Raw genomic sequence first — 55,759 nt, 5'->3', positions numbered from 1 at the left:
CGCACCGGACGGCTGCTGCTCACCACCGACCTGCGCGGGGACGTCGAGCGCGTCGTCGTCGTCGGCCACCCAACCCTGTCCCGCCCCGTCACGAGCCTCATCAGCGACCCGGGCCTCGAGGTCCTCTCCGTCCGAGCTCGTGACGGCGTGGCCACCGACCCGGGCCGGGTGGCGCGCGTGCTCGACGTCGTGCCGCGGGTCGAGGCCGCCGACGACCCGGCCTGGTTCGACGCCTGGCGTGACGCCGACCAGCGACTCGGCGCCCTCATCGACGCGGGACTCGTTGCGCCCGAGGGAGATCCGTCACGAGCCCCCGGGGACGGCGGCCTGTCGCCACTCGCCGTCGCGGCTGTCGTGGGCGCCGCGGTCGCCGCCGACACGACGCTCGTCGTCGGCTCGTCGAACCCCGTCCGCGACCTCGATGTCATGGCCACACCGTGGACGCCGCTCGAGCACCGCTTCGTCGTCGGCAACCGTGGTCTCGCCGGCATCGACGGCATGGTCTCGACGGCCGTCGGCGTCGCCCTCGGTCGCCCACGAGCCGCGCGCAGCATCGCCTACCTCGGCGACCTGACCTTCCTCCACGACACGAACGGCCTGCTCACGGGTCGCGGTCAGCGGCGGCCCGACCTCACCTTCGTCGTGCTCAGCGACGACGGGGGCGCGATCTTCAGCACCCTCGAGCAGGGCGACCGTCGCTATGCGAGTGCCTTCGAGCGCGTCTTCGCGACCCCGCACGGCACCGACCTCGAGGCGTTGTGTGCTGCGCACCACACGGCATACGAACGCGTCGACGACCTCGGTCGGCTTGCCGCGGCGCTCGCCGAGTCCCCCTCTGGCACCAGAGTCCTCGAGGTCCCCGTCTCTCGGGCCGACCGCCGGGCCGAGGCCGCCTGGCTGCGCGAGCTGGCTCAGCAGGTCGCGCCCCACCGCGACGACCGCCGCTGACCGGACGGGCGTCGGGTCAGCCCGGGGCGTCGGGGACCGGCCACTGGGACGGTGTGCCCGGCTCGGAGCGCACCGCCGCCGCGACGAGGTCGGCGCTGTCACGCGCCTCCCGCCCGTCGGACAGGTGGACGGTGTCCTCGAGGCCGATGCGCACGTCGTAGCCCGCAGCCTGCGCCCAGCGCAGCACCCGCCAGGTCCAGCGCCCCTCGCCGTGCACGAGGACCGGCACCGGCGACATCCCGAGCGCCGCGAGGATGCGCTCGGCCGCCCACGGCCCGTCGGAGCCGGGGGTCACACCCGGGATGAGCTCGACGAGCACCCGCTCGACCTGCCAGGGCCAGTTCGTCCCCACGTAGCGGCTGGCCGCCATGGGCGTCCAGATCCCCGCCTCGACGCCGGATCCGTTGTCGCGCAGGGCTGCCGCGACGTCCACCGCGCCCTCCTCGTGCCAGTTGACGCTCGCACAGTCCGGGCCGCCGAGGTCTGGCGACGGCCACTCCGACACGTGGGCGAGCTTGCGGCGGGCGCTGTCGACGATGCCGTCGCGCGTCGAGACGCTGACGCGGAGCCCCGGCGTCGCAGCCCGGATGGCGCTGACGGCGTCGACGACGTGCCGGGTCTCGAGCGTCTCGCGGCCGGACTCGTCACGCGGGTGCACGTGAACCATGAAGGCACCCGCCGCCACGGCGTCGGTCGCGGCGCGGGCGAGCTCGTCGGGCGTCTGCGGCACCGTGCGGTGCTGGCCGCGGGTGCGGTCACCGTTGAGGCAGGCCTGGATCATCGGGGGCTTCCCTCGGCGAGCACGGTGTGGCAGCGCACGAGCCGGTCACGCCACCACTGCTGCCGGTCAGGCGGAGCCGCGAGGTCCGCAAGCGCGTCGGGGTCGGCCACGGCACGACCGACCCCCAGGAGACCGCCCGACGGACGCCACGGGTCCGCCGAGACGTCGCGCTCGAAGAGACCCACCGTGCCGAGGCCGCAGGCGTGGTCGAGCGACGGGAGCGCCGCGGCGAGGGCCACCCCCGCAGCGATGCCGACGCTCGTGTCGAGCGCCGACGACACGACGGCGGGCAGCCCGCACGCCTCGACGACACCGAGCGCCGACGCCACACCACCGAGGGGTGCGACCTTGACGACGACGAGGTCCGCGGCACCGAGCCGGGCCACACGGATCGGGTCCTCGGCCTTGCGGATCGACTCGTCGGCCGCGATGAGCGCGTCGATCCCGTTGCGTGCCAAGGCGGTTCGTAGCTCGACGAGCTCCTCGACGCTGGCACAGGGCTGCTCGGCGTACTCCAGGTCGTATGCCGTGAGCCGCCGCAGCGCCGCCGTGGCGGTCGCGACGTCCCACCCTCCGTTGGCATCGACCCGGATGCGCGCCGAGGGACCCATCGCGGACCGGACGGCCGCGACCCGGTCGACGTCGTCGTCGAGCGTCTGGCCGCGCTCGGCGACCTTGACCTTCGCCGTCGTGCACCCGTCGAAGCGCGCGAGGACCTCCGGCACCCGGTCGGGGCCGACGGCCGGCACGGTCGCGTTGACGGCCACGGCGTCGCGCACGGGAGCGGGCCACACGGCATACGCCGCCTCGAGGGCCGCGGACAGCCAGCGCGCGGACTCGCGATCGGCGTACTCGACGAAAGGGCTGAACTCACCCCAGCCCGAGGGCCCTTCGAGGAGCAGGGCCTCGCGCACGTCGACGCCGCGGAAGCGCACCCGCATCGGCAGGGCGACGACGTGGGCCCGGGCGAGGAGCTCGTCGGCAGAAGGCAGCGTCGTCATGCCTCCATCATCACCGACGGAGCTCAGCGGGCCGGGAAGGCCTCGTGCCGGTCCTGCGTCGGGTCGGGCTGCGCCGGGACCGGCTGCGTCGGGGCGTGGTCGTCGTGCGGGAGCCCGCGGTCGTGGGAGCGACGGGCCCGACTGCCACAGGCGTGGCCGCGAGTGCGACCGGAGGCGTGCGGCAGCACCCAGAAGAGCCCGAAGAGCCACCAGAGGCCGTGACCCGACGCACCGAGCGCGACGGCGATGAGCACGACTCCGGCGATGATGAGGTTGCGTGGCGAGAACACGTCGGTCTCCTCCGTCCGCGGGACCGGTCGGCCCCGTACTCCCTCGACGGTAGGCCCGCGAAGCCCGACGGACCCGGTCCCTCTGTCAGCGCCTCCCCCTGACAGATGTCACCTCCGCCGGCTGGGACGGGGCGCTCACTCGACTGGGGCGGGGCGCTCACTCGAGTGGGAGAGGGGGCCGAGGACGACGTCGCGCGGGTCGTCGACGGCCACGGCGATGCGGTCGCGGAAGACCTGGCGCATCTGCGGCAGGGCATCGAGGGGGAAGAACCGCGCGTCGGTCGACTCGTCGTCACCCGGTCGGGGCTCGCCCGAGACCCAGCGGCACCGGAAGGTGTGGTCGAGGTACTGCCCGAGGTCGCCGTTGACGTGCGTCACGACGCCGCTCGCCGAGACCCAGACGAGCCGCTCGACCTCGGCGACGACGCACGCCTCCTCCTCGACCTCCCGGACGGCGGTGACGTGCGGGTCCTCGCCCGGGTCCACGATGCCGGTGACCGGTGTCCACGCGCCGTTGTCCGACCGCTTGACGAGCAGCACCTCGTCGGCGCCGTCAACGCCCGGGCGGAGCACGACCGCCGTGACCCCGGGCATCCAGAGCAGCTCCGTGCCGACCATGGTGCGCAGGTGGGAGACGTAGGGAGGGATCGGCATACGGCCGACCCTAACCCCGCCGATAGGGTCGGTCCGTGAGCAGCGAGCCGGGCCAGAGCGCCGTGTCCGAGACCTTCGACCCGAGCGAGTGGGCACCCGTCGAGGGCTTCGACCTGACCGACATCACCTACCACCGGCGCCGGCCCGTGGCCGGACGCCCCCACGCGGAGTCGGGGGTCGTCCGCATCGCCTTCGACCGTCCCGAGGTGCTCAACGCCTTCCGCCCGCACACCGTCGACGAGCTCTACCGCGCGCTCGACCACGCCCGCATGACGCCCGACGTCGGCGTCGTCCTGCTCACCGGCAACGGCCCGAGCCCCAAGGACGGCAAGTGGGCCTTCTGCTCGGGCGGCGACCAGCGCATCCGCGGGCGCTCCGGCTACCAGTACGCCGAGGGCGAGACGGCCGACACCGTCGACGCGGCCCGCACGAAGGCCCAGGGAGGGCGCCTCCACATCCTCGAGGTGCAGCGGCTCATCCGCACCATGCCCAAGGTCGTCATCGCCGTCGTGAACGGCTGGGCGGCCGGCGGCGGGCACTCCCTCCACGTCGTGTGCGACCTGACGATCGCGAGCCGCGAGCAGGCCCGCTTCAAGCAGACCGACGCCGACGTCGGCTCGTTCGACGCCGGCTACGGCAGCGCCTACCTCGCCAAGATGGTCGGCCAGAAGTTCGCCCGCGAGATCTTCCTCCTCGGGCGCACCTACTCCGCCGAGGACATGCAGCGGATGGGCGCCGTCAACATCGTCGCCGACCACGCCGACCTCGAGCGCGAGGCCCTGCAGGTCGCGACGGAGATCATGGGCAAGAGCCCGCAGGCGCAGCGGATGCTCAAGTTCGCCTTCAACCTCACCGACGACGGGCTCATGGGCCAGCAGGTCTTCGCCGGCGAGGCGACCCGTCTGGCCTACATGACCGACGAGGCCGTCGAGGGCCGCGACCAGTTCCTCGAGAAGCGCGAGCCCGACTGGTCGCCCTTCCCCTGGTACTTCTGACGCTCAGAGCCCGTCGACCAGGGCGACGGTGGCGGCCACGATCTGGCGCTGCGCCTCGGCCCGGCTGACCGTCGGGGTGCCGTCCCCGGGCTGGTCGCCGTAGTCACCGAAGTAGGAGTGCACGGCCCCCGTGACGGCGGTGTATGCCGTGTCGCCGGGCAGGAGCGGCCGGCTGGCCGCGATGTCGGCGGGCGTCGTGAAGCCGTCGCGGGTGCCGCTCACCGAGGCGACGGCGAGGTCGGTGCGCTCGGCCATGGAGTCGACCGGGTAGGACGCCCAGAGCACGAGTCCCTTGACGACGCCGGGGTGGTCGTGGGCGAACCCGGCGGCGACGACGCCGCCGAGGCTGTGCCCGGCGATCGTCCACGACGTCACCTCGGGATGACGGTCGATGAAGGCGTGGGGCGCCGTCGTGGCAAGGAAGCCGATGCCGAACGGCTGCTTGACGATGAAGACGATGACCCCCTGCCGGCTCACCTCCGACAGCATCGGCACGTAGGCGCGCGGATCGACGCGGGCGCCCGGCTGGAAGATCAGGCCGCGGGTCGGCGTGCCGCTCGTCGGCGCGATGACGATGTGGGCCGGCGCGTCCATGACGCGGACGTCGGCGCTGCCGGACATCGCGGCCACGGCCTCGGGGGTCGCCCCGAAGGGCCGCAGCCAGACGAGCGCCCCGAGCACGACGACCGTGACCAGGACCCCGGCCACCCGGCCGACGACACGGAGCACCGGTCGTGCGGTCCGACGTCGCGGGTCCGGCTCCGAGCGGTCCCGCACGAGGAGCACGACGCCGATGAGACCGCTCGCCGCGAGCGCGATGACCTGAGCCGGGTTGCCGGCCAGCAGGACGGTGTGGTCGAGCAGGAAGAGCACGAGCGGCACGACGAGCCAGAGGACCCCGAGCACGACGGTGAACCGCGCGCGAGGGCGCCGTCGGGCCCCGGCCCCGGTCCCCGCCAGTCCCTCGTCCGGCACGGTCGTCACGACCTGAGGGTAACCACGCGGAAGGGCGCAGCGGCGGCGTGGACGCCGGCATTCCGGAGGACGGACGGCCCTGCCGCGGCGAAGCCGGTGTCGGTCGCCCACCGGCCAGCGGGACAGGGCAGGATGTTGGAGTGGAACCGAGCGACGACCGCCGCGCCAGCCCTGGCCGTCGTGCGCCCGGTTCCGCGCCACGTGGTCGCGCCGCAGCAGGCGCCCCGCACGGGACCGACGGATCGGCCGCTCCCCCTCCCGCACCCGAGACCCCGGACGTGCCCGAGGGCGGCCGGCCCGCGGACTTCCGCCAGCCACCGCGCACGACCGCGGCCAACGCGACGCGCGCCGTCGGGCGCGGGCTCGGACGGGCCGCCACCGGCACCGCTCGCCTGACCGCACGCTCGGGTCGCTTCGCTGCCGCCAAGGCGCATGCGTACACCCACTCCGGCGGGGCCGGCGAGAGCGGTCTGGCCCGGATGACCGAGCTGCACGCGAGCCACACCGCGGGCGACACGATCATGACGCTGGCCCTCGCCGGCACCCTCTTCTTCAACCCGCAGACAGCCCAGGCCCGTGGCGACGTCGCGACGTTCCTGCTGCTGACGATGGTGCCCTTCGTCCTCGTCGCGCCGCTCATCGGGCCGCTCCTCGACCGCTTCTCGCACGGCCGGCGCTGGGCCATCGGCACGACGCTCGCCGTCCGGGCCTTCCTCTGCTGGGTGCTCGCCGAGGCCATCACCCACGACAGCGGCTGGCTCTTCCCGGCTGCGCTCGGGTGCCTCGTCGCCTCGCGGGCCTACACCATCACGCGCGCGGCAGCCGTCCCGCGGCTCCTGCCGCCGGGCACGACCCTCGTCAAGGCCAACTCCCGGGTCTCGATGGCCGGAGTCGTCGGTGCGGTCATCGGGGGCGCCCTGGGCGGGGTGGCGATGCTCGCCGGACCGTCCTGGGCCCTCCGCGTCGGCTTCGTCGTCTTCGTCGTTGCCACCGTCCAGGCGATCCGCCTCCCGGCGCGTGTCGACAGCTCGCTCGGCGAGGTCTCCATCGAGGACACGACACCGATCCCGGTGCGCGGCGCCCACGACGACCCGAGCGCGCCGGGGGCCGGCTCGCTCCGCGGCACCCGGCGCGGCTGGGGCGACGACCCGGCCCGGCGGCATACGTCCTCGGACGGCGACGCGCTCACCGTCGACTCGCTCGGGCCGCTGGGCCGCTTCCGCCGGCGCAAGCAGGCGATCCCCTGGCCGGTGATGCACGCGATGTGGTCGACGGGTGGCACCCGGGTGCTCACCGGCTTCCTCATCCTCTTCATGGCCTTCCTCGCCAAGGAGCACCCCATCGACGGCATCCGCGGCGAGCTCGTCCTCGCGTTCATCGCGGTCGCCATCGGCGTCGGCAACGGCATGGGCAGCGTCGTCGGCAACGTCGTGCGCGACCAGCGGCCCGAGCGCATCGCCATGGTGTCGGTCCTCGCCGCGACGGTCTGCTGCGTCGCGACGGGCATCTGGTACGGCGTGTGGACGCTCGTCGTGCTCGGCTTCGTCCAGGGCATGTCGGCGCAGCTGTCCAAGCTGGGCTTCGACGCGCTCGTGCAGCGCGAGGTCCCCGAGAACGTCCGCACGTCGGTCTTCGCCTGGTCCGAGACGATGCTGCAGGTGCTGTGGGTCGTCGGCGGCACCCTCGGCATCGTGCTCCCGCTCAACCCCTACGTCGGCTTCCCCGTCTGCGCGGTCGCGCTCGTCTGGACCGTCGCCATGGCCGCGCGCCAGCGCCGGCGCGCCGCCCCCACCGCACCCCCGAGAGCGAGACGTGCCTGATGGCCGCGCCGTCCCCCCGCCCGCTGGCGGTCCCCGCCGGACCCGCCGTCCTCGACGTGCTGCACGCCCTCGACGCGGCCCTGACCGGCCGCTCCCCCGTGCTGCCGTATGCCGCCGACACCCCGCCGCCGACCGTGCCGTCCCACGACCCGGCCGAGCTCCCCGACGGTCTCGCGGTCGCGATCGGCACGTCGGGCTCGACCGGCCGGCCCAAGCGCGCGCTGCTGACGGCGGACGCCCTCGAGCGGTCGGCGTGGGCCACCCACCAGGTGCTCGGTGGCAGCGGCGCGTGGCTGCTCGCCATGCCGGCCCACCACGTCGCGGGACTCCAGGTCCTGCTCCGGTCGCTCGCCTCGGGTGTCACACCGGAGGTGCTCGACCTGCGCGACGGCTTCTCGGTCGCGGCCTTCGCGGAGGCCGCGGCCCTGGTGCGGCCCACGAGCGCGGCACCCCGCCGCTACACCGCGCTCGTGCCGACGCAGCTGACCCGTCTCGTCGACGACCCCGTCGGGCTCGACGCCCTGCGCACCTTCGACGGGGTGCTCGTCGGCGGCGCGGCCACGCCGCCGGCCCTCGTCGAGCGCTGTCGCTCGCTCGGCGTCGCGCTGAGCCTCACGTACGGCATGAGCGAGACCGCCGGCGGCTGCGTCTACGACGGCATCCCGCTGCCCGTCAGCAGGGTCCACGTCGACAACGACCGGCACGTCGTGCTCGGCGGCGACACCGTCGCACACGGCTACCTCGGCGAGGCACGCCTCAGCCGTGACGCCTTCGCCGTCGACCCCGACGGCGTCCGGTGGTTCCGCACCGACGACCTCGGCCACTTCGACGACGACGGGCTGCTCGTCATCGACGGACGCGCCGACGACGTCATCAACACGGGCGGCCTCAAGATCAACCCCGGTGTCGTCGAGGACGCCATGACCCGGCACCTCGACGACGTCCTCGACGTCGTCGTGCTCGGCCTTCCCGACCCCGAGTGGGGCGAGGCCGTCTGTGCCGCAGTGACGCTCGTCGACCCGACCGGCCACCTGACGACTCGCGCCGTCCGCGAGAGACTGCGCGGCATCCTCCCGGACGCGGCCCTGCCGCGACGGGTCCTCGTGCTCGCCGAGATCCCCCAGCGGGGCCCCGGCAAACCCGATCGGGCCGCCATCCGACGCGCCGTGCAGGGCCTCGCCTGAGCGGTGGCAAGATGGGGGTGTCCCACCCGTCGCCGAAGGAGGTCGCCGTGCTGCGCGTCGTGCTGATCGCCCTCGTCGTCTTCGCCACGATCTACGCGCTGGTCGACTGCCTCCAGACCGATCGTCGGCTCGTGCGGATCATGCCCAAGACCGTCTGGCTGCTCGCGGTGCTCGTGCCCGTGCTCGGCCCGGTCTTCTGGCTCGTCGCCGGGCGCAGCGACGCCCGGGGCGGACCCGGTCCCGCGTCGCGCGGGCCCGGCCGCCGCCCACCCGGGCCCCGAGGCCCGATGGGCCCCGACGACGACCCCGACTTCCTCCGCAAGCTGTAGAAGGACCCCCCGGAACTCCATGGCCACCCTGTCCCAGTGGATCGAGGGCGCTCGCCCCCGCACGCTGCCCGCCGCCGTCTCGCCCATCCTCGTCGGCACCGGCGCCGCCTACCAGACCGGTCACGTCGTCTGGGCGTATGCCGTCCTCGCCCTCGTCGTCGCCCTGGCCCTGCAGGTCGGGGTCAACTTCGCCAACGACTACTCCGACGGCATCCGCGGCACCGACGAGGTGCGCGTCGGGCCGGTGCGGCTCGTGGGCCAGCGGCTCGCCGCACCCCGCTCGGTCAAGATCGCGGCCTTCGCGTGCTTCTTCTTCGCCGCGCTCATGGGACTCGCGCTCGTCGGGCTGTCGGAGCTGTGGATCATGATCCCGATCGGCGCGGCCGCGATCGTCGCGGCCTGGTACTACACCGGCGGCACGCGGCCCTACGGCTATCTCGGCCTCGGCGAGGTCTTCGTCTTCGTCTTCTTCGGGCTCGTCGCGACCCTCGGCACCATGGCGACGATGACCCCGCCGACCGCCGCCGGCTGGTGGGGCGCCATCGGCGTCGGGTCGCTCGCCTCGGCGATCCTCGTCGCCAACAACCTGCGCGACATCCCCACCGACCGCGAGCACGGCAAGCGCACGCTCGCCGTGCGGATGGGCGAGTCAGGGACCCGGGCCTTCTACGTCGCGCTGATCGCCGTCGCCTTCGTCATGACGGGCCTCGCCTCGCTCACCTCGCCGTGGGCCCTGCTCGCGCTCCTCGCGGCGCCGCTCGTCGTGCGGCCGATGCAGGCCGTCGTCGGGCGCGCCACGGGGCCCGGCCTCATCCCGGCCCTGGCCGGCACGGGGCAGTTCCAGCTCGCCTGGTCGCTGCTGCTCGCCGTCGGCCTGGCGCTCGGCCGCGTCTGACCCGGTGAACCGCTGAGCCGCTGAACCGCCGAGCCGCTGAGCCGCTGAGCCGCACCGGGTCGAGGTGATCCCTCGCGACCGGGGGCGACGGCATACCTCGGCATTCGGCTGACGGGAGCCACGTCCCGGTGCCACGGTGGACGCGTGTCCGAGGAGATCGACGTCGTCGTCATCGGGGCCGGGCAGGCGGGCCTCGCGACGAGCCACGAGCTCGACCAGCGCGGCGTCGAGCACGCCGTCCTCGAGGCGAGCGTGCCCGGGTCGTCGTGGCTCGGCCGGTGGGACAGCTTCACCCTCGTCGGCCCCAACCACACCGTCCGCCTGCCGGGCGCCGCCTACGACGGCGACGACCCCGGCGGCTTCATGACCCGCACGGAGGTGGCCGGGCACCTGCAGGCGTATGCCGGCCGGCTCGGTCGGGTGCGACAAGGGGTCCCCGTGCACGGGCTCTGGAGACGCCACGGCGCGTTCGAGCTGCGCACCGACGACGACACGATCCGCAGCCGCATCGTCGTCGTGGCGACGGGCGCCTACCAGCAGCCACTCCGACCGGCAGCGGTCGCCGGTCTCTCGCCGGACGTGCCGTGCATCGACGTGCTCGGCTACCGGAACCCGGGCGCGCTGCCCGACGGCCCGGTGCTCGTCGTGGGCAGCGGACAGAGCGCGTGCCAGATCGCCGAGGAGCTCGCGCTGTTGGGGCGTGACGTCGTCATGGCGTGCGGCCGGGCGCCGTGGTTCCTGCGGCGGGTCGGCGGCCGCGACCTCTTCGAGTGGCTGATGGACTCGAGCTTCTACGAGCAGACGCCCGACCAGCTGCCGAGCCCTGCGGCGCGGCACGGCGCCAACGTCCAGGCGAGCGGCGCCGGCGGCGGTCACGACCTGCACTACCGGACGCTCGCCGCGCTCGGGGTGCGCCTCGTGGGACACCTCGTCGACATCGACGGCCACACGGCGCGCTTCGCGCCCGACCTGCCCGAGGTCATCGCGGCGGGCGACGCCGGGTTCGGGTTCGTGCGCGACACCATCGTCGCCGGGTGCCGGGACCGCGGCGTGCCGGCGCCCGAGATCCCCGAGCCAGGACCTCTCGACACGTCGGCGCCCACCGAGCTCGACCTGCGCGGCTTCGGAGCGGTCGTCGTGGCCACGGGCTTCCGGTCGCGCTACACCGAGTGGGTCGACGTCCCCGGGCTCGTCGACGAGCAGGGGTTCCCCGTGCACGCCGACGGCGAGAGCGTCGTGGCGCCCGACCTGCACTTCGTCGGCGTCCACTTCCTGCGCCGGCGCCGCTCGTCCCTGCTCTTCGGCGTCGGGGACGACGCCACGGCCACGGCCACCCGCATCGCCACCCGCCTCGGCCTCCCCACCTGACCCACTCGAGTGAGCGCTCCGTCACACTCGAGTGAGCGCTCCGTCACACGATCGTGGGACCGGTGTGACGGCGTACTCACTCGGCTGTGGTTGGGCGCTCACTCGAGTGGATGGGCGGCGCTCAGCGGTCGGCGTTGCGGGGGTCCTCGGTGGCCGAAACGCCCGTGGTGTCGGTGTCACGGAGCGGACGCTCGTCCTCGAGGTCTTCGGCGAACTCGTCGCTCGTCGGGTCGACCGCGTGCTTCGCCTCGAGCTTCGCCTCGTGGCGCTCGACGAGCTTGGCCGTGATCTCGTCGCGCATGCCGCGCAGCAGGATGTAGGACGCGGCCGCCGAGGCGATCGCCGAGGCACCGAGCAGGAGCACGGGGTTGTTGCGCAGGCCGATGAGCCAGAAGAGGAAGAGGAACCCGAAGAAGATGAGGATGCGGAGCAGGGAGTAGCGGACCATGTCAGATCACCGTCACATGCCCGAGTAGTTGTGCATGCCCACGAAGGTCGAGACGAGGTTGACCAGCGTGAAGTTGATGATGACGGCGACGTAGCCAGCGAGCGCGATGTACATCGACTTGCGGTGGTCGACCCCGGCCGTCGCGCGGCCGTGCATGTAGGCGGCGTAGACCGTCCAGATGACGAAGGTCCAGACCTCCTTGGGGTCCCACTGCCAGTAGGCGCCCCAGGCCTGCTTGGCCCAGATGGCTCCCGCGATGAGCGTGAACGTCCAGAGGATGAAGGCCACCATGTTGAGGCTGTATGCCGTCCGCTCGAGCGAGGCGGACGACGGCAGCGACTCGATGAAGTTCGGCTTGGCCGGCGGCTTCTCCTCACGGCGCAGGCGCACGAGGTAGAGCAGGCCGACCGCGAAGGCCAGCGTGAAGAAGGCGACGGCGAGGAAGGCCACGGAGACGTGGATGCCGAGCCAGTAGGACTTGAGGGCCGGCATGAGCTCGCCGGCCTCGGTGTAGAGCACCGTCAGGGCGAGACCGAGGACGAGGAGGATGGGCGTGACGATGAAGACGCCGAGCCACTGCCAGTTGTTGCGCTTGGCGAGCACGCAGTAGGCGGCACCGACCGCCGCCGTGGCGGCCGTCGCGAACTCGAACATGTTGCCCCACGGCGGGCGCCCAACGGCGAGGCCGCGCATGAGCACCGACGCGACGAGCAGCGCCGACGCGAGGTAGGTGAGCATCAGGGCGATGCTGCCGCGCTGGCGGCTCTTGAGGCTCTCCTCGAATCCCGGCCCGGCGGCATTTCGGCGCTTCGCGCCGGCTCCGGGCGTCGTGGGACGACGCTCGGCCGGCGTGGGTGCGCCGGCACCGACGAGGACGCCCTCGCGCTCGTTGGCGGCGACCCCGGCGGCGGCCTTCGAGTCGGCCACCTTCGGTGCTCGCGCGGCCAGGTGCCAGGTGAAGGCGAGCATGGCGAGCGTGTAGACGATCATCGACGCGTAGAGCGCGGCGTTGGCGTTGGCTGCGAGGTTCACGAGCGGTCGGTCCGTTCTGCAAGGCGGTCGTGCACGCCGGTCGTGATCGCGGAGACGATCGCGGCGAGCCCGGGGTCGGAGTCCTTCGAGAGGCCACCGATGGTGACCACGGTAGCCGGTCGCCCGTCGGCGCCGGCAGGGCTGTCAAGCGTGCTGCCGTCGGGGCCGTCGCCCGTGGCGGCCGGGGCCGGCCGCACGCGGACGAAGACGCGGCGGCGCTTGATCGTGAGGCCGAGGATCAGGCCGAGCGTCGCGAGGATCGCGCTGACGAGGCTGATCGGGGCGCCGGGGTCGGTGCGCACGGACAGGCCGGCGAAGCGCTTGACGCTGTCGAAGGTGATCGAGCCGCGGTCGCCCGGGAGCTGGTAGCTCTGGCCGGGCTTGAGGCGGATCAGTGCGGGCGAGCCGTCGGCCTTGGTGACCTGCTTCATCTCGTCGGTGTTGAGCGTGTAGACCGACTGCGGCGCACCGCCCGGGAAGAGGTTGCCCTCCCAGACCGAGAGCGCCACCTCGGGGTTGTTGGTGTCGGGGAAGATCGACACCGGCCCGTTGGTGAAGCTCGGCTCGGCGGTCGGCAGGAAGAAGCCGGTGAAGCCGAGCTGCTTCGGCGAGGCCGACGGCACCTTGATGACGCCGACCGAGCGGTAGTTGCCGTCCTGCGGCAGGAACGGCGTCGCCTCACGGTAGAGCACGGAGCCCTTGGCGTCCTTGACCGTGATGACGGGCGTGTAGCCGTTGCCGAGCAGGAAGATGTCGGCGCCGTCGACGGTGATCGGGTGGTTGACCGAGACGTTCTCGCTGTTCTTCGAGCCCCCGGGCGAGCTCTGCAGCGTCGTCTGCGCGTCGAAGAGGCGCGGCGTGCCGAACGAGCGGCCGGGCGTCTCGTTGAACTCGACGTGGAGCTTGTCGAGCGAGAGGACGAAGGGCGGCAGCGTCTCGGTGTCGACCCACGGGCCGGGCGAGATGGTGTTGTAGGTGCCCGCGGACGACGCGAACTTGTCGCCCTCGGCGAGGATGATGTCGCCGCGCCAGCCGAGCAGGTGGCCGACCGCCATGCCGATGATGATGCCGGTCAGGGCCAGGTGGAAGAGCAGGTTGCCGGTCTCGCGGAGGTAGCCGGACTCGGCGGAGACGCTCGTCGCGTCGTGCGAGTGCAGCCGGAACCGCTTGCGCTTCAACACGGCCCGCGCAGCCGAAAGCGCCTCGTCGGGCGAGAGGGTCGTCGTGATCTCGGCGTGCTCGTCGAGACGCTTGAGCCGGGCGGGGGCGCGCGGCGGCCGCGAGCGCAGGGCCGACAGGTGCACCTTCGTGCGCGGCACGATGCAGCCGACGAGGGAGACGAAGAGCAGCAGGTAGATCGCCGAGAACCACGGCGACGCGTAGACGTCGAAGAAGCCGAGCTTGTCGAGCCACGGCGAGCTCGTCGGGTTCTGGGCGATGTAGTCGGCGACCCGGCCGGCGTCGATGTTGCGTTGCGGGAAGATCGAGCCCGGGACTGCGGCGATGGAGAGCAGCAGGAGCAGGAAGAGCGCCGTGCGCATGCTCGTCAGCTGGCGCCAGCCCCAGCGGAGCATCCCGATCGCGCCGAGGGTGGGAAGCGTCCGCTCCTGGCGGTCGGGACGCATCCCCGTGCGTATGCCGTCGCTGGGCGTCGCGCCGGCCGTGGCCTTCCGGGTTGCGGCCGCGTCGACGGACGTGTCGGCCGTGGCGGTGGCCTCGCCGGTGGCGGGGTCGGTGTCGGTGCTCATGTCAGATCGCCACCCGGAAGCCGTTGACGAGCCGCACCTGGAGCCAGACGATGACGTCCTCCCAGACCCCGGTCAGCATGAGCAGGCCCACGGCGACGAGGAGCAGGCCGCCGACGTTCTGGAGGGCGCGGCGGTGCCGACGCAGCCAGTCGCTCGCCGTGCCGGCGCGCTCCCACAGCGCCGCCATGAGCACGAACGGCAGACCCAGCCCGATCGAGTAGACGGCGGCGAGCGCGAGGCCGCGTCCGATCGAGCCGGACTCGGCCGAGATCGGAGCAGCCATGGCCTGGATGGCCCCGAGCGTCGGGCCCATGCACGGCGACCAGCCGATGGCGAAGGCGGCGCCGAGCAACGGTGCTCCCGCGAGTCCGGCACGCGGTCGCCAGCTCACCGGGGCGGCATACGAGCGGCCGAGCCCGAGGAAGAGCAGACCCATGAGCAGGACCACGGCACCGCCGACGCGCAGCAGCGCGCTCTGGTGCTCGCGGAAGGCGAGGCCGACGGCAGAAACGGCAGCGGCCGCGATGAGGAAGACGACCGTGAAGCCGAGGACGAAGAGCAGCGCCCCGACGACGAGCCGCCCGCGCGACCGCTTCTCGAGCGACACGTCGGACAGACCGGTGACGTAGCCGAGGAAGCCGGGCACGAGAGGCAGCACGCACGGTGAGGCGAACGAGACGAACCCGGCCACGAGGGCGACGAGCCCCGCGGCGAGGAGTGACCCGGAGGCGAGCTCGGTACCCACGAGGACCTCAGGCCTTCTCGGCGAGGACGTCGTCGATGAGGCCGAGCAGGGTCGTCGTCGAGACAGGACCGGAGACACGCGCCGCGATGCGGGCCTGGTGGTCGAGCACGAGCGTCGTCGGGGTGGCGGAGGCCTTGCCCTGGAGGGAGAGGATCGGGACGCCGCCGTCGTAGGCCAGCGACGGGTAGGTCACCTTGTTGGCGGTCTGGAAGGCGAGCCCGGTCTCGGGGCCCTCGAGCTTGTCGAGGCCGATGAACTCGACCTTCTTGCCCTTCGACTGCACGGTCTCCCAGGCCTTCTGCAGCGCGGGCGTCTCCTCGATGCAGGGTGGGCACCACGAGCCCCAGACGTTGACGACGAGGACCGTGCCGGCGCGCTCGGCGCTGCTCCACGGCTTGCCCTCGAGGGTCGTGCCGTCGAGCTTCACCGGCTCGCCGCGGTCGGTGGCGGGCAGCTGCTCGATGGAGCCGTCGCCGGCGACGTAGCCCTTGCGGTCACCCGAGCGGGCTTGGTCCGCAACGGAGTTCGGGTCGGACGAGCAGGCGGCCGCGAACGTCACGAGGCCCCCGGCCATGGCCACGGCGCCCCACCGCAGTGCGGTGCGTCGGTCGAGGTGGTCCATCAGGCGCCCACGCTCTTGCTCGCCCTCGCGAGCAGCTCGGCGGCCGGCTCGGAGTACGTGATCGAGGCGAGCTCGTCGCCCCGGTAGGTCAGCGACGTCAGCGAGGCGAGCGTGCACTCGCGCTTGCGCGGGTCGTGCCAGAGGCGCCGTCCCTCGAGCTTGTTGCGCACGGTCCAGACCGGCAGCTGGTGGCTCACGACGACGGCCTCGTGTCCGCGGGCGGCGTCGCGCGCGTCGGCGACGGCCGCGAGCATGCGGGTCGCGATGTCCTCGTAGGGCTCGCCCCAGGAGGGCTTCGTGATGTCGCGGAAGAGGTGCCAGTTGCGCGGGTGAAGCAGGTCCTTGGGGCTGACCGACCGGCCCTCGAACTGGTTCTCGGACTCGATGACGCGTGCGTCGGTGGCGATCTCGACGTCGTGGTCGGCCGCGATGGGGGCCGCGGTCTCCTGGGCGCGTTCGAGCGGTGAGGCGACGACGTGGGTGATGTCGTTGGCTCGGAGGTGGGCCGCGACGAGACACGCCATCTCCCGGCCGAGATCGGAGAGGTGGAAGCCGTCGAGGCGCCCGTAGAGCACGCCGTCGGGGTTGTGGACCTCACCGTGTCGCATGAGGTGCACGACCGTGAGGTCGTCGGCGCCCGGCGCCACCCCGCTCGTGCTCTCACCCATGGGCGACAGTCTCTCAAACGTCGTGCTCAGGACCGAATCCGCACCCGAGCCTGTGCACCCCCTGTGACGTGCAGCGACACCGAGCGGTGCCCCGCTGACGCGGCCCCACGCGTACGCCGTCGGTGGCGGTCCCCGACACCCGTGGCCGAGGTCACGCCGTCCGTGGGACGACCGGCGCCACGGACGGGGGCCGACCTACACTCCGTGACGTGTCGTGGTCACTCTGGCTGACGCTCGTCGCGACGGGCGCGCTCATCTCCTTCACCCCCGGGGCCGGCGCCGTCAACACGATGGCCAACTCGCTCGGGTCCGGCTGGACCCGCTCGATCTGGGGCATCCTCGGCCAGCAGGTCGCGCTGCTCGCCCACATCGCCGTCGTGGCCGCCGGCGTCGGCGTCCTCGTCGCGGGCTCACCGGTGCTCTTCAACCTCATCCGGTATGCCGGCGCCGCCTACCTCGTCTACCTCGGGATCCGCCAGTTCCGGTCGCGCGCCGCGGCGGCACGGGTGGGTGAGGTGCAGCGGGAGCCGGCGTGGTCGATGTTCCGCCGCGGTCTGCTCGTCAACCTCACCAACCCGAAGGCCGTCGTCTTCTTCCTCGCGTTCACGCCGCAGTTCATCCGGCCGGAGCAGCCCCTGCTGCCGCAGTACGCCGTGCTCGCCGCGACGGTGATCGCCATCGACGTCATCGTCATGTGGTTCTTCTTCGCCGCGGCGGCACGCGGGCTGGGGCGGCTGACCCAGCGCGAGTCGGGCCAGCGCACGCTCAACCGCGTCTTCGGCGGGCTCTTCGTCGGCGTCGGGGTGCTCCTCGCCGCCGTCCACTAGCGCCCGGACGACCGGCGTCAGACGAGCTCGGGCACGTCGAGGTGCGCGATGGCGAGGGAGAACTCGCCGATCTGGGTGATCCTCATGCCGGTCTCCTGCACGAGGTCGGCCCGCAGGCCCATCGCCGCGTTGCGGGTCGCCATCATCGCCTGCGGTGAGTCGTACGTCGCGGTGACGCACGTCCGTCCCGCGGCCCGGTCGACGAAGAGGCTGGCGCTGCAGAAGCCCTCGAGCTGCTCGACCCGCGGCATGATGCCCATCCGGAAGGCCTCGAGCATCCGGTCGACCATGGCCGGGTCGCCGTCGGTCCACGTCACCCGGGCGGCGCAGCCGTCGGCCACGCGGTGGTCACGGTGGAGGTAGGCGATCTCCCACTCCTCGACGGTGGCCTCTCCGCCGAGCAGGTCGGCCGCCTGCCGTCGCAGCGGGACGACGGTGTCGGCGGTGGCGCGCATCGCGGCATCGTCACGCCAGGCCGTCGTGACGATGCACTGGCCGCTGACGCGGTCGGCGACCATGGACAGGCCGACGCAGCCGTCCATCGCCCTGACCTGCGGCATCACCACGTCCTGCACGTGTGCGATGCCGCTCTCGATCATGCCGGGACGGCCCAGGACCGTCGTGGAGCGTGCGTGCACGACCCCACCTCCCTCGGTCGGGGCGGCACCCCGACGGCGCCGCCGTCACCGACCAGCGTCCTCCTCGTGGGTCGAGCCCACAATCCCCGCTGCCGTATGCCGTGTCGCCCCGTCCCCACGCCGGTTCGAGGTGATCGCGGCTGCCCCGTGGCGGCCGCGATCACCTCGAACCGGGGTCGCGCGAAGCGCCGGGTCGGCGGTCCGCAGGTCAGTCCGAGGTCGCGGCGGCCCGCGCTGCGGCCGGTAGGGCCGCGAGCACGTGGTCGACGGCTTCGTCGTCGTGCGAGGCCGAGACGAACCACGACTCGAAGGCGCTCGGCGGGAGGTGCACGCCCTGGCTCAGCATCGAGTGGAAGAACCGGCGGAAGGCGTCGCTGTCCTGGTCCCTGGCGTCGTCGTAGTTGGCGACGGCCCCGTCGCGGAAGAAGACCGAGAACATCGAGCCGGCCCACTGGATCGTGTGCGGCACCGAGGCCGCGGAGAGCTCGCTCGCGACGGCGTCGGCGATCGCGTGCGAGACGACGTCGAGGCGCTCGTACACGGCAGGCGTGCAGCCCTGGAGCGTCGCGAGGCCGGCAGCGGAGGCGACGGGGTTACCGGACAGGGTGCCGGCTTGGTAGACGGGCCCCTGCGGCGCGAGGAGCGCCATGACGTCGGCACGACCGCCGAAGGCCGCGGTCGGGAAGCCGCCGCCCATCACCTTGCCGAAGGTGAAGAGGTCGGGCGCCCCTGCGGCATAAGGTCCCTCGAGGCCGTAGAAGCCCGAGGCGCTGCACCGGAAGCCGGTCATCACCTCGTCGGAGACGAGGAGCGCGCCGTGCGCCCTGGTGACTCGGAGCAGTGCCTCGGTGAAGCCGGGAGCCGGCGGGACGACGCCCATGTTGCCGGCCGCGGCCTCGGTGATGACGGCGGCGATCTCGTGGCCGCGCTCGGCGAACGCGGCCTCGAGGGCCGGGACGTCGTTGTAGGGCAGGACGATCGTCTCGCCGGCGCTCGAGCGCGGCACACCGGCGGAGTCGGGGAGGGCGAAGGTCGCGACGCCCGAGCCCGCCGAGGCGAGGAGGGCGTCGACGTGACCGTGGTAGCAGCCGGCGAACTTGACGATGACGTCGCGGCCGGTGAAGCCGCGGGCGAGGCGGATGGCCGACATCGTCGCCTCGGTGCCGGAGTTGACGAGACGCACCTGCTCGACGGGCTCGACCCGCCGGACGATCTCCTCGGCGAGGCGCACCTCGTTCTCGCTGGGCGTGCCGAACGAGAAGCCGCGAGCAGCCGCCTCGGTCACGGCGGCGAGGACGTCGGGATGCGCGTGGCCGAGGATCATCGGGCCCCACGAGCAGATGAGGTCGACGTAGCGCTTGCCGTCGACGTCGGTCAGCCACGGACCGGTCCCGCTCGCCATGAAGCGCGGCGTGCCGCCGACCGCCCGGAAGGCGCGCACCGGCGAGTTGACCCCACCGGGGATCACCTCGCTGGCCCGGGCGAGGAGCGCGGCGGACGCCGGGGCGTCGGTGGTCGTCTGGACGGTGACGGGCTGCGAACTCATGCACCCAGTCTCTCAACCGATGCTGGGTGCGCCCCGCCGGGTCGTCAGTGGCCGCTCGTGCCGTTCGGGTCGAGGTGGTCACGCACGATGGCCATGGCGTCGCCGATCGCCGTGAACTGCGTCGGCGTCATGATGTCGACGAGGTTGGCGCGCACGCTCTGCACGTGGACGCGCGCGATGTCGCCGACCGCAGCCAGACCACCGGTCGTCAGGACGAGCTCGACGCCGCGCTTGTCGTCGGAGCACTGCTCGCGCGTCACCCAGCCGCGGTCCTCGAGCCGCTTGGCCGTGTGCGTCAGCCGGCTGCGCGACTGGACGACCATGGCCGCGAGCTCGGACATCCGGAGCCGGTGGTTCGGGCTCTCGGAGAGCATCGAGATGATCTCGTACTCGCTCAGCTGCAACCCGGCGTCGCCGAGCGCGTCGTCGAGCGCGCGCTCGAGCAGCCTCGTGCCGCGCAGGATGGCCCGCCACGACGCCTGCTCGGCGTCACTGAGCCACCGCACGCCGTCATCCCCTGTACCTGACATGTCAACCTCCTGCGATTGCACAGATGGTAGTGGTGTCAGGCGGTCCATTCGGCCACGTCGAGCGCGAAGTACGTCAGCACGACCTGCGCACCGGCGCGGCGGATCGAGGTGAGGGACTCGATCGCGGCGCCCCGGAGGTCGATCCAGCCGTTGGCCGCGGCCGCGTGGATCATGGAGTACTCGCCCGACACCTGGTAGGCCACGACCGGCACCGACGCCCGCTCGGCAGCGGCCGCGACGACGTCGAGATAGGACATCGCCGGCTTGACCATGACCATGTCGGCGCCCTCGGCGATGTCGAGGTCGATCTCGCGGAGGGACTCCACGATGTTGGCCGGGTCCTGCTGGTAGGTGCGGCGGTCGCCCTGCAGGCTCGACTGGACGGCCTCGCGGAAGGGCCCGAAGAAGGCCGAGGCGTACTTGGCGGAGTAGGCGAGGATCACGGTGTCGGTGAGGCCCTCGGCGTCGAGCGCCTCGCGGATGACGGCGACCTGCCCGTCCATCATCCCGGAGGGCGCCACGACGTGGGCGCCCGCGCGAGCCTGCGCGACGGCCATCTCGGCGTAGAGGAGATTGGTGGCGTCGTTGTCGACGCGACCGTGCTCGTCGAGCACGCCGCAGTGTCCGTGGTCGGTGAACTCGTCGAGGCACGTGTCGGCCATGACGACGAGGTCGTCACCGACGGCGTCGCGGACGGCGCGCAGGGCGACGTTGAGGATGCCGTCGGGGTCGACGGCGCCCGAGCCGGTCGCGTCCTTCTCCTGCGGCACCCCGAAGAGCATGATCCCGCCGAGTCCGGCCGCGACGCAGCGGTGGGCGACCTCGACGACGCTCTCGAGCGTGTGCTGGTCGACGCCCGGCATGCTCGTGATCGAGCGCGGCTCCGTCAGGCCCTCGCCGACGAAGACGGGCAGCACGAGGTCACGCGGGTGCAGCCGGGTCTCGGCGACGAGGGATCGCAGGACGGGGGTCTGGCGCAGGCGACGGGGACGCTCGATCATCGGGGCCTCGTCTCAGCGGGCGCGGCGGCGCGAGGCCGGACGCTTGTCGCTGGGACGCTGCACCGACTGGCCCGCCTCGGCCGCCGCGACGGCGAGCCCGACGCCGTGGCCGGCGAGCGCGTCGACGAGGCTGAGGGCCGAGGCCTCGGGCGCGAGGACGTCGACCCGGAGGCCGTGCTCCTGCGCGGTCTTGGCCGTGGCCGGTCCGATGCACGCGACGACCGTTGCGGCGTGGGGCTTTCCGGCGATGCCGACGAGGTTGCGCACCGTCGAGCTCGACGTGAAGAGCACGGCGTCGTAGTCGCCGCCCTTGATGGCGTCGCGGATCGACGCGGCCGGCGGGGCGGCGCGGACCGTCCGGTAGGCCGTGACGTCGTCGACCTCCCAGCCCATGTCGCGCAGGCCGGCGACGAGCGTCTCGGTCGCGATGTCGGCGCGCGGCAGCAGCACGCGGTTGATCGGGTCGAGGGCCTCGTCGAACTCGGGCCACGACTCGAGAAGGCCGGCAGCGGACTGCTCGCCCGCGGGCACGAGGTCGGGGTTGATGCCCCACTCGCGGAGAGCGGCGGCGGTGACGCCCCCGACCGCGGCGACCTTGAGGCCGGCGAAGGCCCGGGCGTCGAGCCCGAACTCCTCGAAGCGCTCGCGCACGGCGCGCACGGCGTTGACCGAGGTGAAGCCGACCCACTCATAGCGCCCGGTGACGAGGCCCTTGACGGCCTTCTCCATCTGCTGCGGCGTGCGCGGCGGCTCGACGGAGATGGTCGGCACGACGTCGGCCGTCGCGCCGTAGCCGGCGAGCCGGTCGACCATGGAGCCGGCCTGGGCCTGGGTGCGCGGCACGAGCACCTTCCAGCCGAAGAGCGGCTTGGACTCGAACCACGAGAACTCGTCACGCAGCCCGACGTTGGGAGACACGACCGCGAGCGACACCTGCAGCGGCTCCTTGCCACCGAAGATCCCGTCGGCGTCGCCGAGGGTCGTCGCGACGGAGGACTGGCGCACGGTCGTGCCGTATGCCGTCAGCGCCACGAGGGCGTCCGCCGGACGTCCTGCCGCGCGCAGCGCAGCGAGGGCGGCCCGGATGCCCTCGGTGCCGCCGAGCAGCACGAGGGTGTCGGTGTCGGCCGCGTAGGCGGACCAGTCGACGCCGGAGCGGTCGACGCCGACGACGTGGACGGCCCCGGTCGACTTCGAGGTCAGGGGCACTCCGGCATACGTGGGCCCGGCGGTGAGCGCCGACACCCCCGGCACGACGTCGTAGGTGATGCCGGCCTTGCGGCAGGCACGCACCTCCTCGACGAGGCCGTTGAAGGTCGCGGGGTCACCGTCCATGAGGCGCACGACGAGGCCGCCGGGGGCGACCGACTTCGCGGCCTTGACGACGAGCTTGGCGCGCACCGCGTGGGTGAGCTCCTGGCCCTGCTCGCCGTGCCCGGCGTCGATGATCTCGACGTCGGGGCGGGCGTGCTCGAGCACGACGTCGTCGCGAGCGATCCGGTCGAGGATCACGACGTCGGCGGCGGCGAGCAGGTCGCGGCCGCGCAGCGTCATGAGGCCGGGGTCGCCCGGTCCGGAGCCGACGAAGGCGACACACGCCGGCGTCGTCGCGTGGGTGGGAGTCGAGCCCGTCTGCTCTGACGGCTGGTGGGAAGGAGTCACGAAACTTGCTCCGGTTGGTGTGGGGCGTGGTCTGGGGCAGGTCCAGCTGACGTGGCGACCTGGAGGTCGGCGGCGCCGTCCTCCAGGAGGATCCGGGCGAGGCGCGAGCCGAGAACCAACGGCTCGTCGTAGGGCCCGACGAGCGAGCGGCGCAGCGGGGCGGTGCCGTCCTCCGTGCCGGCGAAGGCACGCAGCGACAGCTCGAGGCCGTCGTCGCCCTCGACGACCTCGGCGAGAGCCCCGACGGGTGCGGTGCAACCGGCCTCGAGCGTCGCGAGCAGCGAGCGCTCGGCCTCGACGCAGGCTCGCGTGTCGGGGTCGTCGAGGACGGACACGGCGGCCACGACGTCGTCGCGGTCGGACCGGCACTCGACGGCGAGGGCCCCCTGACCCGGTGCCGGCAGCACCTGGATCGGGTCGATGACCTCGGTGGCCTCGTCGAGACGGCCGAGCCGGGCGAGACCGGCGCGCGCCAGCACGACGGCGTCGAGCGCACCCGAGGAGACGAATCCGATTCTGGTGTCGACGTTTCCGCGGATCGGCCGGATCTCGATGCCGAGCCCGAGCGCTGCGATCTGGGCCGTGCGACGCGGCGAGCCGGTGCCGACGACGGAACCGGCGGGCAGCTCGCCGAGCGTCAGCCCGTCGCGCGCCACGAGCACGTCGCGGCTGTCCTCGCGCACCGGGACGGCGGCGACGACGAGACCGGGCTCGGGCGCCGTCGGGAGGTCCTTGAGCGAGTGCACGGCGACGTCGATGCGACCATCGAGCAGGGCTCGTCGGATGGCCGCGGCGAAGACGCCGGTGCCACCGATCGCGGTGAGCAGCTCGCCCGAGACGTCGCCCTCGGTCGTGATCTCGACGAGCTCGACCTCGTGGCCGGCCTCGCGCAGGCGGTCGGCCACCCACCCGGACTGGGTGGTGGCGAGGGCCGATCTGCGCGTGCCGAGACGCAGGGCGGTCATGGCTGGGCCCGCTTCGGCGGCGTGGACACGTTGGCGACGTCCTTGGGCTCGAGGTCGAAGAGCTCGCGCAGGGCGGCGGCGTAGTCGTCGCCGCTGCCTTCCATCGCGAACTCCTTGACCCGCATGGTCGGCGTGTGGAGCAGCTTCTCGACGATGCGGTGCACGGCGAGGCCGACCTCGGCACGGGTGGCCTCGTCGAGGCCGGGCAGCCGCTGGTCGAGCCGTTCCATCTCGGTCGCGACGAGGGCGGCGGCACGCGCGCGCAGGGCGGCGACGGTGGGCGCCACGGACTTCTCCATGCGGCGCGTCAGGTAGTCGGCGACCTCACCGGTGACGAGCTCGCGCACACGGACGACCTGGGTGGTGTCGGCGCGGCCCTCGAGCAGGAGTCCCAGCGACTGGAGGTCGACGAGCGAGACGCCCGGGACGGCGTGCGGCCAGGAGACGACGGGCTCGACGTCGCGCGGGAGGGCGAGGTCGACGACGACCTGGGGTCGACCCCCGCGGCGGCTCGCGCTCGCGGCCAGCATGTCGGCCGTGATGACGTGGCCGACCGCCCCGGTGCACGTGACGACGAGGTCGCTCTCGGCGAGGACGTCGGTCAGGTCGTCCCAGGGACGGGCCACGCCGGACGTCGTGGCCGCGAGGCGCTCGGCACGCTCGGGCGTGCGGTTGACGATGGTGAGGGACCCGATGCCCTGGCGGCAGACGGTCGCGGCGGCGAGGCCGCTCATGCCACCGGCCCCGACGACCGCGGCGGCGACACCCTCGAGCGGGCCGAGGACCGCGGTCGCCTCCTCGAGCGCGATCTGCACGAGCGAGACGCTGTGCTGGTCGATGTCGGTCTCGGTGTGGGCGCGCTTGCCGACGCGCAGGGCGCCCTGGAAGAGCGCGTTGAGCGACTCCCCCACCTGACCCCGGCTCTGGGCCCCGGCGAGCGAGTCGCGCATCTGGCCGAGGATCTGGGCCTCGCCGACGGCCATCGAGTCGAGCCCGCAGGCGACGGTGAAGGCGTGGGCGACGGCGGCGTCGTCGTAGCGCACGTAGAGGTGGTCGGCGAGGGCCTCGGCACGGTCGGCGAGGGCGTCGGCGGGGTCGCCCGGCGGCAGGTCGGCGACGCGGCGCGCCCCCTCGGGCTCCTCGACCCCGGCAGCGAGGGCGAGCGCCTCACCGATGGCGGCGACGGCGGGGTGGAAGGCCGGCACCGACGCGTAGACCTCGAGGCGGTTGCACGTGGAGAGCACGACGGCCTCGGTGGCCGTGGCCGAGCTGAGCACGGAGGCGGCGATGGCCTCGGCACGCCCGGGGCGCTCCGAGAGCGCCTCGAGCACCGACAGCGGGGCGGTGTGGTGGGACAGTCCGATGACGAGAAGGCTCATGGGGCGGCCACCGCCGACCGGAGGTCGCCCGCGGCCAGCGACTTGCGCTGGGCGTGGAAGGCGAGGATCTGCAGCTCGGTCGAGAGGTCGACCCGGCGAACGTCCACGCCGCTCGGGACGGAGAGCACCGCGGGCGCGAAGTTGAGGATCGAGCTGATGCCCGCGCCGACGAGGGCGTCGCAGACGGCCTGGGCGGCGGGCGCCGGCGTCGCGATGACGCCGATGGCGATGGGGTCGACGGCGTGGTGCTCGGTGAGCTCGGCGAGCGGGCGGATCGCCACCCCGACGATCTTCTCGTCGGCGAGCGCGGGGTCGTCGTCGTAGAGACCGACGATGCGGAAGCCCTTGGTGACGAAGCCGGAGTAGGAGGCGAGCGCGTGCCCGAGATTGCCCATCCCGACGATGGCGACGGGCCAGTCCTCGGTCAGACCGAGGGCGCGGGAGATCTCGAGGGCGAGCGTCTCGACGTCGTAGCCCACGCCGCGGACCCCGTAGGAGCCGAGGTGGCTGAGGTCCTTGCGCAGCTGCGCGGAGCGCACTCCGACCTCGGCCGCGAGCTCTTCCGACGAGACCGACAGGACGCCGTCCTCAGCGAGGCGCGAGAGCGTTCGGAGGTACTCGGGAAGCCGCGCGACGGTTGCGTCGGGGATCTCGCGACGCAGTGCTGGGTCGGCGGACACTCTTGCTCACCGGCTCCTCTCGAACGAGGCGTTCTCCCACACGTGGAGCACGTGGGGACCCGATCAGGCTAGACGTTTGTGAACCCATGCACAAAGTTGACTTCGACGGCCTACCACGGCATGGGATGCGCCGGTGAGGCAGGTCACCGGAGCGCGGCGCGCAGGCGTGCCTCGTCGACCCGCCAGAAGTCGTGGCGCCGCCCGTCGACGAACGTCACGGGGATCTGCTCGGCGTAGCGCCGCAGCAGCTCCGGGTCGTCATCGACGGACTGCTCCTGCCAGGCCACGCCGAGCTCGCCCGTCACCCGCTCGACGACGGCGCGCGCCTCGTCGCACAGGTGGCATCCGGCGCGCCCGAGGAGGACGACCCGCGGTAGGGCCCCGGCAGCCGGGACAGCGGGAGGGTCTGGAGCGTCGAGGGGCTGCTCGCTCGTCATGCCGACCACTGTAGGCACGCTCGCGGCGCCGCACGTCGGGTGCACCACAAAACGTCGTCGGGGTCCCATCCGCGGGCGCATTCCGACAGACTGTCCACAATGCGCGCGAACAGGACGTCGGGCCGCCGGCCCCCACCTGTCCTCGCACCGGGAACGACCCCGGGGCGGGCGTCGATGACGCCTGCCTGCCCGGCACTGCCGGGCACGGTCCCGGCGATCCTCGCGCCCGCGGCATACGCCCTGCCGACGTGGCGCTCGGCGCTCGACGCCATCTGGTCGGCCCTGGCCGATGCAGGCGCCGAGGGTGGCGGGCTGACTCGCACCTCCCCGGGCTCCCCCGGCTCTGCCGGCTGGCGGCGGCACCCGGAGCGCGACGCCGACGAGCAGGCCCGCATCGCGGCCCTCGTCGAGCTCGCCCAGGGCGGCGACAAGGAGGCGTTCGCGCAGCTCTACGACGTCTACGTCGACACGGTCTTCCGCTACGTGCTCGTCCGGGTCGCCAACCGCGCGCTCGCCGAGGACCTCACGTCCGAGACCTTCCTCCGGGCGATGCGCCGGATCGACTCGTTCACGTGGCAGGGCAAGGACATCGCGGCGTGGTTCGTCACCATCGCGCGCAACCTCATCGCCGACCACGTGAAGTCGGCGAAGTTCCGGTTCGAGGTGGCGACCGCCGACATGCGTGACGCCGACGAGCGGGTCGACGCCCCCGACACCGAGGTGCTGACCCGGCTGCGCGACGAGCGCCTCGTCTCGGCGATCAAGGAGCTCGGCTCCGACCAGGCCGAGTGCATCACCCTGCGCTTCCTCCAGGGACTCAGCCTCGCCGACACCGCGAAGATCCTCGACAAGTCCGAGGGGGCCGTCAAGCAGCTCCAGCTGCGCGCCACCCGGGCGCTGCGCAAGGCCCTCGAAGGAGTCGAGCTGTGATCCGCGTAACCCCACAGACACCCTCGTCGTTCTCATGGCGTAGGGACGGTGCGTGTGGGCCCGGACCGACGCTCGGCGCGCTGACCGGCGCGACCGTGGAACGTGTGAACGCAGGCGGCGGGGTGGCAGCGATGGCGGTGCTCCGGCCCCTGACGAACGACCCGCACCACCCACCCCTCGCCGCACCACGTGTCGTATGCCGTGCCGTGTCGTCCCAGCCGGGGCCGCCGGGTCGGGCGAGGGCACCCGGCACGCCCTGACGGGACGACCGACGAGCGGGACCAGCAAGCACGACCAGCCAGCACACCAGCACGACGAACCAGACGGACTCGAGACGGAGGAGGGACATGGACCTCGGTGCGAACGCCGACGGCGAGCTCCTCCAGCGCGCCCTCGAGGGCGAGCAGGTCTCCGAGCCCGGCATCCTCGAGCTCGTCGCGGTGCTGCACGCCGTGCAGGCCGTCGACCAGGCCGGTCTGGCACCGCGGGCCGAGTTCGTCTCCGACCTACGCGCCCGCCTGCTGGCCGACGATGCCACCGCGGTCACTCCCCTCGTCCCCCTCGCACCCGCCGACCCGATCGACGGCGACGAGGACGGACCCGCCGGAGCAGACGCAGCCGGCGCCGCCGACGACGGTCCGCGTGACGGCGGCACCGTGTCTATCCTCCGCGTGGCGGCGCGACCGCTGAAGTTCATCGCCGCCGCGGCCGCGAGCATCCTCGTCATCGGCGGCGCCCTCGGCTTCGCGTCCCGCTCGGCCGTGCCCGGCGACGCGCTCTACGGCGTCAAGCAGCTGCTCGACCGGGCCGCCGTCCAGCTGGCGGGCTCCCGCTACGACGAGGGCCTGACCTACCTCGCCCAGGCGCAGGAGCACATCGCCGATGCCCGCGACCTCATCGACGGAGGCTCGCCGTCGACGCACGACCTCGACACGGCCTACGACGCCGCGACGGACGCGACCGGCCGTGCCCAGACCATCCTCATGGAGGTCTACCGCACCGAGCACCGCACTGACGCGCTGACCGAGCTTGCCGACTTCTACACCCGCGCCATCCCGCAGGTCGACGCGATGCGACCCCGGGTGCCCGCCGACTCGCTCGCGTCCTGGCAGCGTCTGCGGGACCTGCTCGGCGCGGGCCAGGTGGCCACCCTGAGGGAGCTGGCCGCCTGCGGCGTGTGCGGCGACCGAGCCACCCAGGCCCGACAGGCCCTGGCACGACTGCCCGGTGCGGTCCGGCCCAGCAGCCCGGTGAGCGGCACGTCCGCCCCGGGCACCGCGCCATCTCGACCCGGGGCCACGACGACCCCACGGCCCACCGGCTCGGCCCCGCGGCCCCCGGTGGTCTCGGTGCCCGTCCCGGGCGGCGTGCCGGTCCCCGGCGTCTCCGTGCCGGGCGTCACCGTCACCGGCGGCGTCACCCTCCCCGGCGGCACGATCAACCTGCCCGGCGTCGGGGTCACGAGCTCGTCGGTGGGTGTCGGTGGCGGCGGCGTCACGCTCCCCGGTGCCACGGTCAGCCTGCCGGGGGTGGGCGTCACGTCCTCGACGATCAGGGTCGGCGGCGGTGGCGTCACGCTGCCCGGCGCGACGATCCCGCTGCCGTCGGTGACCCTCGGCGCCCCCACGGTGCCGTTGCCGCTGCCGACGAAGATCCTGCCCTGACCTGAACGCGTGTCGGTCTCTTCGCGGTTCCGTCGCGACCGGCGGTCACGAGCGGGCGCCGGTCAGAGGAAGACGGACTTGCGCTGCATGAGCAGGCTGTAGAGCGTCTGCTGGATCGTCTCGCGCACCTGGTCGGTGAGGTCGAAGACGAGCATGGGGTCGTCGGCGGCGTCGGGCCCGAAGCTCGTGGTCTCGATGGGCGGCCCGAACTCGATGAGCCACTTGCTCGGCAGTGGCACCATGCCGAGGGGGCCGAGCAGCGGGAACGTCGGCGTGATCGGGGCGTAGGGCAGCCCGAGCAGCCGGGCGACGGCGGGCATGTTGCCGAGGATCGGGTAGATCTCCTCGGCCCCGACGATCGACACCGGCACGATCGGCACGCCGGCGCGCAGGGCGGCCGAGACGAACCCACCGCGGCCGAAGCGCTGCAGCTTGTAGCGCTCGCTGAACGGCTTGCCGACACCCTTGAAGCCCTCGGGCCAGACGCCGACGAGGGCGCCGCTGCTGAGGAGTCGCTCGGCGTCGGAGTTGGCCGCAAGGGTCGTGCCCGAGCGCCGGGCCATGGTGCCGATGAAGGGCATCTGGAAGACGAGGTCGGCTCCGAGCATCCGCAGGTGCCGGTTGCGTGGGTGCTCGTCGTAGACGGCCACCTGCGTCATGAGGGAGTCCATCGCGATGGTGCCGGAGTGGTTGCCGACGACGAGGGCTCCGCCGACGTCGGGGATGTTCTCGATGCCGCGCACCTCGACCCGGAACCACGAGCGGTAGAGCGGGCGCAGCAGCGGCAGGTGGACGTTGACGGTGTAGTCCTCGTCGAAGCCGAACTCGTCGACGACGTAGTCGCCCGTGAGACGGCGCCGGAGGTAGGCAAGGGTTTCGGCGACCTGTCGCTCGACCTCCTCGGCGGGCACCCCGGCCGAGGTGGCGGCGGCGCGCAGCACGTTGACGGCGAGCTCGACGAGCTCGGCCGGGCCCGGGCGGGACTCCGAGCTGAGCTCGGCCCCGTCGAGCACCGCGCCGACGAGCTTCTCGGCCCGCGACTGCAGCCCCGACGTCAGCGCGTGCTCCCAGCCGCCTCCGTCTCCAGCGGGCGTATGCCGTGTCTCCGGCTCGGCCTCGGGGCGGACGCCGCGCTGGGCGACCTCCTCGACCGGCGGGACGGCACGCAGCCGGGCAGGCTCCCCCGCGCCCGCGCGACGGGGCGAACGCATCGACGCGCGGCTCGGCCTGGTCCGTGGCGGTGTCGGCTCTGCCGGCAGGGTGTCGGCGGGGTCCCCGGGCTCGGTGATGTCGGCGACCTCGAAGGCTGCGTCGGGCTCGGCGGACTCGAAGGCTTCGGCGGCGTCGGCCCCCTCGCTCGGGACCTCGTCGCGCGCGGACCGGCTCGACGGCGTCCGGGCGGGGCGGGACTCGGGCTCGGTCGGGCCCTCGGTCACCGCTGCCTCGATGAGGTCGTCGGCGACGGTGTCGGCGCCTGCGCCGGTCGCGAGGCGTCGCGCGGCGCTCACCTCGACCGGCGCCGTGGGGATGAGGGGCGTCCCCGCGCGGCGCCGGCGCTCGCCCGAGGCACGGGCCGCTCCGGCCGCGAAGGCTCCCCGGGCCGGGCGGCCCGAGGTCGCGACAGGCCTCTCGCTCGTGACCGAGACCGGCTCGGCCTTCGTGGGCGACGCGGTCCTCTTCGTCGTCTTCGGGGTCTTCGGCGTCTTCGCCTCGGCCGGCTTCGCGGGCTTCGTCTTCGCCGACTTCGTCCCCGTCGACTTCGTCCCCGTCGGCTTCGTCCCCGTCGGCTTCTTGGGTGCGCCCGTCGTTGAGGTCGACGGCGCGGACGTGGCCTTCGTCGTCTCAGCCCCGCCGGACGTCGTCGAGTCGGCGGCCTTGCTCGGGTCGGCGCTCACGGCTGGATCCTGTCGAAGACGCGGGAGAGGGCTGCGGCGGTGCCACCGGCGGCGTCGCTGACGACCTCGCCGACACCTTCGACACCGGGCACGGCGGGCCGCAGGTGACGCGCGTAGTCCTCGAAGGCCTCTCGCGTGGTGAAGTGGGGCTCGAACTCGAGAACGGAGCGCATCCGGGTCGTGTCGAGACCCCGGCCGAAGGCGAGGAAGGTCAGCTGGTCTGACGAGAAGTCGGCGAAGCCGCTGCGCTTGACGATGGTGCCGATGAGACCGGCGGCCGAGAGCGGCACCGGGACGACGGGGCGCCGCGCGATGGCGGTGCACTGCGTCACGGTGAGGAAACCGTCGCCGGCGACGTTGACGATCCCGGCGGGCGGTCCGGTGGTCGCGAGGATCATGGCCGCCGTGGCGTCGTCCTCGTGGATGAACTGGAAGCGGGCGTCGTAGCCGAGTGGGATCGGCACGAGCGGCAGCGAGAAGTAGTCGGTGATGGCGGTGTGGATGCTCGGTCCCACGACGTTGGCCAGGCGCAGCATCGTGATCTCGACGTCGGGCCGGCGCCGCGAGAAGCCCCGGACGTAGCCCTCGACCTCCACGGAGTCCTTGCCGAAGCCCGTGCGCGGCAGGGTCTTGGGGTTCATGTCCTCGCTGAACATCGCCGGGTCGCGGGGCGAGGAGCCGTAGACGGCAGCGGACGACTTGACGACGAGTCGCGAGACCGACTCGGATTTCTGGCACGCGGCGAGCAGCTGCATCGTGCCGATGACGTTGATCTCCTTCTGCGTCACCCGACCGCCGGAGTCCTTGGGGGTCGCGATGACGTTCATGTGCACGACCGTGTCGACCTCCGCCTGCGCCATGATGCGCCCGATCATCGGGTTGCGGATGTCGGCGCGCACGAACTCGGCCCGGCCGATGGAGTGCTTGGGCGGCACGACGTCGACGCCGAGGATGCGCTCGATCGACGGATCCGTCGAGAGCCTTCGGGCGAAGAGGCCACCGAGGTAGCGGGACACCCCCGTGACCAGGACGACCTTGGCCATCGGATCCTCCTGTCGTCGGTCGGTGCGGACGTCGTGCACGGGCGCTGCTCGAGCGGGCTCGAGGATGGCGCGCGCTGCGGAGGAGTACTCGCACCCCCGCCCTCGCAGCCTACCGAGACCCTGCTCGATCCGTACCCGGGCGTGGCACCTCATGGTCGGATGTGTCGAGCCTCTCCATCGGCGCTCCCGTCGGCCCTCGTCGAGGCTCGGTGTCCGACAGACCCCGGGAACGCGAACGACCCCCACCGGAGGTGAGGGTCGAGAGCGTGCGGGGCGATTCCGCCGGTATGCCTGAGCTGGTCAGGTCACTTCTTGTTGCGACGCTGGTGGCGCGTCTTGCGCAGCAGCTTGCGGTGCTTCTTCTTCGCCATCCGCTTGCGGCGCTTCTTGATGACAGAACCCATGTTTGTCCTTGTCGTGAGACGTGTCCTCGAACTGAGCTGGTGCCGACCTGCGTCGACACCCCTCGGAGAAGGGTAGGTCGAACTTCACGAGCCGAACAGGCTCACAGGGTAGCGCGTGCGGGCTCCCTACCCCAAAAGCGCGTCGACGAGCGCACCTGCACCAACGCCGAGGGGGCGGCCGGACCGGGTGGTCGCGGCCGCCCCCTCGGGTGCGTGGTGACGCTGCTGTCACGCGGTGTCGATGAAGGACGTCTGGAGGTACTTGTGCACCGCATCCTCCGGAACCCGGAAGGAGCGGCCGACGCGTACGGCCGGAAGGTCTCCGCCGTGGACGAGCCGGTAGACGGTCATCTTCGACACGCGCATGATCGAGGCGACCTCGGCGACGGTCAGAAACCGCACCTCGGCGAGCTGGCGCTCATTCGACATGTGTTACCCCGATCTTCGGTGGGTTTGCACCCGCGCGTCGACGGCTTCCCCTCCGGCGAAACTGCACGCAGGTGCAAGAAGCAACATTAGGGGCAGATGTGACTGGAGGGGAAGCGAACGGGAGAACGAATCGATCACGCGCAACTCGACACGCCGGTGAGATCACTGTGGATCTCCCGGCTCGTCATGGCTCCAGGCGGTGCAGGTCACGCGGGAAGAGGGTCACCTCGCGGATGTTCTCGGCACCTGTCAGCCGCCCGACCCACCTTTCCAGACCGATGGCGAACCCGCCATGCGGAGGCATGCCGTGGGCGAAGGCGTCGAGGTAGCCGGTCAGGACCCCGGGGTCGGTCCCGGTGCGCTCCATCGCCGCGGCATAGTCCGAGGGCCGGTGCAGGCGCTGCCCTCCGGTCGTCAGCTCGAGCCCGCGGAAGAGCATGTCGAAGCTGTTGCTCCACCGCTCGTCGCCCGGCTGCGGGTGCGTGTAGAAGGGCCGCTTGCCCATCGGATAGCCCTCCACCGCAAGGAAGTCCGAGCCGTATGCCGTCTTGGCCCACTCGCTGAGCGCGCGTTCGTGCGCGGGGCTGAGGTCGGGCTCGTCTGGGTCGGCGCCGACCCTCGCGAGGGCGTCGCTGAAGTGGATGACGGGGAAGTGCTCCGGCACCTGCGGCAGCTCGACGCCCAGGAGCGCAGCGGCGTCGGCGGCATACTCCCGGATGCCCTCGACCATGCCCGCGATCGCCTCGCGCAGGACGGCGAGCACGTCGTGGTGGTCACGGATGAAGCCCAGCTCGGCGTCGAGCGAGGTGTACTGCGCGAGGTGGCGCACCGTGTCGTGCGGCTCGGCCCGGAAGACCGGACCGACCTCGAAGACCCGCTCGAAGACGCCGACGAGCATCTGCTTGTAGAGCTGCGGGCTCTGCGCGAGGTAGGCCGTGCGTCCGAAGTAGTCGACGGTGAAGACGTTGGCCCCCGACTCGGTGGCCGTGCCGACGAGCTTCGGGGTCGCGATCTCGGTGAACTCGAGGCTTCCGAGCGCAGCGCGGAAGCCTCGCATCGACGCGCTCGCGAGCTGCCAGGCAGCCCGGTGGCGCGGGTGGCGCAGGGTCACCGCCGCGTGGTCGAGGTGCGTGGGCAGCCCGGCGCCGAAGGTCGGGCGCCACAGCTCGGTGGGTGGCGCGACCGCCGGTTCGGTGAGCGGGGTGATGACCGGTTCCACGAGCTCGGCACCACCGGGGGCCGACTCGTTGGCCGACACGGTGCCGGTCACCTCGACGACGGTCTCCTCGGGCAGACCCGAGAGCTGGTCGACGGTCTCGCGGTCCTTGACGACGACCTGGGCCAGGCCCGAACGGTCGCGCAGCACGAGGAACGTGACGCTCGCGAGGACGCGGCGCCGGTGGATCCAGCCGGCGAGCGTGACCCGCTCGCCGGGTTCGACGGACGCGAGGTCCCGCGCGAGCACGCGCGGAGCAAGGGTCGTGGGTTGGGTTGGTTGCATTCCGTTCACCTCCAGAGGGTTGGTGCCCCGGAGGTGTGGGCGATGGGGAATGTCGCTGTGCCACCACACCTTCGCCGCCGCGGATCGCGGACGGCCTCTGGTCGTGCTCGGCTCAGGATCGTCAGGCCCGTCGTCGCCGTGCCGGTCAGACTACCCCTGATCGGAGGAACACTCCGACCCGTTTTCGGTCAGGCTCTCAGACAGCAGAGCCACGGCGCCGGCGTCGTCTGGACGCAGCGCAGCGAGCGAGGAACGAGCGAGCGGAGCGGAGGAAGGCGACGCCTGAAGGGCGCCGCGGCACGCGCCGGAACGAAGTGAGGCGCAGACAGCACAGAGCCGAGGCGCCGGCGTCGTCTGGACGCAGCGCAGCGAGCGAGGAACGAGCGAGCGAAGCGGAGGAAGGCGACGCCTGAAGGGCGCCGAGGCACGCGCGAAGCGAAGCGGAGCGCCAAGAACTCAGTCGAAGTGGACGTCGAGCCCGTGCAGCGGGAAGACGGCCGTGCGCGTCGCCATGACGGCGCGGTCGACCTCGCTCGCGGGGTCGTAGCCCATCTCCCACGAGCGCCACCAGAGCGGCCCGTCCTCGGCGGTCAGGTCGCCCATCCGTCGCGGACCCGGACGGCCGAAGATCTGCTCGACGTGGGCACGCCAGTCCTCGGGGACCGGAGTGCTCGTCGGGATCGGGGCGTGGGCGGCGATGGCTGTCAGGTGCGTCCACGTGCGGGGCACGACACCGATCACCTCGTAGCCGCCACCTCCGAGGGCGACCCAGCGGCCCTCGCACACCTCGTGCGAGAGGCGGTGGAGCGCGTCGGCCGCGGCCCGCTGGGCGTCGACCGTGACGGCGAAGTGCGCGAGGGGGTCCTCCGCGTGGGTGTCGCACCCGTGCTGGGTCACGAGCACGTCGGGCTTGAAGGCGCGGATGAGCGGCATGGCGACGGCATGCAGGGCGCGCAGCCAGCCGGCGTCGCTGAGGCCGGGCGGCAGCGCGACGTTGACGGCGGTGCCCTCCGCGTCGGGGCCACCGACGTCACTCGGCCACCCGGTGCCCGGGAAGAGGGCCCGACCGGTCTCGTGGACCGAGATCGTCAGCACCCTGGGGTCGTCCCAGAAGATCCGCTCGACGCCGTCACCGTGGTGCACGTCGACGTCGACGTAGGCGACACGTTCGGCGCCGTGGTCGAGGAGCCACTGGATGCCGACGGCGATGTCGTTGTAGACGCAGAAGCCACTCGCCTTGCCCCGCATCGCGTGGTGCAGGCCGCCCGTGAAGTTGACGGCGTGCTCGGCCTCGCCCTCCCAGACGGCGCGACAGCTGTCGACCGTGCCGGACACGACCCGGGCGCTGGCATCGTGCATGTCGACGAAGGCCGGGTCGTCCTCGGTGCCGAGGCCGTACGCGTCGTCGGCAGCGGAGGGGTCGGTCGAGGCGGCCTTGACCGCGGCGACGTAGTCGTCGTCGTGGACGGTGGCCAGCAGCTCGTCGGTGGCCACCTCGGCGCCGACCACCTCGACGCCGTCGACGTCGAAGACACCGAGGGCGTCGCAGAGCCGGGCCGTGAGGTCCAGGCGAGCGGGCGCCATCGGGTGCGTGGGGCCGAAGTCGTATCTCGTGAAGGAGGAGTCCCAGACGACCCGGGCCTGAGTTGGCATGATTGAGACGCTATCGCGGAAACGCGCCACGGACGACGGAGGTAACACCCATGGGCCGCAACCGGCTCTTCGACGACGACGTCATCGTCATCGGGCTGGGACGCTTCGGCTCGGCCGTCGCTCTCGAGCTCACCAAGCTCGGCCACCGGGTCATCGCCGTCGAGCGCGACAACGCCATCGCCGAGAGCTACGTGAACAAGGTGGCCAAGGTCGTGCACGCCGACATGGCGCAGTCGACGGCACTCGACATGATCCGCCACGCGCAGCCCCGGATCGCGATCGTCGGCATCGGCTCGTCCGTCGAGTCGTCGGTCCTCGCAGCGGCCAACCTCGTCGACGCGGGCGTCCCCTCGATCTGGGCGAAGGCCCTCTCACCCGAGCACAAGCGCATCCTCGACCGCATCGGGGTGCACCACGTCATCTCGCCCGAGGCCGACTCCGGTCGCCGCGTGGCCCACCTCGTCAACGGCAAGATGCTCGACTACATCGAGTTCGACGACGGCTTCGCCATCGTCAAGCTGAAGCCGCCGGCCGAGACGATCGGCTTCACGCTGGAGCAGAGCCAGATCCGCCGCAAGTACGGCGTCACCGTGGTCGGCGTCAAGGCACCGGGCGAGGACTTCACCTACGCCGTCCCGCAGACGAAGATCTCGGCGCACCACATGCTCATCGTCAGCGGGCCCGTCGAGCTCATCGAGCGTTTCGCCGCCCGCCCCTGACGTCGGGCTCGCTTCCGGCACAGACGAACCCACCGTCCCGAGCGCGGGGACGGTCGGTTCGTGAAACGCAGTGCGGCCGGAGCGCGCCGCCGGCTCAGAGGCGCAGCGTGGGTCCGTGGTCGGCGCCGAGCGGCAGGACCATGGCGACCTCCTCCTCGCCGTCCTCCTCGCTGACGACACCCATCGGCCTGCGGTAGTCGGTGGGGCGGAAGCCCATGCCGCTCGCGAAGGCAACGGCCCGGCCGTTCTCGGTGCCGACCCAGTAGACGAGGTGGGAGTGACCGCGCTCGGCGGCGAGGGAGGCGCCGTCCTTGACGAGGTGGGTGGCGACGCCGGAGCCACGGGCCTCGGGCCGCACCCACAGCCCGAAGAGCTCGCCGGCCGTGCCGTCGCTCTCCTTGGCGGTGCCGACGCTGACCACGCCGACGGCGCGGCCGTCGCGCTCGGCCACGAGCCGTGCGGAGCGCTGCATGCGTTCACGCCAGAAGTCCTCGCCGTAGGACTCTTCCTCGTCGACCGAAGCCACGAACGCCTCGGGCGATTCACGCAGTGCGGCGAGGCGGACGGAACGGTAGTCCTCCCAGTCGTCCTCGCCGAGGGGACGCACGGTGATGTCGCTCATGGGTCCACCTTCGCACGACAGCCTGCCGGACCGCACCCGCGGGGCGGTGAACGTTCGGGGGCGCCTCGGACCGACTGGCCGACAGCGTGACTCATAAGCGGTGGACCATCTCGATCTCGCGCAGGTCCGGGCGCCGCGGGTGGTCGTGGACCGCGCCGGTGCGCACGAACCCGCACCGCGCGTACAACCCCTCGGCGACCACGTTGGAGCTCGTCACCTCGAGCACGACCTCGGTCTTGCCGAAGCGCCTCGCCTGCTCGAGGACGGCTCGGACCAGGGCCTCCCCGACACCACGTCCCCGGGCCTCCGGGGCGACGTACATGCCGAACAGCGTTGCGGTCGTGGCCCGCTCGGGTTCCCAGTGGGAACCGAGCCCCGCGCTGCCGAGCACCCCCGAGGCGTCGCGGGCCTGCACGAGCCAGGCGCCCTCGATCCGCTGGCGCCAGTCGGCCTCGTCGTAGGCGGCCTCGTCGGCATAGGTGAACCAGAAGGCGTCGGGGGCCTCCTGGAGCATCGCGAGCCGGACGTCGCGGTGCGACTCCCAGTCCTCCGGCGAGACGGGGTGCAGGTGGAGGCGCTGGTCGTGGGTGTGGGGCTCGGCCATCACTCCACGATGCCCTCAGACCTGCCCGGACGCCAGCTGTTTCGAGCGGGCCGCTGCGGCCTCGATGGCCGTCACGAACGCGGCCCGGACCTTGTGGTCGTCGAGCTGGCGCAGGGCCGCTACGGTCGTGCCGCCGGGCGAGCTGACCTGCTCGCGCAGGACCGTCGGGTGCTCCCGGGTCTCCTTGAGCATCGTCGCCGCCCCGTAGAGCGTCTGCACGACGAGCTCGGTGGCCGTGGCCCGCGGCAGACCGAGCACGACGCCGGCCTCGATCATCGCCTCGACGACGTAGAAGATGTAGGCGGGGCCGCTGCCGGAGATCGCCGTCACGGCGTCGAGGTGCTTCTCGGCGAGCCGGACGACCCGGCCGCACGAGCTGAGCAGCGCCTCGGCCTCGGCGAGGTGGTCGTCGGTGCAGTGGCTGCCGGGCGAGATGCCGGCCATCCCCTGGTCGACGAGCGCCGGGGTGTTGGGCATGACGCGGATGACCGACGTGCCCTCGGGCAGCCGCGACTCGAGGAACTCCGTCGTGATGCCGGCAGCCAGCGAGATGACGGCGTTGCCGGGGGCGACGTGGTCGTGGATCTCGTCGAGCAGCGCCGCCATGTCCTGCGGCTTGACGCACAGCACGAGCGTGTCGGCGACGTCGGCCGCCTCGGCGTTGGCCAGCACACGCACCCCGTGGCGCTCGGCGAGGGCGTTGACCTTCTCCGGCGTGCGTCCGGTGACGACGAGGTCGCCGGGCGTGCGGCCCGAGCGGATGAGGCCGGAGACGAGGGTCTCGCCCATGACCCCCGCGCCGAAGATGGCCGTCGTCGTCATCGTGGCTCTCCGCTCAGCTCTTGGTCGCGACGCCGCGCAGGAAGAACATGACGTTGGCGGGCTTCTCGGCCATCCGGCGCATGAGGTAGCCGTACCACTCCTGGCCGTACGGGATGTAGACGCGCATCTGGTCGCCGCGGTCGGAGATCCGCTTCTGCTCCTCGGGGCGGATGCCGTAGAGCATCTGGTACTCGAACGACCTCGGGTCGCGACCGGCCTGGCCCGCGAGCGCGCCGGCGATCTCGATGAGCCTCGGGTCGTGCGAGGCCACCATCGGGTAGCCCTCGCCCTGCATGAGGATCTTGAGGCACCGGACGTAGGACTTGTCGACGTCGGCTCCGGACTGGAAGGCGACCGACTCGGGCTCCTTGTAGGCGCCCTTGCAGAGCCGGACACGGGACCCGGCGTGGGCGAGGTCCCGGCAGTCGGCCTCGGTGCGGTAGAGGTAGGCCTGCACGACGGCGCCCACCGTCGGGAAGTCGGCCCGCAGCTCGCGCAGGGCGTCGAGGGTCAGGTCGGTGGTCGTGTGGTCCTCCATGTCGAGGGTCACGGTCGTGCCGCCCTGCTTGGCCAGCTCGCAGATCTCACGGGCGTGGTCCAGGGCGATGGCGTTGCCGTCGCCCGGCAGCGCCTGCCCGAGCGCGCTCAGCTTGAGCGAGACCTCGACGGAGCCGCCCTCGGTGAGGCCCTGGTCGCGCAGCGCCGTCAGCAGCGAGAGGTAGGCGTCGCGCGTGTGCCGGGCCTGGGCGAGGTCGGTCGTGTCCTCGCCGAGGTAGTCGATCGTCGAGAGGCGGCCGGACGCCGCGATCTCGGAGGCGGCCCCGACGACGTCGGCACGCTCGGCACCGGGCACGAAGCGCTTGACGACCGAGCGCGACACGGGCGCCTTCTCGATGACGTCTCGGATCTTCTCCTGCTTGGACAGCTGCAGGAGCGAGTTGCGCAGCAGGTCGCTGGCGTCCACGGGGGCCTCCGGGTGGTGCTCGGGATGTCGCTCGGGTCACGGCGGCGGACGGTGGTGACCGTCCCGCCGGGCAAATCTACCGCCGCCGGCAGCCGGCGCCCGCCGGTCCCCTCCGCTCCTGCGGCACGCACGCCGCCCGCCCGGTCTCTCGGGGTCCTCCTCGGGGCCATGCGGCAGACTCGCTGCCATGGCTCGCCCGAGCGCCACCCGACGACCCGTGCCCGCCGCCCTCGCGGCCGCAGCGCTGCCTCTCGTGCTCGCCGCGTGCGGCCAGCCGGTCGCGACGCCGTCTTCCGCCACCCGCCCGGCAGGCACGACCGGAACGGCAGGCGCCACCGGCGCCCCGACGAGCCCAGCCGCTGACGACGCGCCGCTCACGCCGCCCTCGAGCGTCGTGCCACCCCGCGTGCACGCCACCGCCGTCGTCGCCTCCTACCTCCGTGGCCACGACCTCAGGGGGCTCACCCGCACGGACGACGAGTCGGTGACGGAGGCCGTCCTCACGTCGTGCCCGAACGGGCCCACCGTGGCCCGGGACGTCGGCCCGACGGCATACGCCCGCTCCTGGGAGGGGCCGGGAGGCGTCCGCGCCGACGTCGCCGCGATCACCTACCCCGACCTCGCGTCGGCCGCGAACGCGGCCGAGCCGCTGCTCGTCGCGGCGCAGGCGTGCCGGGCCCCCCGGCCGGCCAAGGGCGTCACGACGACCGTCGCCAACCAGCGCCGCGACGTGGCGGAGGGTATGCCGCTCGGCCGGGTCGACGTGACGCGGACGTCCCCGGACGAGACGCGCCACGACTACGTCGGCGTCGTGCAGGTGGGCAACGTGCTCGTACGCCTCACCTACTCGTCCGGCGACGCGAAGGTCGCCACCGACAAGGGGTCGACGGCGCTCGCGCTGCTGGCCCGGGACGTGCAGGGGCTCTGATGTCCACGATCGACGACGCCGCCCTCGCCGCGCCCGGACCGCTCGGCCTGACCCTCGACGACCTCGGCGAGGCCCTCGGGGGTGCCGCGACCGTGCTGCGCGCCAACGCGATGGCGGCTGGCCTCGATGCACCCGTCCCCACGTGCCCCGACTGGACGGTGCTCGACCTCGTCACCCACCAGGGCATGGTCCACCGCTGGGCCGCGAGCCACCTGCGCGGCGAGCCCGTCGAGCCGGAGCCGCTCGAGCGCGAGGGGCGCCGGTCCGCCGACGTGCTCGGCTGGTTCGACGACGGGGCGACGGCGCTGCTGCAGGCGATCGTCGACGCGCCGGACGCCCTCGACGCGGTCGTGTTCCTCAAGGACGCGCCTGCCCCGCGGCTCTTCTGGACGCGCCGGCAGTGCCACGAGACGACGGTCCACGCCGTCGACGCGCTCGGGGCCCGGCTCGGACGGCCCGCGCGCGCCCACGAGACGTGGATCCGGCCCGCCGTCGCGCTCGACGGCATCGACGAGCTGCTCGTCGGCTTCGTCACCCGCCGCAAGGAGGGAGCCTCACCCGGCGCCCCGACCCGGCTGCTCGTGCGCCCCGACGGCGCCGACGTCGCTTGGCTCGTCGACCTCGACACCGGCCGGCCGATCCGGACCAGCCGGGTCCGGTCGGGGTCCGGTGGTTCGGGTGGGGCCGACGCCGACCACGTCCTGACCGGCGACCCCGTCGACCTCTACCTGCGGCTGTGGAGCCGCGGCGCTGCCGAGCCGGCCGAGCCGGCCGAGCCCACCGAGACCACCGAGACCATCACGGAGATCGAGCGCTGGTGGCGCGAGAACATCTCGATCTCGTGGTGACCCCCGGGTCGACCACGTAGCAGGATGGGCGCAGCACCCGGACCGCACCGTCGCGGCCCGGGCCCGTGCGACCAGAGGAGCTCGTATGCCACAGGAGGGCGTCGGACGGACCGTCCAGTCGGCGATCTACCGGGCCGGTGCCTTCGGCCGCCGCCCGGCGGTCCCGACCGACGGCACGCAGCTCGAGGTGGCGGCCCGCAAGGTCATGTCGAAGCGCGGGTTCGCCTACGTCGCAGGCTCGGCCGGCTCCGAGGCGAGCGCCGACGCGAACGTCTCAGCCTTCTCGAGGTGGCGCGTCGTGCCCCGGATGCTCGTCGACACGACCGAGCGCGACACGTCCGTCGAGCTCTTCGGCCGTCGGCACGAGAGCCCCTTCCTCGTCGCCCCGGTCGGGGTCCTGTCGATGGCCGACGACGAGGCCGACCTCGCCGTCGCCCGCGGCGCCCGCGAGCAGCGCGTCACCCAGATCCTCAGCACCCAGGCCTCGGTGCCGATGGAGGACGTCGCGCGCACCCTCGCCGGGTCCGGTCACTGGTACCAGCTCTACTGGAGCAGCGACGACGACCTCGTCGAGAGCCTCGTCTCGCGCGCCGAGGCGTGCGGCAGCGACGCCCTCGTCGTCACCCTCGACACGGCATACCTCGGCTGGCGTCCACGCGACCTCGACCTCGGGCACCTGCCGTTCGCCCGCGGCGAGGGCATCGCCCAGTACACGTCGGACCCCGTCTTCCAGCGGCTCGTCCGCGAGCGGGTGGCGGCGGCCGGGCCGGCGGTCCGGCCGCGGCCAACGCCGGCCGCGGTCGCGACGCTCGTGTCGATGAGCCGCAACCACCCGGGCGACACCCGGCACAACCTCACGGCGCCCGAGCCGCGCGCCGCGGTCGAGACGTTCCTCGACGTCTTCAGCCGACCCTCGCTGACGTGGGACGACCTACCGCGGCTGCGGACCATGACCAGCCTGCCGATCGTGCTCAAGGGGATCCTGCACCCCGACGACGCCCGACGCGCCGTGGACGCCGGGGTCGACGGTGTCTACGTCTCCAACCACGGCGGCCGGCAGGTCGACCGGTCCGTCGCCGCGCTCGACGCCCTGCCCGGAGTCGTCGAGGCCGTGAGCGGTGCCGGGTCCGACGCCCCGGTGATCTTCGACAGCGGGATCCGTTGCGGCGCAGACGCGTTCGTCGCACTGGCCCTGGGCGCGTCGGCCGTCGGCATCGGGCGACCACACGTCTACGGTCTGGCCCTCGCCGGCGCCGACGGGGTCTCGGAGGTGCTGCGTAACCTGCGCGCCGAGCTCGACCTCCAGCTGGCGCTCACGGGGTGCACGTCGCTCGCCGACCTGACCCCGGAGCGGCTCGTGGCCGCGCCCTGACGCGACAAGGCGCCGCGCCGACCGTCGACGGGCCACGTGTCGCCGCCCGGTCACGGTCGAGAGGCCGCTTCTCGCCGCATGGAACCGGGTCGACGCAGTCGGGGTCTGTCCCGGAGGATCGGGTCATGCCAGCCCTCGACCACCTGACCCGCGACGCCTACCCGAAGTCGAACGGCTACGACGCGAAGTGGCTCGTCGACCTCGACATGGGCCCCCACCCGCTGTGGCTGCTCGAGGACCTCGCCGCCGACCTCGACCTCCGGCCCGGCATGCGCGTCCTCGACCTCGGCTCGGGGCTGGGCGCGACGTCGGTCTTCCTCGCGCGGGAGTACGGCGTCAGCGTCGTGGCCGCCGACCTGTGGGTCGACCCCACCGAGGCTGCCGCGGTCTTCCGCAAGGAGAACGTCGACGATCGCGTCCTCGCGATGCGGGTCGACGCGCACGCGCTCCCCTTCGGCCGGGGCTCGTTCGACGCCATCCTCAGCATCGACGCGTGGGAGTACTTCGGCACCGGCGACCACTACCCGCCCTACCTCGCCACCTTCCTCAAGCCGGGCGGCCAGCTCGGGGTCGCGACGCCGGCCCTGACGACCGAGGTGCGCGAGCTCGGCGAGATCCCCGAGCACATCGACCGCGTCGTCGGCGCCGAGTCCGCGGCCTGGCACACGGCGGACTGGCTGCGCAGCCAGTGGGAGTTCAGCCGCGCCTTCACGACCGTCACGGCCCGCAACCAGCCGGACGCGTGCGCGAACTGGTTGCTGTGGGAACGTGCCGTCATGGAGCTCAAGGGACAGGCCAGCTCGCCGGTGCAGGGGATGCTCGAGGCCGACGGCGGCGCCTTCGTCACGTTCGCGCTCGTCACCGGGAGGGTCGCATGAGCCTCGACGCCACCGACCTCGAGCACCTGCGCCGGGCGGTCTCGCTCGCGCGCCTGGCCCTGGAGCGCGGGGACGAGCCGTTCGGCTCCGTCCTCGTGTCGGGCGACGGCGAGGTGCTCTTCGAGGACCACAACCACGTCCTCGCGCTCGAGGCCACCCAGCACCCCGAGTTCGCCATCGCCCGCTGGGCGGGTGCCCAACTGACCGCCGCCGAGCGGGCGGCCGCGACCGTCTACACCTCGGGCGAGCACTGCCCCATGTGCTCAGCAGCGCACGCGTGGGTCGGCCTCGGCCGGATCGCGTATGCCGTGAGCTCGGCCCAGCTGACCGCGTGGCGGTCGGCGTGGGGCTCGGCCCCGTCCCCGGTCGCGGCGCTGTCGATCCACGACGTCGTGCCGGGCGCGGTCGTCGACGGGCCGGCCCCCGAGCTCGAGGCCGAGGTCCGCGACTTCGACGACCGTTTCGCCCACGGTCACCCCCACCCCGACCCCAACCCCTGACGCCGGCCAACCGGCATACGCCCGGAGGTCCTCCCCGACCACATCAACTCCACCGGGGCGGACCCGAACGACGCACCCGAGACCCCGGGACCACGACAACTCCGCCCTGGCGGGCGAAAGCGGCCCACGCGACCACACTCGGCCACCACAAGTCCGCCCCGGTGGCCTTGGCGCTCAGAGGTTTCGGCGGCTGTGGATGACCTACAACGAGCGCGAGTCCGGTGTCGCACAGTGACGTCATGAAGCCCGCCGACAGCCCCGGCACCGACCAGCCGTTTCTGCGCACGAGTGACGGAGACGACACGCTGAGCGCATGGCGCTTCCGGCGAACGCATCGCGCACTTTTCCGTGGGGTCTACGTCACTGCCGAGACCCGCGTGACCCTTCGGCTGCTCGCCGAGGGAGCCCTGCTGTTGGCCGAGCCGAGCAGCTACCTCTCCCATCACACCGCGGCCCGGCTCTGGGGCGGCGTCGTTCCCGACAACCCTGACGTCCACGTGACGTATCCGAGGATGCGTGCCCAGTGTCTCGGCATCGCGGCTCACCGTGCCAAGGCGCGACAGCACGTGGTCCGTTGGATGGGGCTGCCCGTCACCGGCCCGGCGCAGACCTTTCTCGACATGAGTCAGGTGCTCGGTCTCGTCGATCTCGTCGTGCTCGGGGACTCGTTGGTCCGCAAGAAGCGCTTCACACCTGACGAGCTGGTTGCCCTGGCTGAGAAGCACCGCGGCCCCCACTCGAGGCTGGCCCGGCGAGCGGCAAGGCTCGTGAGAGCCGGCGTCGACTCACCCATGGAGACGCGCCTGCGGCTGCTCATCGTCCTCGCCGGACTTCCCGAGCCCGAGGTGGACCACCGGGTGCACGACGACGACGGGACCTTGTTGCGGCGATACGACCTCTCCTACCTCCCCTTCCGACTGATCATCGAGTACGACGGCAGGCAGCACGCCGAGTCGGACGAGCAGTGGCTCAGCGACATCGGCCGCGACGAGGCGCTGGACGACGAGCAGATCCGGCGGCTCGTGGTCGTGTCCCGGGACATCTACTCGACACCGGCGAACACCCTCGCGAGGATCACGCGGGCCATGCGCCGAGCCGGTATGCCGGTGCCCCGGCTCAGGCACGAGTGGCGCCGACACTTCCCGAGCAGGTCGGGCGACCTCGCCCTGCCGGCATGAGGGCGCCGACGAGCGCGCCATGGCGCGGTTCCGCGCCCGATGACGCGGCTGGCCGAACCCGAAACCGCGCCATGGCGCGGTTCTGTGCCGGAAGGCGGCCCGGATGGATGCGTCCGCGACCGCTCTCCACGGGTGTGAAGCGCGCCGGCAACAGTGCGGGCGGACACTGGGCGGGTACGACACGGCATACGCAAGGATCACGACACGCCTCTCGGCATCTGTCCGCTCACGGCGAACAGCGGCTGAACCTGAGCCGATCACGCTCAGGATGGGGAACAGGAGGGACACCACCGGCGTTGGTCGGGGTGTGCTCGTCCACAGCGGGCACAGATAGCATCGAGATGTCTCTCGATCAGTCAGGAGAAGAACATGTTCGAACGGTTCACCGACAGGGCCCGAAGGGTGGTTGTCCTCGCGCAGGAGGAAGCTCGCCTGCTCAACCACAACTACATCGGGACCGAGCACATCCTCCTGGGTCTGATCCACGAAGGCGAAGGCGTCGCCGCGAAGGCCCTCGAATCGCTCGACATCTCGCTCGAAGCGGTCCGGGCCCAGGTCCAGGAGATCATCGGCCAGGGGCAGCAGGCCCCCACCGGTCACATTCCCTTCACGCCCCGCGCGAAGAAGGTCCTCGAGTACTCGCTCCGCGAGGCGCTCCAGCTCGGCCACAGCTACATCGGCACCGAGCACATCCTGCTCGGCCTGATCCGCGAGGGCGAGGGCGTCGCCGCCCAGGTCCTCGTCAAGCTCGGCGCGGAGCTCAACAAGGTCCGCCAGCAGGTCATCCAGCTGCTCTCCGGCTACCAGGGTGGCCAGGGCGGCGAGAAGGCCGGCGCCGGCGTCGGCCAGAGCCAGGCCGAGGGGACGCCCGCGGGCTCCCTCGTGCTCGACCAGTTCGGTCGCAACCTCACGCAGGCTGCCCGCGAGGGCAAGCTCGACCCGGTCATCGGACGTGAGAAAGAGATCGAGCGGGTCATGCAGGTGCTGTCCCGCCGCACCAAGAACAACCCCGTCCTCATCGGCGAGCCCGGCGTCGGCAAGACCGCCGTCGTCGAGGGCCTCGCCCAGGACATCGTCAAGGGCGAGGTGCCCGAGACGCTCAAGGACAAGCAGCTCTACACCCTCGACCTCGGCTCGCTCGTGGCCGGCAGCCGCTACCGCGGTGACTTCGAGGAGCGGCTGAAGAAGGTCCTCAAGGAGATCCGCACCCGCGGCGACATCATCATCTTCATCGACGAGATCCACACGCTCGTCGGTGCAGGTGCCGCCGAGGGCGCCATCGACGCCGCGTCGATCCTCAAGCCGATGCTCGCCCGTGGTGAGCTGCAGACGATCGGTGCGACGACGCTCGACGAGTACCGCAAGCACATCGAGAAGGACTCGGCCCTCGAGCGGCGCTTCCAGCCGATCCAGGTGCAGGAGCCGACGCTGCCGCACGCGATCGAGATCCTCAAGGGTCTGCGTGACCGCTACGAGGCCCACCACCGCGTGACGATCACCGACGGGGCGCTCGTCGCGGCCGCCAACATGGCCGACCGCTACGTCAACGACCGCTTCCTACCCGACAAGGCCATCGACCTCATCGACGAGGCGGGCGCGCGACTGCGCATCCGTCGGATGACGGCTCCGCCGGACCTGCGCGAGTTCGACGAGAAGATCGCCGCGCTCGTGCGCGAGAAGGAGTCGGCCATCGACGGGCAGGACTTCGAGCGCGCGGCCCGCGTCCGCGACGACGAGAAGCGCCTGCGCCAGGAGAAGGCCGCCCGTGAGGCCCAGTGGAAGTCGGGCGACATGGACGTCGTGGCCGAGGTCGACGAGGAGCTCATCGCCGAGGTCCTGGCGGCCAGCACCGGCATCCCGGTCTTCAAGCTGACCGAGGAGGAGTCGAGCCGACTGCTCCACATGGAGGACGAGCTGCACAAGCGCATCGTCGGCATGGACGACGCCGTCAAGGCGCTGTCCCAGGCGATCCGCCGCACCCGTGCAGGCCTCAAGGACCCGCGTCGTCCGGGTGGCTCGTTCATCTTCGCCGGCCCCACCGGTGTCGGTAAGACCGAGCTCGCCAAGACGCTCGCCGAGTTCCTCTTCGGCAGCGAGGACGCGCTGATCCAGCTCGACATGTCCGAGTACTCCGAGAAGCACACGGTGAGCCGCCTCTTCGGCTCGCCTCCTGGCTACGTCGGCTACGAGGAGGGCGGCCAGCTCACCGAGAAGGTGCGCCGCAAGCCGTTCTCCGTCGTGCTCTTCGACGAGGTCGAGAAGGCCCACCCGGAGATCTTCAACTCGCTGCTGCAGGTGCTCGAGGACGGCCGCCTCACCGACTCGCAGGGTCGGATGGTCGACTTCAAGAACACCGTCATCATCATGACGACCAACCTCGGCACGCGGGACATCTCCAAGGCCAACATGGGCTTCTCGGCCGGACCCGACAGCCGCTCGGACTACGAGCGGATGAAGGCGAAGGTCACCGACGAGCTCAAGCAGCACTTCCGGCCCGAGTTCCTCAACCGTGTCGACGACACCATCGTCTTCCCGCACCTGAGCCGCGACGAGATCATCCAGATCGTCGACCTCGAGATCGCCAAGCTCGACAAGCGGCTCAAGGACAAGGACATGGGCATGGAGCTCACGCAGTCCGCCAAGGACCTGCTCGCCAAGAAGGGCTACGACCCCGTGCTCGGTGCGCGTCCGCTGCGCCGCACCATCCAGCGCGAGATCGAGGACGCCCTGTCGGAGCGGATCCTGTTCGGGGACTTCGCGTCCGGCCAGTACGTCAAGGTCGACACCGAGGGCGAGGGCAAGGCGGAGACGTTCACCTTCTCCGACATGGCCCACCCGGACGCCGCGCACCGGCCGGCCGACGACCTCCCGGAGCTTCCCGAGGGCGCCGCCCTCGACGAGGCGCTCGGGGTCAACATCACGGCCGGCCCGCCCGTGCCCGACGACCAGGTCTACCCCGACGCGGGGCTGACCGGCACGGAGCGCTGACCGCAGCGATCCGCCAGCACGGCCGAAGGGGCCGGGGACACCACGTCCCCGGCCCCTTCGTCGTACGCCCGCGTCCCGGTCGTCATACCGGGGTCGTATGCCGTCCCGCCCGGGAGGCGACCACGGCCCGATGTGGGACCCGGCCCACCGCGGCGAGGCTGGGTCCATGAGCTACTACGACCCAGCCCGTACGCCGTCCGGTGCGCCCGAGCGCCCAGCCTTCCCAGCCTTCCCAGCCTCCCCCGCCTCCACCGTCGCCCCGCCTGTCAGCCCCACCGTCGGCCTCACCGGCGCCCAGGCCCCCTCACGTCCGGCACGGGCGGTGTCGCCCGACCCGGCCCGCGACCTCGTCGCCCGAGACCTCGTCATGACCTACGGCCGCTCCGGGGCCTCCGCCGGGCCGCCCGCGCTCGGCGGCGTCGACCTGACGATCCGCGCCGGCGAGAGCCTCGCCGTCATGGGGCCGTCCGGCTCGGGCAAGACGACGCTGCTGCACGTGCTCGCCGGGATCCTGCGACCGACCGGCGGCCAGGTGCTGTGGCGCGGCCGGGACATCGCACGGATGTCGGACCGCGAGCGCACCGTGCTGCGCCGCGAGGACTTCGGATTCGTCTTCCAGCAGGGCATGCTGCTGCCCGAGCTGCCGGCGATCGAGAACGTGGCCCTGCCGCTCATGCTCGGCGGGGTCAGGCGGTCGGAGGCGACGGCGCGGGCCGCGACGCTCTTCCACCCGCTCGGCCTCTCGGGGCTGGAGAAGCGCCGTCCGGGCGAGCTCTCGGGCGGCCAGGCGCAGCGGGTCGCCATCGCCCGCGCCCTCGTGGCCCGCCCCGGGGTCGTCTTCGCCGACGAGCCGACCGGTGCGCTCGACCAGACGACCAGCGCCGAGGTGATGCACCACCTGACGCAGCTCGCGGCGCACACCGGAGCCTCGCTCGTCGTCGTGACCCACGACGAGAACGTCGCCCGCTGGTGCCACGGCGTCGTCCGGGTCCGCGACGGTCGGATCGCTGGTGCAGACGCAGGCGCCCACGTCGCGGCCGGCCCGGTCCAGACTGCGACGGCGGTGGCCAGGTGAGGGCCGCGACCGAGCTGTGGTGGCGCCTGCGGCGTGCGGGCGCGGCCGACAACCGGGTGCCCGGCATCCTCGCGGTGGTCTCGTTCGCCGTCGCGACGGCGGCCCTGCTCGTCTGCGTCGCCGGGCTCCACGCGTTCGAGGCGCGCAACCCCCTGCCGCCGGGCGGCCTCAAGGGCCACCTCAGCGACGAGGCGGCGCTCGGCAACCTCTACGTGACCCTCGCCTGGATCGCGACGACGTGCATGGTCATCCCGACCCTCACCCTCGGCGGTGTCGCGGCGCGTCTCGCGATCGCCCGCCGCGACCAGCGTCTGGCCGCGCTCCGTCTCGCCGGTGCGACGTCGGGACAGGTCACGCTCATGACGCTGGCAGAGGCGGCCGCCCAGGCCGTCGTCGGTGCGCTGACAGGCGTCGTGCTCTACCTCGCCGTCCTCCCCCTCGTGGCCCGGCTGAGCTTCCAGGGCCGCCCCTTCGAGCTGCGCGAGCTGGTGCTGCCGCTGTGGCAGACGCTGGCCGTCGTCGCGGCCGTCGTCGTCGTGGCGGTCGTGTCCGGCGCGTCGAGCCTCGCCCGGGTGGCGATCAGCCCGCTCGGCGTGGCTGCCCGCACGAGCCCGAAGCGCCTGAGCGTCCTGCGGCTGCTCGTCGCCCTGGCCGCCGGAGCTGCGTGGGTGCTCGTCATCACCCCGATGAAGGAGCCGCAGCGGATGACGATCGTGCTCGTGCTCGGCGCGATGATCCTCGCCGTCAACGCCGTCGGGCCGTGGGTGGTCATGGTGGCCGGCCGGGTCGCGGCGCGTCTCGCCCCGACCGCAGCGACGCTGCTGGCGGCCCGGCGCATCGCCGACGACCCGAAGAGCACGTGGCGCGCGGTCGGCGCCCTCGGCCTCGCCGTCGTCGTCGTGGGCTTCACGAGCCTCGCGCAGGTCGACGACCCGACGACTCCGCTCGAGCGCTACCTCGCCGACGACCTCGGCACGGGCGCGCTCGTCACCCTCGTCATCATCACCATCGTCGGCGCCACGTCGACGGGGGTCGTCCAGGCGGCCCGGGTGCTCGACCAGCGCGAGCAGTACCGCGCGCTGGCGCTCGCCGGCACGAGCGAGCGCTCGCTCCACCGGGCCCGCGCGCTCGAGGTCGCGCTCCCGCTGTCGATGACGATCGTGCTGTCGGCCGGCTTCGTGCTCGTGCTGATGCTGCCCTTCACGAGCGCCCTCGACAGCGGCCTCGTCGTGCGTTTCGTCGTGACCTCGGCCGTCGCTGGGGCGGTCGTCCTGGCGTCGGTGCTGGCGTCCCGGTCGCTCGTGCGGACGGCCTCCCGCGTCGCCTGAACCGGTCGTCTACGGTGGGGCGGTGACCTCCCCGCACCGCCCCACCGACGTCCGCCAGCGGCCTGTGATGCCCGCCGACACCCGTCGTCCAGCCCGCACGCGACGGTCCGTGGTGGCGCGCGCCGGGGCCGTTTCGGCGGCCGCGGCGGTGGCCCTCGCGGGTTGCTCGACGGGTGCGCCGAGCGGGACCGGCTCGCCGGCCGGAGCGTCCGCCTCGGCCGACGGCAGCGCGTCCGGGTCCGCCCCCTCCTCGGGGGTCCGCGTGAGCGGGGCGCCAGCGCCCTTGGCTGCGCTGGTCTCGACGGTGTATGCCGGGGGCGACCTCACGCGTACGTCCTCCCCCTCCGCCGCGGCCGCCCTGAAGACGCGCAAGGCGGCCCCCGGCCCGGTCTCGGCCAAGGCCGAGGTCGGCTCGTGGATGGGCACGCCCGTCGCCGTCGTCACCGCCGGCGACGACGTGACCCTCGCCGTCGGACCGACGTGGAAGGTCGTCGGCGGCTGGTGGCCGTCGCTCGGGGTCGAGAAGCCGAGCCTCGGCGGCGGGCCGCGCTGGGTGCTCGCGATCGGCTCGGACGCCCGCAAGGGCCAGCCGCTCGAGCGCACCCGCGCCGACGTGCTCCAGGTCATCGGCATCGACGGCAAGGGTGGCGGCGGCGTCATGGGCATGGCCCGCGACCTGTGGGTCCCGCTGGCGACCGGCGGCAAGGGCAAGATCAACTCGGCCATGGTGTTCGGCGGCCCGCGGGCGCAGGTGAGCACCGTGAGGTCCGTGACCGGCCTCCCCGTCGAGGGATACGTCGTCATCGGCTTCAGCGGGTTCAAGAAGATCGTCGACGACGAGGGCGGCATCCCGATCGTCATCCCCAAGACCGTCGTGGCCTCGCACGCCAAGAACCTCGTCATCAAGGCCGGGGCCCAGACCCTGTCCGGCGCCGAGGCCCTCGCCTACGCCCGCGAGCGGAAGACGTTGCCGGACGGGGACTTCGGCAGGTCGCGCCACCAGGGAGAGGTCATCCTCGCCGCCGCGATCAAGGCCAAGCTCGCCGGGCCGATCGCCATCCCGTCGGCGCTGACGAGCTTCAGCACGGTCGGTCGGAGCAACCTCTCGGCCGAGCAGATCCTCACCTTCACCGCCGGTCTCCATCAGCTGAGCCCGCTCCAGGTCGGCCGGGGCGTCGCCCAGGGCGCCTTCGGGTGGGCCGGCCAGCAGTCGATCGTCGTTCTCGGCAGGCAGGCCCGCACCCTCTTCGCCGAGTTCCGCGACGGGAACCTCTCGTGAGCGGCGGCACGCCCGTCCTCCGGCGGGCCCGAACGTCCGACGTCCGCGCCATCCGGGCCCTCGTCGCGCCTCTGGCCGAGCGTCGGGTGCTCGTCAGCAAGGAGGCGGTCACCTACTTCGAGAGCCTCCAGGAGTTCCGCGTCGCCGACCTCGACGGCCGCGTCGTCGGCTGCGGCGCGCTTCACGTGATGTGGGAGGACCTCGCCGAGATCCGCACTCTCGCGGTGGCTCCCGATCAGCTCGGCACCGGTCTGGGTGGGCGCCTGCTCGAGGCGCTCGTCGAGGACGCGCGCGAGATCGGGGTCGAGCGACTCTTCTGCCTGACCTTCGAGACCGACTTCTTCGTCCGGCACGGCTTCGACGTCATCGAGGGCCAGGCCGTCCCGATGGACGTCTACGCCGAGCTGCTGCGCTCCTACGACGAGGGCGTCGCCGAATTCCTCGACCTCGAGCGCGTCAAGCCCAACACCCTCGGCAACACCCGGATGCTCCGCACCCTCTGACCCCGCCCGCCGCTCCAGCACCCCTGCCGGGCGACGACCTCACTCGAGGGGCCACCCGGTCCCACCCGTCACACGACTGAAGTGGCACCTGAGGTCACGGGGCCACTCGACGGGTGGGACGGCATACGCCCTGGGCCGGGAGTGGCCACGGGGCACTCGACGGAGGGGGTGGGGTGTCAGGCTCGGCCCGAGGCGGCGTAGATGCGGCGCACCACGTCCTCGATGTCGGGCTCCTCGATCGTCAGGTCGCGCACCTCGTGCCGGGAGGAGACGTGGGCGAGCACGGCCGCGACCGTCGTGGCCTCGGCGTCGAACGAGAGCCGCTGCCGCAGGCCGTCCGACTCGCTCTCGACGAGGGTCGCTCCCGGCACGTCGTGCAGGTCCGGCGTGGGCTGGGCGAGGTCGATGACGAGGATGCGCTGCGCGCCGACGGTGCCCGCGAGCCCGGTCAGGGTGCCGTCGAAGGCGAGCCGGCCGCGGTCGACGACGAGGACCCGGTCGCAGAGCCGTTCGATGTCGCCCATGTCATGGGTGGTGAGCAGCAGGGTCGTGCCCTGCTCACGGCGCTCGGCGACGAGGAACTCGCGCAACCGCTGCTTCGAGAGCACGTCGAGGCCGATCGTCGGCTCGTCGAGGATGAGCAGCTCCGGCGAGTGGAGCAGGGCGGCGGCGATCTCGGCACGCATCCGCTGGCCGAGCGACAGCGAGCGCACCGCCGTGCCCAGCTGCGGTCCCATCTCGAGCTGCTCGACGAGCAGGTCGGTGCGCGCCCGGGACGCCGCCTCGTCCATCCGGTGGATCGCCCCGAGGATCGCGAAGGAGTCGCGCAACGGCAGGTCCCACCACAGCTGCGAGCGCTGGCCGAAGACGACTCCGACCCGGCGCGCGACCTCGACCCGCTGTCGCATCGGGTCGAGCCCGCACGTGCGCACGTGACCGGAGGTCGGCTTGAGGATGCCGGTCAGCATCTTGATCGTCGTCGACTTCCCGGCACCGTTGGCTCCGATGTAGCCGACCGCCTCGCCGGGCGCGACCGAGAAGGTCATCCGGTCGACGGCGCGCGTCTTCTTGAAGTCGCGCACGAGGTCGCGCGTCTCGATGATGCTCATCCGCCTGCTCCTTGGTAGTGACGAGTGCCGAGGCGCCAGCACGTGGCGGCGATGCCCCAGGCCAGCAGCCCGGCGACGGGGGTGAGCCACGCGAGCCAGGTCGGCGCGAGCGGGTCGTCGAGGCCGAGGATCGCGACGGCCGGGATGTAGGCGACGAAGGCTGTCGGCACGACGAACGTCCAGAAGATCCGCAGCGGGTCGGGGAAGACCTGCTGGCTCTGCTGGGCGGCATACGACCCGCCGTAGGTGAAGGCGTTGGTGAACTCGGCACCGTCGACGAGGAAGAACTGGAGGCCGCCAGCGGCCGTGAAGAGGGCCGAGAAGATCGCGGTGCCGCTGACGACGGTGAGCACGATGAGCGCCACGGTGGCCGGCGACCAGGCGATGTCGGCGGTCGTCAGGGCGACGCCGAGGGCGACGAGGGCGACGGACAGCCGGCCGACCCTCCGGAGCGACAGGTCGCTCGTCATGAGCTGGGCCAGCAGCGGCAGCGGACGCACGTAGAAGGCATCGACCTGGCCGGCCCGGATGTAGCGCGGCAGCTGGTCGAGGTGACCGACGAACATGTCGGCGAGCGAGAAGGACAGGTTGGACAGGGCGAACACGAGCAGGGCCGCCGTGAAGTCGAGGCCGCCGAGCACGTCGACGTTGTGGAAGATCACCCACACCTCAGCGAACTCGGCGAGGCCCACACCGACGGTGCCGAGGATGTCGGTGACGAACGAGGCGCGGTACTGCATCTGCGCCCGGGCACGGGACGCGAGCAGCACCCGGTAGGGGCGCAGCCGTTGGGAGAGCGTCCGGTCAGCCACCCTGCACCTCCAGCCGTCGACGGCCCGCGCGCAGCACGACCTGACCGAGGGCGAGCAGCGCGACGGCCCAGAAGACCTGCACCCCGACCGCCGACGCGATGTCGGGCCCGACGACGCGTCCGGCGAGGATGTCGATGGGGTTCTGCAGCATCGACGGGAAGGGCGACCAGTTGGCGATGGTGCGCAGCCAGTCCGGGAACCACGGCACGGGCAGGTAGAGACCGCAGAGCAGGCCACCGGTGATCATCCACAGCAGCGTGATGCCACGGATCTCGACGAGCCAGAACGCGAGCAGGTTGATGACGAAGTTGCCCGAGAAGGCCACGACCACGGCGAGCAGGATGGACACGGCGCCCGCGACCCAGCTGACGGCGGAGGGTGGCCACGCCATGTCGAAGAGGACGGCACCGAGCAGCAGCGCGGGCGCTCCGCGGCCGATGAGGTTGATGCCCGCACGTCCGAGATCGCCTGCGAGATAAGCGATCTGCGGGTCGACCGGCCTCAGGAAGTCGACGGCGATGTCACCGGTGCGGACCCGGTCCTTGACCTCGGCGAAGCCCCAGAGGTTGACCGTGCCGAGCAGCGCCTGACCCCACCAGACGAACGCGATCGTCGTCGGGGCGTCGTAGCCGCCGATGGCCGTCCCGGCCGACGCGAGCGCGGCGAGCAGGATCGAGGCGCGGATGAAGCCGAAGACCGAGTTCGTCGTCATCCCGGCCAGCAGCGCCAGCCGGTACGTCGAGTGCCTCCTGAAGCCGGCTCGGACGAGCAGCCAGAAGGTCTTCACGACGCACGGACGGGGGCAGGCACAAGGGGCCACGCTACCGACGAGGCGGCCCGGGATCAACGGGAGGCGCCGGTGACATGCCGGCCTCTCGTAGTCTGTCGCCCGTGGCCACCCTTCCCCGCGACCTCTCCCCGGAGGCCCTCGAGTTCATGTCGGTGCGTCACCTCGCGACGCTGACGACCCTGCGGCCGGACGGCTCGCCCCACGTCGTGCCGGTCGGCTTCACGTGGGACCCCGAGACGTCGGTCGCCCGCGTCATCACGAGCCGCGGCAGCCGCAAGGCCCGCAACGCGCTCGCCGGGTGTGCCGCCGTGCTGTGCCAGGTGGACGGGCGCCACTGGCTCTCGCTCCAGGGCACCGCCCGCATCCTCGACGACCCGGCCTCGGTCACCGACGCCGAGCAGCGGTATGCCGCCCGCTACCGCGAGCCTCGCCCCAACCCCGAGCGCGTGGTGATCGCGATCGACGCGCGCTCCGTCCTCGGCAACGTCTGACCCCGTCGCCCGCCCCACTCGAGTGAGTGCCCCGTCCCACTCGAGTGAGCGCCCCGTCCCACTCGAGTGGCCGCCATGTCCCACGCGTCACACCCGTTCTGTGTGTTCTGTCGTGTGTGCACGTGGACACTTCTGTCTCGGGTTCGTCCGGACACTGTGACTGGCCTCGGCGGATGCTTCCGCCATGGCGGACAAGGTGGTCGGGATGGACGTTCGGGCGCTGGTCGTCGTGTTCGAGCAGGACCCTGCGCGTGGCGCGGTG

At 72.4% G+C, this 55,759-nt stretch carries 56 protein-coding genes (1 of these 56 cut by a window edge); 23 read left to right on the top strand and 33 right to left on the bottom strand.

Annotated elements, in window-relative coordinates; all coding sequences use genetic code 11:
• Positions 1–948, top strand: the 3' portion of a protein-coding gene (menD, locus tag AB4Z14_RS16835; RefSeq protein ID WP_442276200.1) for a 2-succinyl-5-enolpyruvyl-6-hydroxy-3-cyclohexene-1-carboxylate synthase. It extends 927 nt beyond the left edge of the window; the window shows 948 of its 1,875 coding nt (coding positions 928–1,875); the start codon falls outside the window, past its left edge; its stop codon occupies positions 946–948.
• Between the two features lie 16 nt (positions 949–964).
• Here the strand turns inward: menD and AB4Z14_RS16830 are convergent, their stop codons facing one another.
• The 4 genes from AB4Z14_RS16830 to AB4Z14_RS16815 form a co-directional block, all read right to left on the bottom strand.
• Positions 965–1,729: a 3-keto-5-aminohexanoate cleavage protein gene (locus AB4Z14_RS16830; protein ID WP_442276199.1), complete on the bottom strand. Its 765-nt coding sequence runs from the start codon at positions 1,727–1,729 to the stop codon at positions 965–967.
• Positions 1,726–2,730, bottom strand: a complete 1,005-nt coding sequence (locus AB4Z14_RS16825) for an o-succinylbenzoate synthase (protein WP_442276198.1) — start codon at positions 2,728–2,730, stop codon at positions 1,726–1,728. Before AB4Z14_RS16825 ends, AB4Z14_RS16830 begins: the two co-directional genes overlap by 4 nt.
• A gap of 23 nt (positions 2,731–2,753) precedes the next feature.
• On the bottom strand, positions 2,754–3,020 hold the full coding sequence (locus AB4Z14_RS16820; protein ID WP_442276197.1) for a hypothetical protein: 267 nt from the start codon (positions 3,018–3,020) through the stop codon (positions 2,754–2,756).
• A gap of 135 nt (positions 3,021–3,155) precedes the next feature.
• Positions 3,156–3,674, bottom strand: coding sequence for an NUDIX hydrolase (locus tag AB4Z14_RS16815; protein ID WP_442276196.1), 519 nt, complete (start codon positions 3,672–3,674; stop codon positions 3,156–3,158).
• 35 nt (positions 3,675–3,709) lie between these two features.
• Here AB4Z14_RS16815 and AB4Z14_RS16810 point away from each other — a divergent pair, with 35 nt between their 5' ends.
• Positions 3,710–4,669, top strand: a complete 960-nt coding sequence (locus AB4Z14_RS16810; RefSeq protein ID WP_442276195.1) for a 1,4-dihydroxy-2-naphthoyl-CoA synthase — start codon at positions 3,710–3,712, stop codon at positions 4,667–4,669.
• Between the two features lie 3 nt (positions 4,670–4,672).
• Here the strand turns inward: AB4Z14_RS16810 and AB4Z14_RS16805 are convergent, their stop codons facing one another.
• Complete coding sequence (locus tag AB4Z14_RS16805; RefSeq protein WP_442276194.1) at positions 4,673–5,653, bottom strand: alpha/beta hydrolase; 981 nt, start codon at positions 5,651–5,653, stop codon at positions 4,673–4,675.
• A 269-nt stretch (positions 5,654–5,922) separates the two neighbouring features.
• On the opposite strand from AB4Z14_RS16805, the gene AB4Z14_RS16800 reads away from it, so the two are divergent.
• The 5 genes from AB4Z14_RS16800 to AB4Z14_RS16780 all read left to right on the top strand — a co-directional run bounded on the left by AB4Z14_RS16800 (position 5,923) and on the right by AB4Z14_RS16780 (position 11,240).
• A complete protein-coding gene (locus AB4Z14_RS16800) occupies positions 5,923–7,464 on the top strand; it encodes an MFS transporter (RefSeq protein ID WP_442276193.1) in 1,542 nt (513 codons plus the stop codon).
• Positions 7,464–8,648, top strand: a complete 1,185-nt coding sequence (gene menE, locus AB4Z14_RS16795) for an o-succinylbenzoate--CoA ligase (RefSeq protein ID WP_442276192.1) — start codon at positions 7,464–7,466, stop codon at positions 8,646–8,648. The genes AB4Z14_RS16800 and menE overlap by 1 nt, the downstream gene beginning before the upstream one ends.
• Before the next feature lie 11 nt (positions 8,649–8,659).
• Positions 8,660–8,977: a PLD nuclease N-terminal domain-containing protein gene (locus AB4Z14_RS16790; protein WP_020145031.1), complete on the top strand. Its 318-nt coding sequence runs from the start codon at positions 8,660–8,662 to the stop codon at positions 8,975–8,977.
• 19 nt (positions 8,978–8,996) lie between these two features.
• Positions 8,997–9,872 (top strand): 1,4-dihydroxy-2-naphthoate polyprenyltransferase, encoded by an 876-nt coding sequence (locus tag AB4Z14_RS16785; RefSeq protein WP_056826396.1) that lies wholly within the window; start codon positions 8,997–8,999, stop codon positions 9,870–9,872.
• A 144-nt stretch (positions 9,873–10,016) separates the two neighbouring features.
• A complete protein-coding gene (locus tag AB4Z14_RS16780; RefSeq protein ID WP_442276191.1) occupies positions 10,017–11,240 on the top strand; it encodes a flavin-containing monooxygenase in 1,224 nt (407 codons plus the stop codon).
• Between the two features lie 121 nt (positions 11,241–11,361).
• On the opposite strand, the gene AB4Z14_RS16775 is transcribed toward AB4Z14_RS16780, so the two are convergent.
• From AB4Z14_RS16775 to AB4Z14_RS16750, 6 genes are read right to left on the bottom strand one after another with little or no spacing between them, the layout of a single operon-like run.
• A complete protein-coding gene (locus tag AB4Z14_RS16775) occupies positions 11,362–11,688 on the bottom strand; it encodes a DUF4229 domain-containing protein (protein WP_442276190.1) in 327 nt (108 codons plus the stop codon).
• Between the two features lie 12 nt (positions 11,689–11,700).
• Positions 11,701–12,720, bottom strand: coding sequence for a c-type cytochrome biogenesis protein CcsB (ccsB, locus tag AB4Z14_RS16770; RefSeq protein WP_442276189.1), 1,020 nt, complete (start codon positions 12,718–12,720; stop codon positions 11,701–11,703).
• The gene (gene resB / locus AB4Z14_RS16765) at positions 12,717–14,468 is read right to left on the bottom strand and encodes a cytochrome c biogenesis protein ResB (protein WP_442276188.1); all 1,752 of its coding nucleotides are present in this window, start codon (positions 14,466–14,468) and stop codon (positions 12,717–12,719) included. The genes ccsB and resB overlap by 4 nt, the downstream gene beginning before the upstream one ends.
• A gap of 1 nt (position 14,469) precedes the next feature.
• A complete protein-coding gene (locus AB4Z14_RS16760; RefSeq protein WP_056773456.1) occupies positions 14,470–15,213 on the bottom strand; it encodes a cytochrome c biogenesis CcdA family protein in 744 nt (247 codons plus the stop codon).
• Between the two features lie 7 nt (positions 15,214–15,220).
• A complete protein-coding gene (locus tag AB4Z14_RS16755; RefSeq protein ID WP_056826401.1) occupies positions 15,221–15,835 on the bottom strand; it encodes a TlpA family protein disulfide reductase in 615 nt (204 codons plus the stop codon).
• On the bottom strand, positions 15,835–16,503 hold the full coding sequence (locus AB4Z14_RS16750; RefSeq protein WP_442276187.1) for a histidine phosphatase family protein: 669 nt from the start codon (positions 16,501–16,503) through the stop codon (positions 15,835–15,837). The genes AB4Z14_RS16755 and AB4Z14_RS16750 overlap by 1 nt, the downstream gene beginning before the upstream one ends.
• A 209-nt stretch (positions 16,504–16,712) precedes the next feature.
• Here AB4Z14_RS16750 and AB4Z14_RS16745 point away from each other — a divergent pair, with 209 nt between their 5' ends.
• The gene (locus tag AB4Z14_RS16745; protein WP_056773467.1) at positions 16,713–17,330 is read left to right on the top strand and encodes a LysE family transporter; all 618 of its coding nucleotides are present in this window, start codon (positions 16,713–16,715) and stop codon (positions 17,328–17,330) included.
• 17 nt (positions 17,331–17,347) lie between these two features.
• Here the strand turns inward: AB4Z14_RS16745 and AB4Z14_RS16740 are convergent, their stop codons facing one another.
• The 9 genes from AB4Z14_RS16740 to AB4Z14_RS16700 form a co-directional block, all read right to left on the bottom strand.
• Positions 17,348–17,968, bottom strand: a complete 621-nt coding sequence (locus tag AB4Z14_RS16740) for a hypothetical protein (protein ID WP_442276186.1) — start codon at positions 17,966–17,968, stop codon at positions 17,348–17,350.
• Between the two features lie 208 nt (positions 17,969–18,176).
• Positions 18,177–19,514, bottom strand: a complete 1,338-nt coding sequence (gene hemL / locus AB4Z14_RS16735) for a glutamate-1-semialdehyde 2,1-aminomutase (RefSeq protein WP_442276185.1) — start codon at positions 19,512–19,514, stop codon at positions 18,177–18,179.
• A gap of 44 nt (positions 19,515–19,558) precedes the next feature.
• The gene (locus tag AB4Z14_RS16730; protein WP_442276184.1) at positions 19,559–20,044 is read right to left on the bottom strand and encodes a MarR family winged helix-turn-helix transcriptional regulator; all 486 of its coding nucleotides are present in this window, start codon (positions 20,042–20,044) and stop codon (positions 19,559–19,561) included.
• Positions 20,045–20,079: 35 nt separating this feature from the next.
• On the bottom strand, positions 20,080–21,045 hold the full coding sequence (hemB, locus tag AB4Z14_RS16725; protein ID WP_442276183.1) for a porphobilinogen synthase: 966 nt from the start codon (positions 21,043–21,045) through the stop codon (positions 20,080–20,082).
• Positions 21,046–21,057: 12 nt separating this feature from the next.
• Positions 21,058–22,707, bottom strand: coding sequence for a uroporphyrinogen-III synthase (locus AB4Z14_RS16720; protein WP_442276182.1), 1,650 nt, complete (start codon positions 22,705–22,707; stop codon positions 21,058–21,060).
• Complete coding sequence (gene hemC / locus AB4Z14_RS16715; RefSeq protein WP_442276181.1) at positions 22,704–23,672, bottom strand: hydroxymethylbilane synthase; 969 nt, start codon at positions 23,670–23,672, stop codon at positions 22,704–22,706. The genes AB4Z14_RS16720 and hemC overlap by 4 nt, the downstream gene beginning before the upstream one ends.
• On the bottom strand, positions 23,669–25,051 hold the full coding sequence (gene hemA, locus AB4Z14_RS16710) for a glutamyl-tRNA reductase (protein ID WP_442276180.1): 1,383 nt from the start codon (positions 25,049–25,051) through the stop codon (positions 23,669–23,671). Before hemA ends, hemC begins: the two co-directional genes overlap by 4 nt.
• Positions 25,048–25,731, bottom strand: coding sequence for a redox-sensing transcriptional repressor Rex (locus AB4Z14_RS16705; protein ID WP_020145048.1), 684 nt, complete (start codon positions 25,729–25,731; stop codon positions 25,048–25,050). Before AB4Z14_RS16705 ends, hemA begins: the two co-directional genes overlap by 4 nt.
• Positions 25,732–25,874: 143 nt before the next feature.
• Complete coding sequence (locus AB4Z14_RS16700) at positions 25,875–26,168, bottom strand: glutaredoxin family protein (protein WP_442276179.1); 294 nt, start codon at positions 26,166–26,168, stop codon at positions 25,875–25,877.
• A 174-nt stretch (positions 26,169–26,342) separates the two neighbouring features.
• Here AB4Z14_RS16700 and AB4Z14_RS16695 point away from each other — a divergent pair, with 174 nt between their 5' ends.
• Complete coding sequence (locus AB4Z14_RS16695) at positions 26,343–27,098, top strand: RNA polymerase sigma factor (RefSeq protein ID WP_442276178.1); 756 nt, start codon at positions 26,343–26,345, stop codon at positions 27,096–27,098.
• Between the two features lie 347 nt (positions 27,099–27,445).
• Positions 27,446–28,762 (top strand): hypothetical protein, encoded by a 1,317-nt coding sequence (locus AB4Z14_RS16690; RefSeq protein ID WP_442276177.1) that lies wholly within the window; start codon positions 27,446–27,448, stop codon positions 28,760–28,762.
• Between the two features lie 62 nt (positions 28,763–28,824).
• Here AB4Z14_RS16690 and AB4Z14_RS16685 read toward each other — a convergent pair whose 3' ends face one another.
• The 6 genes from AB4Z14_RS16685 to AB4Z14_RS16660 form a co-directional block, all read right to left on the bottom strand.
• Positions 28,825–30,657 carry a 1-acyl-sn-glycerol-3-phosphate acyltransferase gene (locus AB4Z14_RS16685; RefSeq protein WP_442276176.1) on the bottom strand — a complete coding sequence of 611 codons (1,833 nt, stop codon included), beginning with the start codon at positions 30,655–30,657 and terminating at the stop codon, positions 28,825–28,827.
• The gene (locus AB4Z14_RS16680; protein ID WP_442276175.1) at positions 30,654–31,700 is read right to left on the bottom strand and encodes an NAD-dependent epimerase/dehydratase family protein; all 1,047 of its coding nucleotides are present in this window, start codon (positions 31,698–31,700) and stop codon (positions 30,654–30,656) included. Before AB4Z14_RS16680 ends, AB4Z14_RS16685 begins: the two co-directional genes overlap by 4 nt.
• A gap of 305 nt (positions 31,701–32,005) precedes the next feature.
• Positions 32,006–32,104, bottom strand: a complete 99-nt coding sequence (locus AB4Z14_RS16675) for a 30S ribosomal protein bS22 (protein ID WP_003792170.1) — start codon at positions 32,102–32,104, stop codon at positions 32,006–32,008.
• Between the two features lie 228 nt (positions 32,105–32,332).
• Complete coding sequence (locus AB4Z14_RS16670; RefSeq protein ID WP_056773495.1) at positions 32,333–32,533, bottom strand: helix-turn-helix domain-containing protein; 201 nt, start codon at positions 32,531–32,533, stop codon at positions 32,333–32,335.
• Positions 32,534–32,717: 184 nt separating this feature from the next.
• Positions 32,718–33,998 (bottom strand): aspartate--tRNA(Asn) ligase, encoded by a 1,281-nt coding sequence (gene aspS, locus AB4Z14_RS16665; protein WP_442276174.1) that lies wholly within the window; start codon positions 33,996–33,998, stop codon positions 32,718–32,720.
• 492 nt (positions 33,999–34,490) lie between these two features.
• Complete coding sequence (locus AB4Z14_RS16660; RefSeq protein ID WP_442276173.1) at positions 34,491–35,687, bottom strand: acetoin utilization protein AcuC; 1,197 nt, start codon at positions 35,685–35,687, stop codon at positions 34,491–34,493.
• A gap of 50 nt (positions 35,688–35,737) precedes the next feature.
• Between AB4Z14_RS16660 and AB4Z14_RS16655 the strand changes: the two genes are divergently transcribed.
• Positions 35,738–36,406, top strand: coding sequence for a potassium channel family protein (locus AB4Z14_RS16655; RefSeq protein WP_056773504.1), 669 nt, complete (start codon positions 35,738–35,740; stop codon positions 36,404–36,406).
• 94 nt (positions 36,407–36,500) lie between these two features.
• Here the strand turns inward: AB4Z14_RS16655 and AB4Z14_RS16650 are convergent, their stop codons facing one another.
• The 4 genes from AB4Z14_RS16650 to AB4Z14_RS16635 form a co-directional block, all read right to left on the bottom strand.
• Complete coding sequence (locus AB4Z14_RS16650) at positions 36,501–37,028, bottom strand: GNAT family N-acetyltransferase (RefSeq protein ID WP_442276172.1); 528 nt, start codon at positions 37,026–37,028, stop codon at positions 36,501–36,503.
• A 91-nt stretch (positions 37,029–37,119) separates the two neighbouring features.
• Positions 37,120–37,632: a GNAT family N-acetyltransferase gene (locus tag AB4Z14_RS16645; protein ID WP_442276171.1), complete on the bottom strand. Its 513-nt coding sequence runs from the start codon at positions 37,630–37,632 to the stop codon at positions 37,120–37,122.
• A 15-nt stretch (positions 37,633–37,647) separates the two neighbouring features.
• Complete coding sequence (proC, locus tag AB4Z14_RS16640; protein WP_056773514.1) at positions 37,648–38,454, bottom strand: pyrroline-5-carboxylate reductase; 807 nt, start codon at positions 38,452–38,454, stop codon at positions 37,648–37,650.
• A gap of 13 nt (positions 38,455–38,467) precedes the next feature.
• Positions 38,468–39,418, bottom strand: coding sequence for a proline dehydrogenase family protein (locus AB4Z14_RS16635; RefSeq protein WP_156415479.1), 951 nt, complete (start codon positions 39,416–39,418; stop codon positions 38,468–38,470).
• Between the two features lie 187 nt (positions 39,419–39,605).
• Here AB4Z14_RS16635 and AB4Z14_RS16630 point away from each other — a divergent pair, with 187 nt between their 5' ends.
• From AB4Z14_RS16630 to AB4Z14_RS16580, 11 genes are all read left to right on the top strand, one after another.
• Complete coding sequence (locus AB4Z14_RS16630) at positions 39,606–40,346, top strand: hypothetical protein (RefSeq protein WP_442276170.1); 741 nt, start codon at positions 39,606–39,608, stop codon at positions 40,344–40,346.
• Entirely contained in the window at positions 40,346–41,194 is an 849-nt protein-coding gene (locus AB4Z14_RS16625) for a maleylpyruvate isomerase N-terminal domain-containing protein (protein WP_442276169.1), read from the top strand. Before AB4Z14_RS16630 ends, AB4Z14_RS16625 begins: the two co-directional genes overlap by 1 nt.
• An 85-nt stretch (positions 41,195–41,279) precedes the next feature.
• Positions 41,280–42,566 (top strand): lactate 2-monooxygenase, encoded by a 1,287-nt coding sequence (locus AB4Z14_RS16620; protein ID WP_442276168.1) that lies wholly within the window; start codon positions 41,280–41,282, stop codon positions 42,564–42,566.
• Between the two features lie 125 nt (positions 42,567–42,691).
• Positions 42,692–43,444 carry an SAM-dependent methyltransferase gene (locus AB4Z14_RS16615; RefSeq protein WP_442276167.1) on the top strand — a complete coding sequence of 251 codons (753 nt, stop codon included), beginning with the start codon at positions 42,692–42,694 and terminating at the stop codon, positions 43,442–43,444.
• On the top strand, positions 43,441–43,944 hold the full coding sequence (locus tag AB4Z14_RS16610; RefSeq protein ID WP_442276166.1) for a nucleoside deaminase: 504 nt from the start codon (positions 43,441–43,443) through the stop codon (positions 43,942–43,944). Before AB4Z14_RS16615 ends, AB4Z14_RS16610 begins: the two co-directional genes overlap by 4 nt.
• Before the next feature lie 239 nt (positions 43,945–44,183).
• Positions 44,184–45,122, top strand: coding sequence for a hypothetical protein (locus tag AB4Z14_RS16605; protein WP_442276165.1), 939 nt, complete (start codon positions 44,184–44,186; stop codon positions 45,120–45,122).
• Between the two features lie 369 nt (positions 45,123–45,491).
• Entirely contained in the window at positions 45,492–48,110 is a 2,619-nt protein-coding gene (locus AB4Z14_RS16600; protein ID WP_056773529.1) for an ATP-dependent Clp protease ATP-binding subunit, read from the top strand.
• A gap of 166 nt (positions 48,111–48,276) precedes the next feature.
• Positions 48,277–49,185 carry an ABC transporter ATP-binding protein gene (locus AB4Z14_RS16595; protein ID WP_442276164.1) on the top strand — a complete coding sequence of 303 codons (909 nt, stop codon included), beginning with the start codon at positions 48,277–48,279 and terminating at the stop codon, positions 49,183–49,185.
• Positions 49,182–50,513 carry an FtsX-like permease family protein gene (locus AB4Z14_RS16590; RefSeq protein ID WP_442276163.1) on the top strand — a complete coding sequence of 444 codons (1,332 nt, stop codon included), beginning with the start codon at positions 49,182–49,184 and terminating at the stop codon, positions 50,511–50,513. Before AB4Z14_RS16595 ends, AB4Z14_RS16590 begins: the two co-directional genes overlap by 4 nt.
• Before the next feature lie 262 nt (positions 50,514–50,775).
• The gene (locus tag AB4Z14_RS16585; protein WP_442276162.1) at positions 50,776–51,792 is read left to right on the top strand and encodes an LCP family protein; all 1,017 of its coding nucleotides are present in this window, start codon (positions 50,776–50,778) and stop codon (positions 51,790–51,792) included.
• Complete coding sequence (locus tag AB4Z14_RS16580) at positions 51,789–52,295, top strand: amino-acid N-acetyltransferase (RefSeq protein ID WP_442276161.1); 507 nt, start codon at positions 51,789–51,791, stop codon at positions 52,293–52,295. Before AB4Z14_RS16585 ends, AB4Z14_RS16580 begins: the two co-directional genes overlap by 4 nt.
• Before the next feature lie 176 nt (positions 52,296–52,471).
• Here AB4Z14_RS16580 and AB4Z14_RS16575 read toward each other — a convergent pair whose 3' ends face one another.
• From AB4Z14_RS16575 to AB4Z14_RS16565, 3 genes are read right to left on the bottom strand one after another with little or no spacing between them, the layout of a single operon-like run.
• Positions 52,472–53,404: an ABC transporter ATP-binding protein gene (locus tag AB4Z14_RS16575; RefSeq protein ID WP_442276160.1), complete on the bottom strand. Its 933-nt coding sequence runs from the start codon at positions 53,402–53,404 to the stop codon at positions 52,472–52,474.
• A complete protein-coding gene (locus AB4Z14_RS16570) occupies positions 53,401–54,216 on the bottom strand; it encodes an ABC transporter permease (protein WP_442276159.1) in 816 nt (271 codons plus the stop codon). Before AB4Z14_RS16570 ends, AB4Z14_RS16575 begins: the two co-directional genes overlap by 4 nt.
• Positions 54,209–55,003, bottom strand: a complete 795-nt coding sequence (locus AB4Z14_RS16565; RefSeq protein WP_442276158.1) for an ABC transporter permease — start codon at positions 55,001–55,003, stop codon at positions 54,209–54,211. The genes AB4Z14_RS16570 and AB4Z14_RS16565 overlap by 8 nt, the downstream gene beginning before the upstream one ends.
• 104 nt (positions 55,004–55,107) lie before the next feature.
• Between AB4Z14_RS16565 and AB4Z14_RS16560 the strand changes: the two genes are divergently transcribed.
• Complete coding sequence (locus AB4Z14_RS16560; protein ID WP_442276157.1) at positions 55,108–55,497, top strand: pyridoxamine 5'-phosphate oxidase family protein; 390 nt, start codon at positions 55,108–55,110, stop codon at positions 55,495–55,497.
• Positions 55,498–55,759 lie beyond the last annotated feature (262 nt).

It is taken from the genome of Terrabacter sp. 2TAF16 (assembly GCF_052115065.1).
Classification (GTDB): domain Bacteria; phylum Actinomycetota; class Actinomycetes; order Actinomycetales; family Dermatophilaceae; genus Terrabacter.
Note: the sequence above shows the minus strand (reverse complement) of the source record. Positions and strands in the feature narration are given on the sequence as shown.

Excerpts from the sequence above, each read along its gene's own strand:
- AB4Z14_RS16755 (WP_056826401.1), bottom strand. The coding sequence starts at position 15,835 with ATGGACCACCTCGACCGACGCACCGCACTGCGGTGGGGCGCCGTGGCC.
- AB4Z14_RS16605 (WP_442276165.1), top strand. The coding sequence starts at position 44,184 with ATGAAGCCCGCCGACAGCCCCGGCACCGACCAGCCGTTTCTGCGCACG.
- AB4Z14_RS16660 (WP_442276173.1), bottom strand. The coding sequence starts at position 35,687 with ATGCCAACTCAGGCCCGGGTCGTCTGGGACTCCTCCTTCACGAGATAC.
- AB4Z14_RS16830 (WP_442276199.1), bottom strand. The coding sequence starts at position 1,729 with ATGATCCAGGCCTGCCTCAACGGTGACCGCACCCGCGGCCAGCACCGC.
- AB4Z14_RS16630 (WP_442276170.1), top strand. The coding sequence starts at position 39,606 with ATGGCTCGCCCGAGCGCCACCCGACGACCCGTGCCCGCCGCCCTCGCG.
- AB4Z14_RS16730 (WP_442276184.1), bottom strand. The coding sequence starts at position 20,044 with ATGTCAGGTACAGGGGATGACGGCGTGCGGTGGCTCAGTGACGCCGAG.
- hemA (WP_442276180.1), bottom strand. The coding sequence starts at position 25,051 with ATGAGCCTTCTCGTCATCGGACTGTCCCACCACACCGCCCCGCTGTCG.
- AB4Z14_RS16790 (WP_020145031.1), top strand. The coding sequence starts at position 8,660 with ATGGGGGTGTCCCACCCGTCGCCGAAGGAGGTCGCCGTGCTGCGCGTC.
- AB4Z14_RS16690 (WP_442276177.1), top strand. The coding sequence starts at position 27,446 with ATGGACCTCGGTGCGAACGCCGACGGCGAGCTCCTCCAGCGCGCCCTC.
- AB4Z14_RS16815 (WP_442276196.1), bottom strand. The coding sequence starts at position 3,674 with ATGCCGATCCCTCCCTACGTCTCCCACCTGCGCACCATGGTCGGCACG.
- AB4Z14_RS16610 (WP_442276166.1), top strand. The coding sequence starts at position 43,441 with ATGAGCCTCGACGCCACCGACCTCGAGCACCTGCGCCGGGCGGTCTCG.
- hemB (WP_442276183.1), bottom strand. The coding sequence starts at position 21,045 with ATGATCGAGCGTCCCCGTCGCCTGCGCCAGACCCCCGTCCTGCGATCC.
- AB4Z14_RS16680 (WP_442276175.1), bottom strand. The coding sequence starts at position 31,700 with ATGGCCAAGGTCGTCCTGGTCACGGGGGTGTCCCGCTACCTCGGTGGC.
- AB4Z14_RS16785 (WP_056826396.1), top strand. The coding sequence starts at position 8,997 with ATGGCCACCCTGTCCCAGTGGATCGAGGGCGCTCGCCCCCGCACGCTG.
- AB4Z14_RS16645 (WP_442276171.1), bottom strand. The coding sequence starts at position 37,632 with ATGGCCGAGCCCCACACCCACGACCAGCGCCTCCACCTGCACCCCGTC.
- AB4Z14_RS16615 (WP_442276167.1), top strand. The coding sequence starts at position 42,692 with ATGCCAGCCCTCGACCACCTGACCCGCGACGCCTACCCGAAGTCGAAC.
- AB4Z14_RS16675 (WP_003792170.1), bottom strand. The coding sequence starts at position 32,104 with ATGGGTTCTGTCATCAAGAAGCGCCGCAAGCGGATGGCGAAGAAGAAG.
- AB4Z14_RS16750 (WP_442276187.1), bottom strand. The coding sequence starts at position 16,503 with ATGGGTGAGAGCACGAGCGGGGTGGCGCCGGGCGCCGACGACCTCACG.
- AB4Z14_RS16825 (WP_442276198.1), bottom strand. The coding sequence starts at position 2,730 with ATGACGACGCTGCCTTCTGCCGACGAGCTCCTCGCCCGGGCCCACGTC.
- AB4Z14_RS16625 (WP_442276169.1), top strand. The coding sequence starts at position 40,346 with ATGTCCACGATCGACGACGCCGCCCTCGCCGCGCCCGGACCGCTCGGC.
- hemC (WP_442276181.1), bottom strand. The coding sequence starts at position 23,672 with ATGACCGCCCTGCGTCTCGGCACGCGCAGATCGGCCCTCGCCACCACC.
- menE (WP_442276192.1), top strand. The coding sequence starts at position 7,464 with ATGGCCGCGCCGTCCCCCCGCCCGCTGGCGGTCCCCGCCGGACCCGCC.
- AB4Z14_RS16650 (WP_442276172.1), bottom strand. The coding sequence starts at position 37,028 with ATGAGCGACATCACCGTGCGTCCCCTCGGCGAGGACGACTGGGAGGAC.
- AB4Z14_RS16655 (WP_056773504.1), top strand. The coding sequence starts at position 35,738 with ATGGGCCGCAACCGGCTCTTCGACGACGACGTCATCGTCATCGGGCTG.
- AB4Z14_RS16670 (WP_056773495.1), bottom strand. The coding sequence starts at position 32,533 with ATGTCGAATGAGCGCCAGCTCGCCGAGGTGCGGTTTCTGACCGTCGCC.
- hemL (WP_442276185.1), bottom strand. The coding sequence starts at position 19,514 with ATGAGTTCGCAGCCCGTCACCGTCCAGACGACCACCGACGCCCCGGCG.
- AB4Z14_RS16575 (WP_442276160.1), bottom strand. The coding sequence starts at position 53,404 with ATGAGCATCATCGAGACGCGCGACCTCGTGCGCGACTTCAAGAAGACG.
- AB4Z14_RS16775 (WP_442276190.1), bottom strand. The coding sequence starts at position 11,688 with ATGGTCCGCTACTCCCTGCTCCGCATCCTCATCTTCTTCGGGTTCCTC.
- proC (WP_056773514.1), bottom strand. The coding sequence starts at position 38,454 with ATGACGACGACGGCCATCTTCGGCGCGGGGGTCATGGGCGAGACCCTC.
- AB4Z14_RS16695 (WP_442276178.1), top strand. The coding sequence starts at position 26,343 with ATGACGCCTGCCTGCCCGGCACTGCCGGGCACGGTCCCGGCGATCCTC.
- AB4Z14_RS16600 (WP_056773529.1), top strand. The coding sequence starts at position 45,492 with ATGTTCGAACGGTTCACCGACAGGGCCCGAAGGGTGGTTGTCCTCGCG.
- AB4Z14_RS16700 (WP_442276179.1), bottom strand. The coding sequence starts at position 26,168 with ATGACGAGCGAGCAGCCCCTCGACGCTCCAGACCCTCCCGCTGTCCCG.
- AB4Z14_RS16595 (WP_442276164.1), top strand. The coding sequence starts at position 48,277 with ATGAGCTACTACGACCCAGCCCGTACGCCGTCCGGTGCGCCCGAGCGC.
- AB4Z14_RS16620 (WP_442276168.1), top strand. The coding sequence starts at position 41,280 with ATGCCACAGGAGGGCGTCGGACGGACCGTCCAGTCGGCGATCTACCGG.
- resB (WP_442276188.1), bottom strand. The coding sequence starts at position 14,468 with ATGAGCACCGACACCGACCCCGCCACCGGCGAGGCCACCGCCACGGCC.